A 55,351-nucleotide genomic window follows, 5' to 3' on the forward strand; every position below is an offset into this window, starting at 1 on the left:
GCTGGCACCACCGAACCTGCCGGCAGCACTTCGATCTTCAGGCGGTTGCCGGCCATGTCATTGACCTTCTTGGCAAAGTCGCCAGCGTATTCGTGGAAGATGTCCTTGGCCGGCCAGGTGCTCTGAAAGCGCAGTGTGGTGGTCTGCGCGGTAGCGATCATCGGCACGGACATGGCGCCGGCCGCGACGGCGGCGCCTTTGAGCATGCCTCGGCGCGAAGTGACGGTCTTCTTGTCAGTCATCTGTTGTCTCCAGTCGGGTTGATGAGCCGCCGATGATGCGCCCAAGCTGCCATTGCGGAGCGCAGGGTTTTCACCGACCAGTGAATACACGCGGCCGCAAGCCCTTGTTTTTGGCTGGTCCAGCACCAAAAATGGGCGTGAAAATATCTTCACATCCTGTTGAAAATCCATGAGGGCCACCCTCGGGCATGATGGTCGGCCCCCTATCCCATTTGCGTTTTCCGATGAAACCGATCCAGCTGTTCGACCCCGCCTCCAGCACCTACACCTACGTGCTGTTCGACCAACTCAGCCGTGACGCGCTGCTCATCGATCCGGTGGATGAGCAGATCGATCGCGATCTCGCGACCCTGCGGGAGTACGGCTTGAAACTGGTCTGGACTGTGGAGACCCACGCTCATGCGGACCACATCACCAGCGCGGGCCGGCTGGCCGAGCTGGCCGGTGCCAAGACCGCCGCGCCCCTGGGGTGTGGCATCGGCACCGCGGGTGTACAGCTCCAGGACGGCGACACCCTGAAGTTCGGCGGCGAGGTGCTCAAGGCGCTGCACACCCCGGGCCACACCGCCGGCAGCATGAGCTTTCTCTGGCGGAACCACGTGTTCACCGGCGACACCCTGCTGATCAACGGCTGCGGTCGCACCGATTTCCAGTCGGGCAGCGCAGAGGCCCTGTACCGCAGCCTGACCCAGGTGCTGTTCGCGCTGCCGGACGACACCATCGTCTGGCCTGGCCACGACTACCAGGGCCGTTCGTGCTCCAGCATCGGCCGCGAGAAAACCACCAACGTGCGGGTGGCGGGCAAGACCGAGGCCGAGTTCGTGGCCCTGATGAACTCGCTGAACCTGCCGCGCCCCCGGCGCATCGACGAGGCCGTGCCGGCCAATCTCACGTCCGGCCTGCGGCACGACGCCGACGGCGCGCTGCAGATGCAGCCCCTGCCGCCCTCGGGCGCACACCAGGGCACCTACGCCGGTGACGTGTCGCCCGAACTGGCCTGGCGCTGGATCCAGAGCGGCGAGGCCGTGATGGTGGACGTGCGCACCGACGCGGAGCGGGAGTGGGTGGGCTTTGTGCCGGGCGCGGTGCCCGTCGCCTGGAAACAGTGGCCCGGCATGGCGCTGAACCCGGCCTTCGATCAGCAGGTGCGGGAGGCGGCCGGCGGCAAGAAGCTGGTGCTGCTGTGCCGCAGCGGCGTGCGTTCCGTCGCGGCAGCCAAGCGCGCGACCGAGCTCGGTCTGGAGGCCTACAACATCCTCGAAGGCTTCGAAGGCGACCCCGATGCCGACGCCCACCGGGGGCGCAAAGGGGGATGGCGCTTCCGCGAATTGCCCTGGCGCCAGAACTGAGCCAGCCGTTCAAGGCTTGTTACACCGCGTAACCGCCTGTCGGCAGGACGAGCCGAAACTTGAGAAGAAAGCCTCATAACCCCTGTCAAACCTGACAGGGGTCGTGTGATTTTTCACGGATTTCTTTTTTTAATGGGGTTTTCTATCCGCTAAGGGGAATCCCATGGAAACGCTGGAACGCGCTCAAGACGCCGTTTACAAGAACCCACCGCTGGCCGCCACCCTGGTTCAGCGGATGGAACGTGATTTCAAACCCCGCTGGGAAGGCAACTGGGGCGGCAAGTTCGTGCTGCACGGCTCTTCGCCCGGTCCCAATGCGGTGCGCCTGGACGGCAACGACTACCTGAGTGTGACGGGTCACCCGAGCATCGTCGCGGCCCAGGTCGAGGCCATCACCAAGTCCAGCGAGTTCGTGGTGCAGTCGGGGGTGTTTCTCCTCCAGCAGCACCCCACGCGCGCGCTCGAAATGGCGCTGGCGGGCTGGGTCGGCAAGGAAGACGCCTTCGTCTGCCAGTCCGGCTACTCGGCCAACGTCGGCCTGCTGCAGTCCATCGCCGACGCCAACACCCCGGTGTACCTGGACACCCAGGCCCACGCTTCCCTGTGGGAAGGGGCCCATGCCGCGCGCGCGCCGGCTTTTGCCTTCCGCCACAACGACGCGGCCCACCTGGACAAGATCATGGCCAAGAACGGCCCGGGCGTGGTGGTGGTGGACTCGGTCTACAGCACCACCGGTTCCGTGTGCCCGCTGGAAGCCATGATCGAGGTGGTGGAAAAGCACGGCAGCATGATCCTGGTCGACGAGTCGCATTCCCTGGGCACGCACGGCCCGGGCGGCGCGGGCCTGTGCGCCGAACTCGGCCTGACGGACCGGGTGCACTTCATTTCCGCCAGCCTGGCCAAATCGGTCGCTGGGCGCGCCGGCTTCTTCACCGCACCGGCCAGCATGCGGTACTACATCCTGAGCTCCAGCTTTCCCAACATCTTCAGCTCCTGCCTGCTGCCCCATGAAATCGCCGGCCTGCGGGCCACGGTCGAGGTGCTGCAGAAGGCCGACGACGAGCGGGCCCGCCTCAAGGCCATCACCCGCCGGGTGCGCGACACCCTGGGCGGCCTGGGTTACTGGATCCACCAGGGCACCGAGCAGATCATCTCGCTGGAAGCCGGCACCGAGCCGGACACCATGCGCCTGCGCGACGAACTGGAAAAGCGCGGCGTGTTCGGCGCCATCTTCTGTGCCCCGGCCACCAGCAGCAAGCGCGCCCTGGTGCGACTCACGCTCAACGCGGCGCTGACCGAGGCCGAGCTCGATCACCTGGAAGCGGTGGCGCGCGAGATCGCGCCGATCGTCAAACCCTGGGATTGGCCTTGTGCCCGGCGCGCCCGCGTCCAGGCCGGCGCCCAGGAGGAAGCTCTGGCGGCCTAAGTGTCGTGAACCTCGCGCCCGCCCTGGGCTTCCAGAAAGTGCCGGTAGGCATAGATGGGCTGGGGCAGGTCGGCGCGGTCCAGGCTGAACAGGGCGCCTGACAGCACGCCGTCGTCCCCGACCGGGAAGGCCTGCGCGGTCCGCACCGGGCCCCGCAGGCCCATTTGCTGGTGCAGTTCCACGGCGGCCAGCCGTTGCCCGGCCTGCACGGCACGCACGGCGTCGAAGCCCAGCCCGGCCGAGCCCGCGAGTTCGGCCAGATCGGGCAGGCTGGCCGTGGGTTCGAGCTGCAGCCAGTGGCAGTTGCCCATGGAGTCCAGGCCGACCAGGCCGAAGGGCTCGCCGAGCACCACGTACTCCACCCAGTGCTGCTCGGTGTAAGCGCGCAGCGCCTGTGCCACCGACGGGATCTGCAGCATGGACTGCTGCGCCGGCCGCAGGGCGGCACGCCACAGCGTGTTGAGCCGGGGGTGTGGCGTCTGGGACAGCTTGCGCAGCACACCGAGCAGGTGGCGCGTGATGTCCGTGGTCTGTTTGGGCACGAACTGGTCGATCAGGCCGTTGTTGAAGGCCTGGATGGCGATCTGCTCGTCCGCCTGGCCCGTCAGCAGCACGCGCGAGCCCGGCCAGTCGAGCAGGGTGTTGAGCACCCGCAGGCCATCGGTGCCGGGCATGGCGTAGTCCACCACGCAGATCTGGGCCAGTTCGTACCGCGAGGCGCTCACGGCCCAGTACCGCAACACCTGCGGCAGCAGCGGCTGGCCCTGCCGCCAGCGCTCGATCATCTGCAGCTGGGCCATGGCGTCGGCCTCCCAGCGCGCGGGCTCGTTCTGCATGCGGGCGGCGAAGCCCGAGGGGCGTGAGTAGAGCTCGACCTGCCAGTGCGAGGGGATGACCATCCCCAGCATTTCCAGGTAGTCGGTGTCGTCATCCAGGAAGAGGACGCTGCCAGGGCGGTGAAAGAGTGAGATCGTCAGTGCCATCGTGGTCAGCCTGAGACGGCCAAGGTCTGGGCCGCAGATGTGTTGAGGGGGAGGTCGATCATGAAGACCGCGCCCAGCCCAGGTTGGGAGTGCACGCTGAGGCGGCCGTGGGCAGCCTCGACCACGTTCTTGCAGAAGGTCAGGCCCAGGCCGTTGCCGGCGCCGCTCTGGGTCGAGAAGAAGGGCTCGAAAATGCGCTGCTGCTGCTCGTGCGTGATGCCGATGCCGTCGTCCGACACGGCGATGCGGCCTTTGCCGTGGTGCAAGCCCACGTCCACCCGCAAGTCGCCCGGGCTGGGCGCCGTGCTGGCCGCGGCCAGTGCGTGCAGCGCGTTCTTGATCAGGTTGGTGAGCACCTGGGCGAACAGCGGGCGGGAAGCCGAAAAGCAGAAGTCGCTCTGGATGTGCACCTGAACGCAGTCGCGCTCCCGCGAGGAGCGGTAGGGGTACTGGTTCACCACCTCCTGCACCAGCTCGGCCGCCATGATCAGGGACTGCTCGCGCGGCAGGCGCATGAGCTGCGCGTTGGAAATCTGGGTGTCGATCTGGCGGTTCATGCTGCGCACCAGGTTCTGCAGCCGCGTGGCCAGTTCCTCCAGCTTCTTGCGCTTGGGGTCCGGGATGTCGTGTTGCACCAGGTTGCGCAGCACGTCGCCCATGAGGTTCACCGTGGCCAGCGGCGTGCGCAACTCGTGCGCCATCACGCCCATGGTGCTCAGCGTGTTGAGCAGGCGGGCGCGGCGCAGGTTGGCGCTGGAGAAACCCAGCATCAGGCCCATGAGCCAGGAGAAGGTGATCACCACCACGTTCGCCAGGGGCTCCTCGAACGGAAGGGTGCTGCCGCCATAGAACTCCGCCGTGGCCCAGCCCGCGATGCCGCCGGTGATCAGGCCGAGCGTGGCCAGGCGCCAGTCGGTCGCGTGGTAATAAATGAGGATCATGGCGGCGACGCTGCCCAGCCAGGCGGCATTGCCCCCGTTCATCCAGTACATCCAGGTGAAGAACCAGGGCAGCTGGATCCAGGTGGCCAGACTGAAGAGGCGCCCACTTTCCGTGGACGACGGGTCGCGCGAAATCCGGGGCAACACATAAATGAGTGCCAGGAAGGCCATCACCAGGCGGGCCCACACATTTTCATAGGGCTGAGGCACCAGATGGCCCCAAATGCCATAGATGACCAGGTGGCCGACGAACGTGAATGCCCCGATCCACAGCAACCGGTACCGCGATGGGTGCAAAATAGGCTCCACAGGCGCGTGGACAACCTCGTCCAGCACCCACCGCCACATGCGGGCTTTGGCGCTGAGCATCCACAACCGGTCAAAAGACAATATGCACTCCTTCGATCGCCAAACACCTGTGGCGCGTGACTCCCATCCTGATTCATCAGGCATTGTGTATGCAACAGGGTGTTATCAACCATGACCCTGCCTGTCAACTTTGACAGTGTCGGGCTGGACGGTATTCTGGCCGACTGGGTCTGCGCCCTGCGCGATCAAGGGGTGGACGCCGTGCTGGTTCTCGGTCCGAACCCCCTGGGTGGGCGGGATCAGCGCGAGGTGCTGGCGGTGCATCCCCCCCGCCTGGTGGGGGCCGCCGAGGCGCTGGCCGAAAGCCGGGACTTCGGCGCGGGCTGGCGCGACAGCGATGCGCCGCTGGTGGCATGGCAGGACATTTCCAAATCCTCGTTCGAACAGTCGAGCCGTTGGCGCCGCCTGTGGCTGGCGCACGGCTACCAGACGCTGGTGCGCGTGGCCTTCAGCCTGCCGGCGGGCCGTGCCTTCGAGTGTTTCATGTTCAGCCCACGGGCCTTCGCCGACCGCTCCGAGGCGGCGGTGCTGGCCTGGTCGGCCTTCAACGTGTGGCCCATGTTGCGACGCACCATCGCCGAGCAGCGGGTAGGCCTGAGCCCGCGCGAACTCGAAAGCCTCAACCTGGCCTTCGAAGGTCTGACCGCGCGCGAGACCGCGTTGCGCATGGACTGCTCCGAGCGCACGGTCAATTACCACCTCGCCAACGCGATGTCCAAGTTGCAGACCGACAACAAGCTGGCTGCCGTGCAACGGGCCTGCTGGATCGGATTGATCTGAACCCGCCCGCCGCGCCCCATGCTGCACTGCGGCAATCCGGGCGTGACGGCTTGGTCATAATCCGCGCATGACTTTTCTGGCCCTGGACGTAGGGAACACCCGCCTCAAATGGGCCCTTTACGACGCGCCACGCGTGGGGGCTGCGCTGTTGGCCAGCGGTGCGCAGTTTCTGGAAAACATCGAAACCCTGGAAGACGGCGACTGGCGCCACCTGCCCGCCCCGCAATGGGTGCTGGGTTGCGTGGTGGCTGGTGATGCGGTCAAGCGGCGGGTCGGCGAGCAACTGGAGTTGTGGGACGTGACGCCACACTGGGTCGTGTCCAGCAGCGCCGAAGCGGGGTTGGTCAACGGCTATGACCACCCGGCCCGGCTGGGGTCGGACCGCTGGGTGGCCATGATCGGTGCGCGCCAGCGGCTGCTCGCCCGGGGCCCTGCGAAGCCCTGCGTGGTGGTGATGGTGGGCACGGCCGTCACGGTCGAAGCCATCGACACCGAGGGGCGTTTCCTGGGCGGCATCATCCTGCCCGGCCACGGCATCATGCTGCGCGCGCTGGAGTCGGGCACGGCGGGCCTTCACGTGCCCACCGGCGAGGTCTGCGACTTTCCTACCAACACCAGCGACGCGCTCACCAGCGGCGGCACCTTTGCCATTGCCGGTGCGGTGCAGCGCATGGTGGAGAACCTGCGGCGCCATTGCGGCGAGCAGCCGGTCTGCATCATGACCGGGGGCGCGGGCTGGAAGATGGCGCCGAGCATGTCCACCGAGGTGGAGCTGGTGGAAAGCCTGATCTTCGACGGCCTGCTGGAAATCGCCAACCGCCGTCTTGCATTGGTCTGACCCCCCGCCGCGCTTCGCGCGTCCCCCCTAAAAGGGGGGCGCACCCTAAGGCCCGGCAAAGCCGGTTCCTTGGGTGCTCTGGACAAAGAAGGTGCACTCCGGAGAAGCGGTTTTAGCCCTTCGCTTCGCCCCAAGGGAGCATCAGCGTCAGCGTCAGCAGCCGGGCGAACTCCGGCTCGAAGCGGTCGATGATCTGCTGCGGGTCGGGGCACAGCCGGCTGTCGGCGATCACGCCGAACTGCACACCGCCGCCGTAGCTCAGGATCGACACGCCCAGGCCCACGGTACCGGTCTGCGGCACCCAGAACATGGTCTGCTCCAGGGTGGAGCCACACACCTTGAGCTTGGTGGCGGGGCCGGGCACGTTGGTCATCACCGCCGTGGTCTTGCGGCCGAACAGGCTGAGCATGGCGTCCTGCGCCGGCTTGATGAGCAGGCCTGCCACCGAGAGCAGGCCGAAGGTCAGCAGCGGCTGCAGGCTGCCCTTGAGGCTGTTCATGCGCGCGCGCACCGCGAAGACGCGCTCGATCGGGTTGTCCAGGCCGATCGGCAGCACCAGGGGCACGAGGCCAAAGCGGTTGCCCAGTTTCCAGGCGTCTTCCATCGGGCGCAGGTTGATTGGCACCATGGCGCGGATCTCCTTGCCGCTGGTGTCGTCGCCCAGACCGCGCAGGTAGGCGCCGATGGCACCGGCCACGCAGCCCAGCAGCACGTCGTTGACCGAGCAGTTCATGGCCTTGCCGATGGCCTTGACTTCGTCCAGCGGGATGGGCTCGCACCAGGCCACGCGCTTGGTGCGGCCGGGCTGGCCCTTGAGCCGGGTCGGCGAGTCGTCGGGCATCAGCGCCAGCGAGGCCAGGTCGCTGGCGAGCTGGCCGCCCATGCGCGCGATGTCCACCGCCTGGCCCAGCGTGTCGCTCAGGCTCTGCTGCGGAGCGGCAAGCATGGAAAGCGATTTCGCCGCGCCACCGCCAGCGGCTTCCAATGCCTTGGCCGTGATGTCGCCAAAGGGCCGGATCAGTGTGTCGGCCAGCCAGTCCTCGGCGCCGTCCAGGCCGATCTTCGCGGGCTTGCGGCGCTGGCGCTCGGGGGGCGCGCCGCCGCCGTCGACCAGGCTCATCATCACGCTGATGAGCGCGATGCCATCGGCGATGCAGTGGTGGATGCGCGCGATCAGGGCCGAACCGCCGTCGTAGCGCTCGATCAGTTCAAAGCGCCAGAGCGGGTGCTCGGGGTCCAGCGCCTGCATGGCGAGGTCGCCCACGCGGTCCTGCAGCGCGTCCTGCTCGGTCTGGCCGGGCCGGCGTTTGAGCTTGTGTGTGACGATGTGCCGATCGATCTGGAAATCCGCGTCCTTGGACCAGTGCGCGCCGGCGGCGTCCTCGCGCGCGATCTGCACGAAGCGCGGGTAGGGCAGCAGGCGTTCGCGCACGCGCGCCTTCAAGGCGTCCGGCGTGAGGCCGGGGCGCAGGATCCAGACGCCCACGATCATCATCAGGTTCGACGGCGAGTCCATGCGCAGCCAGGCGGTGTCCACCTTGCTCATGCGCTCGCCTTCCATGCCCAGGGTGCTCGCCAGCGCCTGCTGGACCGAGGCGCTCGCGCCCCGCACGAGGGCCGCCGGGGATTTCGCGGTGGCGGCAGGGCGCGCTGCGGAAGGGCCGGGCCGGGCGGCGACGCGTTGAACCATGGATGCTCCTCGGGTGCGTGAACCAGGCCGCTGAAAGGCCGGTGCCGCTGGTCTTGGGGTTGTGGCTCTATTGTGCAGACAGACCAAACCGTAAGATAGCGGGACAGCCCTAAGCCCGGCCGACCCGCGCCGGGCGTTTCATTTCAAACCAGGAGCATTCATGGCCGATCTCAAGTCCCGTTTCGACGCCGCGGTGGCGAATTCCAAGAACCTGAGCGAGCGCCCCGACAACGCCACGCTGCTCAAGATCTACGCGCTGTACAAGCAGGCCACCACCGGCGACAACGCCGAGAAGAAGCCCGGCTTCGGCGATATGGTGGGCCGCGCCAAGTGGGACGCCTGGAACGGCCTCAAGGGCACGGGCAGCGAGGACGCGATGCAGCAGTACATCGACCTCATCGAATCCCTGAGCTGAGCCGTCTCGCAACGGCACAACAAAAGCCGGCTCAGCCGGCTTTTTTCTTTTTGGCCGCCGCTTTGGCGGCCGGCTTCTTCGCCGCCAGCAGGGCATCGAGGTTTTTGACGATTTCGCTTTCGATGCGCTCCTTGAACGCGCCGAGCAGGAAGCCCAGGCGTGCGTCGAGCTCGAAGCGCTCACCCGACACCTTGAGCGTGCCGCTGACGCCCGAGCGCGTGAACTGCACCTCATCGCAGCCATTGCCTTCTTCGTAAGTGCAGCTCATGTCGAACTCGTTTTCCGCCTGCTCGGCCCAGCGCCAGGCCAGCTTGCGGGCGGCGGGCAACCCGAGGGCGTGTTCGCGTTCGATATGGATGTCTGCCATGCTTGCCTCGTGTGGTGGGTGGTCGGTCTCAAGGTGGTGAACTGCCCTGGCTGGCCACTAGGGGCAGCAGGCCGCGCAGCCGCGTGCGCCGTTCTTCCTTGGGCAGCGCGGCCAGGGCGCGCACCGCATCATAGAACCGGGCGAAGTCGCGCCCTTCGCGCTCGAACAGGGCCTCGAAGGCCGGGACCAGGCCGTCGTAGGCCGCCTGGGCCGCGAAGCTGGCGTTGTTGGCCTGGGCCACGAAGGGGTCGTAGCCGGCGAAGCCGCCCCAGCCGCGCTTGAGGTCCTGGTAGCTGCGGTGGAAGCCAGTCATGGCGGTGGCCTTGCGCTGCGCCTTCTCGGCGTCGTCGATCGTGGTGTCCCGGTAGATGTCCTGCAATTGCTGGCGCACGGAGAAGGTGAGCGAGCGGAAGGCGCGCCGGCGCTGGTCGAACACCGCGTAGTCGGTGCGCGCCTGCTCACCGGCCTGGGTCGCCAGCCAGCGCGCACCGCCCAGCCGCTCCACGCTGGTGGCGAAAGCCTCGTTGAACTCGGTGTCGCCCCGGGCATAGGCCACCTGGTGCGCGAGTTCGTGGAAGACGATGCGGGCCAGTTCGCCTTCCGGGTAGCCGATGAAGGTGTTGAGCAAGGGGTCGCCGCCGGCCCAGTTCATCCAGCCCAGGGTGGAGTAGGCGGGCACGGGGTAGACCACGACCTCCAGATCGGCGGGCAGGGTGCGGGCGAAGGCGCGCGCGTCGGCCTCGTCGAAGTAGCCCCGGTAGCCCACGCAGCCGGCGACCGGGAAACACCAGGTCTGCAGCGTGAGCGAGAGCGCGGGCGCGGCGACCACGTTGTAGACCGCGGCGCGGCGCTGCAGGTCGGCGTAGCGGTGGTAGCTGGCGTTGTCGGGCAGGGCGAGCTCGGTGACGGCGAAGGCGCGGATGCGCCGGGCCAGCGCCAGCCGTTCCTTGAGGCGCTCCGGCGCCTGGGCGTCGGCCAGCCAGTCGTCCACCGGACGCGCGGCCTGCATCAGCCGCAGGTGGCCGGTGACCGACTGCCAGTAATAGCCCACCCCGGTGGTGCTGGCGCAGCCCGCGCCCAGCAGGGCGAGGGCCATGAGCGCCAGGCCACGCCGCATCAGGCGCCCTCGGGCAGGGTCGCCACTTCGACCAGGCAGTCGTAGAACACCGGGCCGCCGCCCATGTCGGTGAGGCGCTGGCTCGTGACCTGGTTGACGTTGGTGCCGAAGGGGCCGAGCTTGCGCCACCAGATGCCCAGGCCGTTGACCACGCCGGGGCGGGCCCGCTTGGACACGCTGGCCTTGCAGCGGTATTCGCCGCGCTGGTTGAACACGCGCACCATCTGGCCGCTGGCGATGCCGCGCGCGGCGGCGTCGTCGGCGTGGATTTCCAGCAGAGGCTCGCCCTCGATGTCGCGCAGGCTGGTCACGTTGACGAAGCTGGAGTTGAGGAAGTTGCGCGCGGGCGGCGAGATCATGGCGAGCGGGAACTGGGTCGAGCTGCCAAAGGCCTCGAAGTTGGGCAGGTGGTCGGGCAGGCCGTCCTCCCCCTTGGCGGCCAGCCGCGCGCTGTGGAACTCGCAGCGGCCCGAGGCGGTGGGGAATTGCCCATCGGCAAACGGGGCTTCGGGCAGGTTCAGCGTGGCAAAGCCTTGGTCCAGCAGCTGCTGGAAGTCCACCGCGTCGCCGAAGGCGGTGCGGCACAGCGTGAGGTCGTCGTCGGCGAAACACGGCTCGTCGAAGCCCAGGCGCGCGGCCAGCGCGCGAAAGATGTCGGTGTTGGTGCGGGCCTGGCCGACCGGAGCGATGGCGGGCCGGTTGAGCAGCACGTCGGTGTGGCCGTAGCTGGTGTGGATGTCCCAGTGCTCCAGCTGCGTGGTGGCCGGCAGGATGTAGTCGGCGAGGTCGGCGGTGTCGGTCTGGAAATGCTCCAGCACCACCGTGAACAGGTCTTCGCGCTCGAAGCCCTGCACCACCTTGCCGGATTCCGGCGCCACCGCCACCGGGTTGCTGTTGTAGACGATCACGGCCTCGACCTTCGGGCCGAAGCCGGGCGAGGTCTCGCGCAGCAGGTCATCGCCGATGGTGCTCATGTTGATCGTGCGCGCCGCGCGCCCGGCCAGCAGGTCGGGCCGCTGCAAGGCCGCGCGCTGCACGGGGAAGTGGCCCGAGGCCGAGAGCAGAAGGCCCCCGGCCGGGTCGCGCCAGGCGCCCACCAGGGCGGGGAGGCAGGCAATGGCGCGCACCGCGTTGCCGCCGCCGCGCACGCGCTGCATGCCGTAGTTCAGGCGGATCGCGGCCGGTTTCGTGGTGCCGTAGGCGCGCGCCAGGTCCACGATCTGCTGCACCGGCACGCCGCAGACCTCGGCGGCGCGTTCGGGCGGCCATTGCAGGGCGCGCTCGCGCAGGCCTTCCCAACCCAGGGTGTGGTGCTCGATGTAGTCGTGGTCCAGCCAGCCGTGGGTGATGAGCTGGTGCATCAGCGCCAGGGCCAGCGCGGCGTCGGTGCCGGGGCGCAGGGCGATATGTTCGTGGCACTTGTCGGCCGTTTCGGTGCGGCGCGGGTCGATGCAGACCAGGCGAGCGCCCTCGCGCTTGGCCTGTTGCGCCAGCCGCCAGAAGTGCAGGTTGCTGCCGATCGAGTTGCTGCCCCAGATCAGGATCAGCTTGGAGCGCGCGAAATGCTCGACCTTCATGCCGACCTTGCCGCCCAGCGTCTGCACCAGGGCCTCGCCGCCGGCGGAGGCGCAGATCGTGCGGTCCAGCAGGGACGCTCCCAGGCGGTGGAAGAAGCGCCCAGCCATGGCCTCGCCTTGCACCAGGCCCATGGTGCCGGCGTAGCTGTAGGGCAGGATGGCCTGCGGGTCGCGCGCGGCGATGGCTTTGAGCCGTTGCGCGATGTCATCGAGCGCTTCGTCCCAGCCCACGGGCTCGAAGCGGCCGCTGCCCTTGGGGCCGCGGCGCTTGAGCGGCGTGAGCAGGCGCTCGGGGTGGTAGCTGCGCTCGGCGTAGCGCGAGACCTTGGTGCACAGGGCGCCGTCGGTGTGGCGGTGCGCCGGGTTGCCCTGCACGCGCAGGGCCACGCCGTTCTCCACCGTGGTGACCAGGGCGCAGGTGTCGGGGCAGTCGTGCGGGCAGGCGCCACGCACCTGTTGCGGTTCCGGGGTGGGGGTGAGGGGTGTCATGGGGCGATGGTGTGGCAGCCGTTCATGATATTCGCGCCCCCATGTCCTTGCCGGTCGCGCTTGCGTGCACTCGCTCACGCGGCCCCCGTTCATCGGCGACGAAATGCAGGCCGAAAGCCTTACTTTTGCCGGAGATTTGGCCTACGCTGCGGAACACATCCACGCGGTTGGGGGAACGTATCATGCGACGCAGAGACATGCTTGGACACGCGGGCCGCCTGGCCCTCTGGCCCACCCTGGGCGGGGTGGCGCTCGCCGCCCGGGCGCAGTCGGTGGGCATCAGCGACACCCGCATCGTGCTCGGGCAATCGGCCCCGTTCAGCGGGGCGTCCGAACAACTGGGCCTGCAGTTCCACTTGGGCGCGCAGTTGTTTTTCGAGGCCCTGAACCAGAAGGGCGGGGTCCAGGGCCGGCGCATCGAGTTGCGGCGCCTGGACGATGGGGACGATCCCGATCGTTGCGCGGCCAACACCCGGCAATTCCTGGGCGAAGGCGTGTTCGCGCTGTTCGGCTACATCGGCACACTCACCAGCGCGGCGGCCCTGCCCCTGGCCACCGAAGCGAAGCTGCCGTTCTTCGCGCCCGCCAGCGGGGCCGAAGCCTTGCGCGTGCCCTTCAACCGCTATGCCATCCACGTGCGCGCCTCCTACCAGGACGAGACCGCCGCCATCGTGCGCCAGATCACCGGCACCGGCATCAAGAAGATCGCCGTGTTCCATCAGAACGATGCCTATGGCAAAGCCGGTCTGGAGGGCGTGGCGCGCGCGCTTCAGGCGCAGAACCTGTCGCCCGTGGGGCTGGGCACCGTCGAACGCCATTCGGTGGATGTGGCGAAAGCGGTCGACGAGATCCTGGCCCAGCGGCCCGAGGCCATCGTGCAGATCGGTGTCTACAAGGCCTGTGCGGTCTTCGTCCGCCTGGCGCGCAGCCGGGGCTACACCGGCAACTTCTACAACGTCTCCATGGTCGGCACGCAGGCCCTGCTCGATGAACTCGGCGCAATGGCCAAAGGCGTGCTGGTCAGTCAGGTCATGCCCTTTCCCTACACGCCGGTCACGCCCCTGGCCAGCGAATACCTCGCCGCGGTGAAGGCGCGGCCGGGCCTGGTGCCGAACCATTCCAGCATGGAGGGCTACGTCGCGGGCAAGGTGTTCACCGAGGCCGCGCAGCGTGCCGGGCGCAGCCTCACCCGAGAAGGCTTCATCAACGCCGTCGAGGGCATGCGCAACCTCGACCTCGGCGGTTTTCCCGTCGACTTCGGGCCCAACAAGCACACCGGCTCGCGCTTCGTCGAGATGACCCTGCTCACCGAAGACGGTCGCGTCCGGCGCTGAGCTGGCCAGGGGATCCCCCTGGCCGCGCTCGGTTGTCGCGCCGGGGGCTATCGTGGTCGCCTGCCTTGGGTACCATGGCCCCTTTGAACAGGTGCCCCGAGGGGTATCGAGAGGGTTCCCCATGAAGCTGATTGATTCCATCCTGACCCAGGCGGCCAGCATTGCCGCCGTGCGACGCGACATCCACGCCCACCCCGAGCTCTGTTTCCAGGAAGTGCGCACCGCTGACGTGGTGGCGCAGAAACTCACCGACTGGGGCTTTCCGGTGCACCGGGGCCTGGGCACCACCGGCGTGGTGGGCATCGTGCACGGCCGCGACGGCGGCCAAAGCGGGCGCGCCATCGGCCTGCGCGCCGACATGGACGCCCTGCCCATGCAGGAGCACAACACCTTCGCGCACGCCAGCCAGCACGCCGGCAAGATGCACGCCTGCGGCCACGACGGCCACGTCGCCATGCTGCTGGCCGCGGCGCAGCATTTCGCGAAGCACCGCAACTTCGACGGCACGGTCTACCTGATCTTCCAGCCGGCCGAAGAGGGCGGCGGCGGCGCGCGCGAGATGATCAAGGACGGGCTGTTCGAGCAGTTCCCGGTCGAGGCCGTGTTCGGCATGCACAACTGGCCCGGCCTGCCCGTGGGGACCTTCGCCGCGAGTGCGGGCCCGGTGATGGCGTCGAGCAACGAGTTCCACATCGTCATCCGTGGCAAGGGCGCGCACGCCGCGCTGCCTCACAACGGCATCGACCCGGTGCCCGTGGCCTGCCAGATGGTGCAGGCTTTCCAGACCATCATCACGCGCAACAAGAAGCCGGTGGACGCCGGCGTGATCTCGGTCACCATGATCCACACCGGCGAGGCCACCAACGTGGTGCCCGACAGCTGCGAGATCCAGGGCACCGTGCGCACCTTCACCTACGAGGTGCTCGACCTGATCGAGCGCCGCATGCAGGAGATCGCCGAGCACACCTGCGCGGCCTTCGGCGCCACGGTGGAATTCAAGTTCCATCGCAACTACCCGCCCACCATCAACCACCCCGCCGAGACCGCGTTCGCGCGCGAGGTGATGGCCGAGATCGTCGGCGCGGACCACGTGCTGGAGCAGGAGCCCACCATGGGCGCGGAAGACTTCGCCTACATGCTGCAGGAAAAGCCGGGCTGCTACGCCTTCATCGCCAACGGCGACGGCGCGCACCGCGAGATGGGCCACGGCGGCGGGCCCTGCATGCTGCACAACCCCAGCTACGACTTCAACGACGACCTGATCCCGCTGGGGGCGACCTTCTGGGTTCGGCTGGCCGAAAAATGGCTGGGCCAGCCGCGCACCGGGGGTGCCGCTTGATCTCGCCGCAAGACGCTTTTTCCCCTTCCTACGCCCGGGCCCGGGTGCGGTTTCTCGAAGGCGCGGCGGCCGCTGGCATGGCCATCACCAGCCACAACCACCCGCTGCCCGGCCGCGACGGCGAGACGCTGGCGATGGACGTGGCGCTGGACGGCTCGCCCGACGCCGAGCGGCTGTTGATCGTCAGCAGCGCCTGCCATGGTGTCGAGGGCTATTGCGGTTCGGGCGTGCAGGTGTTCGCCGCGCACGACGCCGACTGGCGCGAACACGCGCGCTTGGCCGGCGTGGCCGTGCTCTACATCCACGCGCTCAACCCGCACGGCTTCTCGTGGGTGCGCCGCGTGACGAACGAGAACGTCGACCTCAATCGCAACTTCCAGGACTTCAGCCAGCCCCTGCCGCAGAACCCGGCCTACGCCGAGCTGCACCGTCTGCTGCTGCCCACGCAGTGGCCGCCGACGCCGGAGAACGAGGCCGCGATCCAGGCCTGGATCGCCCAGCACGGCCTGCCGCGTTTCCAGGCGGCGGTGACGCAGGGCCAGCATGCGTTCGCCGACGGCCTGTTCTTTGGCGGCACCGCCGCGACCTGGAGCAACCAGACGCTGCGCGCGGTGCTGCGCCGGCACGGCCGCCAGGCCCGGCGCCTCGGATGGATCGACCTGCACACCGGCCTGGGGCCCTCGGGCCTGGGCGAGCGCATCTTCGCGTGCGCCGACGACGCGGCGGCGCTTCAGCGCGCCCGGGCCTGGTGGGGCGGCGGCGGCAAGACCCCGGTGACCTCCATCTACGACGGCTCGTCCACCTCGGCCCTGCTCACGGGCCTGATGTGGTGTTCGGCGTACGAAGAGTGCCCGCAGGCGGAGTACACCGGCATCGCCATGGAGTACGGCACGGTGCCAGTCACCGAGGTGATCGACGCGCTGCGCGGCGACCACTGGCAGCACCTCCATCCGGAGGCTCCGGCTGAATTGCGCGCTGCGATCAAGGCGCGCACGCTGGCCGCGTTCTACGTGGACACCGACGAGTGGAAGGCGCAGATTGTCGCGCAGGCGCGGCAGGCCCTGTTCCAGGCCGTGGATGGCTTGTCTTCGGCTGGACGCTGAACCGACCCCGTTATGAAGCCACTGCTGCGTCAGGCACTGTTGCCTGCAATGCAAGTGAATTGATGAACCACAGCATTTCTCCCAATTCCCGCATGGAGTTGGGTTTTCCTTCTGAAGAAAGCGACGAGGGTGTTACAGCCGTCTTCTACAACTTGGCCGAAGCATGGCGCAATGAAAATTATCGGCATATCCGCGAATTTGAGACGCAGCTGCGGCGGGCGAGCGCCGAGGATTTCAGTGGCTATCTGAACGCCAAGTTGAAATTGAACACGGAAGAGCGATGTGAAGCTCTGGAAGGGTTGATCAAATATTGTGAGGTGGCGGCATGCCGTGTCGCTGGGCCTACCGATGATCAAGATCACCATCTGATGCACCCATCCGCCCAATCTGGTGGGGAGGAGGTTGTCTATGTGCCCAACATTTTTGTGATTTCAGAAGACATCAGAGGCGACACAACGGAGTCCGATGACAGCCACAACGTGCGGCCACTTGATGATGTTGGAGAGGGAGAATCCCAGGATGGAGGATGGAGCGAGCTGTCAACGAGTGGGCCGTTGTGCACATTCTTGAGGCGCCTCAAGGACGTCAACACACCCGAAGAACTCGCAGTCCTCTTCAACGCCATTCAAGAAATTGACGGGCCATCTGAACAGAGTGTGGCGGCTGATGCATGGACGCGTCGAAGCGACGATCTGAATTCTTTCAAGAAACCCTACATGCTCGGCATGAAGCGGGAAAGACCGTAGGAAATGACTGACGATGCGGGAGCGTGAGCGTTTTCAGTTCTCCAAAGCCACCCGCGCCGACGCGACGTACAGGCGCTCCATCGCGTCCTGCGGCTCGATCGATGCCGCGCGGTCGAGCAGCCGGTTCGCCTCGGGCAGCGCGTCGATGCCTTCCAGCATGACCATGCCGTTGGCGTACTCGGTCAGCGTCACGACCGAGTCCGGGTTGAGCGCCATCGCCTTCTGGTACAGCGCCAAGCCGGTTGCCTTGTTGGCGCCATAGGTCATGCCACCCACCATGCTGCCCACCTTGTCGATCACCTCGGCGTGGAACGATGCGAGCGCAAGATGGGCATCTGCGTGGTGCGGGCAGCGCGCGATGGCGGTCTCCAGTGCATGGCGGATGCGCACGCCCAGGCCCTGCGTGAGCGCCTTGGCCACGCTGATGCCCTGGCTGTAGCGCCCCAGCGCGTAGGCCTGCCAGTACCAGGCCCCGGTGTGGTCGGCCTGCCGGCGCTGCAGGGCTTCGGCCCGAGCCGCAGCCTCGAGCAGCAGGTCCTGGCGGACCTGCTCGCGCGCCTCCAGGTAGTTGGCATAGATGCAGGTCGCCTTGTTGGCCACGTTCATGCCCGCATCGCCCAAAGCCAGGCCGGCCTCGGCCGCGCGCTGGAACTCGCCGTTGTGAAACAGCACCCAGGCCTGCACCACGGCCGACTCCTCGGGCCAGGGTTCGGCATCGCCGCGGTGCAGCCGGCTCCAGAGCGCCTTGAGGCGGTCGGCGTCCAATGGGGTGTGGCCCGCGGAGGGAAAGGGTTTCCAATCGGCCATGGTGGATTCTCCCGGGAGGTGTTCAGGACTGGGGACCGTAGGCGCCGGTGAGCGTCATGAGGTGTTGCCGCTGCGTGGCTTCCAGGTAGGGCGCCAGCAGGTTGAGCACGTGGTGTGCGCCGCGCAGCAGGGCCTGCTGCGCGTTGTCGGGCTCCAGGGCGTTGCGCGGGTCGCGCACGTACTCGAAGCTCAGCCAGTAGGTGAGCACCACCACCATGCTGGTGGCGGTGGGTTCGCTCTCGCGCGCGTCGATGCTCACCGCGCCGTGGCGGCTCATGCCGTCGAGCAGGTGGCGGATCGCGCGCGACTTGTTTTTCAGCACGGTCTGGAAACGGGTTTCCAGCAGGCGGTTCTTCGACAGCAGGTCGTTGAGGTCGCGGTAGAGAAAGCGGTACTCCCAGATGATTTCGAACAGCGAGTGCAGGAAGAACCAGGCGTCCTCCACGTTGCGCACGCCTTCGCTGGCGCTGAGCAGCTCACCGAGCGAGCGTTCGTAGCGCTCGAACAGCGAGTTGATCAGCTCGTCCTTGGCCGGGTAGTGGTAATACAGGTTGCCCGGACTGATGCCGAGCTCGGCCGAGATCAGCGTGGTGGAGACGTTGGGCTCGCCAAAGCGGTTGAACAGCTCCAGCGTCACCTCCAGGATGCGCTCGGCGGTGCGTCGCGGGGCTTTCTTGGCCATGGCGCGGCGCTTTCAGCGGCTGTGGGCGGGCGCGGCGGGACCTTCGAGGTGCCGCTGCAGGTCATCCAGCGTGGCGTGCAGCCGCGCGGCCAGGGTGGTGCGCGCCGGTGGGGTGCGCGCGGCACCCAGCAGGCGCCGCTGCGGGTCGCGCAGCGCGGCCAGGTCCAGCGTGACACCATGGCGCGCCAGCTGCGGCCCCAGCTCGGCCTGCCGGTCCAGCAGCATGCGGCGGGTCTGCTGGTAGGCGTGCTCCGCGATCTCGCGGCGCTGGCGGTAGCTGAAGGTGTTCGCGAAGAACAGCGTGGCGTCGCGCTGGTCGGGTTCGATCAGCACGATGTCGGTGCCGGGGTAGGCGCGCTCGTAGTGCTTGAGGCCCAGCGCCAGCCGCGAATGGATCATCGAGCGGAAGGTCTGGCTCATCACCGCGGGCAAGCCGCCCTCGACCAGCGACGGAATGCGCCGGCCGTCGTGCAGGCTGGGGTTGGTGTGGAAGGGCACCAGCGGGTTCAGGCACACCAGCAGGTCGGTGCCTTCGTCCAGCGCCACGGTCGCGTGCAGCGTTTTCTTGAGCGCGCCGTCCACGTAGTGCTGGCCGCCGACCTCCACCGGCGGGAACAGACCGGGCAGGGCCGCGCTGGCCTGGATGGCACGCGAGATCGGCACATGGTCCCAGCCCGGGCGGCCGAAGGGCGCGGCGTCGCCGGTGTCGAGCTGCGTGGCCACCAGGGTCAGGCGCGCGCGCAACTCGCGGAAGTCGTTGCTGCGCCCCGGCTGGCTGAACAGGCGCTGAATCTGCTGGTGGATGCCCTCGTTGTCGAGCACGCCGGTGGGCAGCGCCGCGCCCACGCGTTCGAGCGCGTGGGTGAAGGGCTTGCGGTGCACGCCCCAGGCCCACAAGGCACTGCCGATCAGGCGCGGCAGGCGCTGCAGCCGGTCACCGAACTCACCCCAGGCGGGCTTGAGCAACCAGGACGGGTCGAAGTTGTCGTCCCCCGGCCGGTCTTCGATGAAGGCCTCGCACAGCTGGCGCGGGCGAATGCCATTGGCCAGGCCGGCGGCGATGAACCCCCCGGCGGACACGCCGACGTAGTGCTCGCAGTCGTTGAGGTCCAGGCCCGGCAGGGTGTCGTCCAGCGCGCACAGCGCGCCGATTTCGTAGATCGCCCCGAGCGGCCCGCCACCGGCCAGGGCCAGGGCGATGCGGGGACGGCGCGACTTCTGCGGGGCCGGTCGTTGGGAGGCTTTGCGGGACGTCGTCATGCGTTTGAGTGTAGACCGCGAAGCGCGGCGAAACTGCTGCGTTGCAGCATGCGGCGCGGACGCGAAAAGGGGGCGTCATGCGCCCCCTGGTTCACCGTGCCGTGGCCGGCCCGCATCGGGTCAGGCCGCTTTGCGCGGCGCCGTCTTGCGCGCGGCCGCCTTCTTGGCGGGCGCGGCCTTCTTCGCCGGGGCGGCCTTGCGCGCGGCGGTCTTCGCGGGGGCTTTGCCGCCCAGGCTTTGCACGTGGCGGTTCAGCGCGTCGATGCGCTCGATCAGCGCTTCGACATCGCGCGCCGAGGGCACGCCCAGCTTGTTCAGCGCCTTGGCCACGCGCTCTTCGAAGATGTTTTCCAGCTTGTCCCACTGGCCGGTGGCCTTGGACGAGATGTCGGCGGCCATGCTGCTCACGCGGTTGGTCGCTTCGGAAATGCGCTCCTCGGCCACGGCCTGCGTCTTGCGCTGGATGGACAGGCCTTCCTTCACGAGCGACTCGAAGGCCTTGCCGCCTTCTTCCTGCGCCTTGGAGAACGCACCCAGGCCGGCCAGCCAGATCTGCTGCGCGGAGTCCTTGATGGCGCCCGACAGCGGGGAGTTGAAGCCCGCGGCGGTGGGCTTGGCGGCGCTGCCGGCTTTCTGGATTTTCTTGACCATGGGGATGCTCCTGGAGGGGTTGGAAAAACGGGGAGGGCGAACGGGCCGCCGCAACGATGGGCCAATGTACGGCCCGCGCGCCGGGCGTGTGTAGGGGCGCAAGACTAAACCCCACACGGGTTTTTGCGGAAGGCGGGGGTGGGCTTCCTGGTCAAGAATGGCGGGCACACTGCGTCCCCCTTTTTCGATCCAACCCCTTCAGAGGAGAGCTTCATGCATTACTTCGTCACCGGTGCCACCGGCTTCATTGGCAAACGCCTGGTGGCCAAGCTGCTGCAGCGCAAGGGCGCGGTGGTGCATTTCCTGATCCGTCAGGAGAGCGAAGGCAAGGTGGCGGGGCTGCGCGAGTACTGGGGTGTGGGCGCGTCGCGGGCGGTGCCGGTGTTCGGCGACTTGACGGCCAGGAAACTGGGCGTGTCGGCCGACGACGTGAAGGCGCTCAAGGGCCAGATCGACCACTTCTTCCACCTCGCCGCCGTGTACGACCTGGAGGCCGATGAGGAAAGCCAGATCGCCGTCAACGTCGACGGCACGCGCAACACGGTCGAGTTCGCCAAGGCCATCGGTGCAGGCCATTTCCACCATGTCTCGTCGATCGCGGCCGCCGGCCTGTACGAAGGCGTGTTCCGCGAGGACATGTTCGAGGAGGCCGAGAACGTCGACCACCCCTACTTCATGACCAAGCACGAGAGCGAGAAGATCGTGCGCAAGGAATGCAAGGTGCCGTGGAGCGTGTACCGGCCAGCCGCCGTGGTGGGCGACTCGCGCACCGGCGAGATGGACAAGATCGACGGGCCCTACTACTTCTTCAAGCTGATCCAGCGCATGCGCCAGATCCTGCCACCCTGGATGCCCAGCGTGGGCCTGGAGGGCGGGCGCATCAACATCGTGCCGGTCGACTTCGTGGTCGATTCGCTCGACCACATCGCCCACCAGAAGCGCGGCAGCGGCGCCTGCTTCCACCTGGTCGATCCCATGGGCTACCGCGTGGGCGACGTGCTCGACATCCTGAGCAAGGCCGCGCACGCGCCCAAGATGAACCTCTTCGTGAATGCCGCGCTGATGGGCTTCATTCCCAAGAGCGTGAAGAAGGGCTTGATGGCGCTCGCGCCGGTGCGCCGGGTCTACAAGGCCGTCATGCAGGACCTCGGGCTGCCCGAGGACATGATGACCTTCGTCAACTACCCCACGCGCTTCGACTGCCGCGAGACGCTGGCCGCGCTCAAGGGCAGCGGCATCGAGTGCCCCAACCTCAAGGACTACGCCTGGCGCCTGTGGGACTACTGGGAGCGCCATCTCGACCCCGACCTGCACATCGACCGCAGCCTCAAGGGCACGGTGGCGGGCAAGGTGGTGCTGGTCACTGGCGGCAGCTCGGGCATCGGCCTGGCGGCGGCGCACAAGTTCGCCGAGGCCGGTGCCGTGACCATCATCTGCGGGCGCGACCAGGACAAACTGGACGAGGCCTGCAAAGAAGCGAAAGACAAGGGCTACCAGTTCGTCGCCTACCCGGCCGACATCGCCGACATGGCCGACGCCGACCGCTTCGTGCAGTTGCTGATCCAGAACCACGGCGGCGTGGACTTCCTGATCAACAACGCGGGCCGCTCGATCCGCCGCGCCATCGAAGGCAGCTACGACCGCTTCCACGACTTCGAGCGCACCATGCAGCTCAATTACTTCGGCTGCCTGCGCGTGACCATGGGTTTCCTGCCGGGCATGGTGGCCAAGCGCAAGGGCCACGTGGTCAACATCAGCTCCATCGGCGTGCTCACCAACGCGCCGCGCTTTTCGGCCTACGTGGCCAGCAAGTCCGCGCTGGACGCCTGGACGCGCTGCGCCTCCAGCGAATTCGCCGACCAGGGCATCACCTTCACCACCATCAACATGCCGCTGGTGCGCACGCCCATGATCGCGCCGACCAAGATCTACCAGAACGTGCCCACGCTGGCCCCTGAAGAGGCTGCCGACATGATCGCGCAGGCCTGCATCTTCAAGCCGGTGCGCATCGCCACGCGCCTGGGCGTGACCGGCCAGGTGATGCACGCGCTGGTGCCGCGCGTGGCGCAGATCGTGATGAACACCAGCTTCCGCATGTTCCCGGACTCGTCGGCGGCCAAGGGCGAGAAGGGTGCGAAGCCGCAGCTCTCGCCCGAGGCCGTGGCGATGCAGCAGATGATGCGCGGGATTCATTTCTGAGGCACCCCCGCCGCGCTGCGCGCGACCCCCTTGCAGGGGGCAACGCCTGCGGCCCGGCAAAGCCGGTTCCGCGGCATTTCTGGATAAGGGCGGGCACGCGGGTCGTGTCACGCGTCGGCCCTAGAATTTGGTTTTGCCCGTTTCCCCAGGAATCCGCATGACCGAGCCCACCGACATCACCTCCATTGCACCGCGCGACAAGGCCGAGATCCTGGCGCAGGCGCTGCCGTACATCCGCAAGTACCACGGCAAGACCATGGTCATCAAGTACGGCGGCAATGCCATGACCGACCCGGCCCTGCAGCAGGATTTCGCCGAAGACGTGGTGCTGCTCAAGCTGGTCGGCATCAACCCGGTGGTGGTGCACGGCGGCGGCCCGCAGATCGAGACGCTGCTCAAGCGCCTGGGCAAGCAGGGCCAGTTCATCCAGGGCATGCGCGTGACCGACCCCGAGACCATGGAAGTGGTGGAATGGGTGCTGGCCGGCGAGGTGCAGCAGGACATCGTGGGCCTGATCAACCAGGCTGGCGGCAAGGCCGTGGGCCTGACCGGCCGCGACGGCGCCATGATCCGCGCGCGCAAGCTGCGCATGACCGACCAGAAGGACCCGAACCTGGAGCACGACGTCGGCCAGGTGGGCGACATCGTCAGCATCGACCCGGCCGTGGTGAAGGCCCTGCAGGACGACCAGTTCATCCCCGTCGTCAGCCCGATCGGCTTCGGCGAGCAGAACGAGAGCTACAACATCAACGCCGACGTGGTGGCCGCCAAACTGGCCACCGTGCTGCAGGCCGAGAAGCTGCTCATGCTCACCAACATCCGCGGCGTGCTCGACAAGGACATGCAGCTGCTCACCGAGCTCACGCCGCGCCAGATCGACGACCTGGTGGTCGACGGCACCATCTCCGGCGGCATGATCCCCAAGATCGCCGGCGCGCTGGACGCGGCCAAGAGCGGCGTCAACGCGGTGCACATCATTGACGGCCGCGTGCCCCACGCGCTGCTGCTGGAGGTGCTCGGCAACGAGCCTTTCGGCACCATGATCCGCTCCCACTGAGGCGGTCACTCACTGTCTTTGGAGGGCCCAACGGCGTTGAGGAAAAGTCAAGTTGCTGTGCGAGAATGGCCCAAACCACACGGATCGCTCACCCATGACATCCAACGCCCCTGAGTCCCCCTCCCCGGAAGACAAAGCCGCTGCCGCGCGCGAAGCCGCCGAGGCCATCGACGCGGCGGCCCATGCCGATGGGAACGGCGGGCGCAAGCGGCCCAAACCCGGCGAGCGCCGTGTGCAGATCCTCGAAGCCCTGGCCACCATGCTCCAGCAGCCAGGCGCCGAGCGCATCACCACCGCCGCCCTGGCGGCCAAGCTGGAGGTGAGCGAAGCCGCGCTGTACCGCCATTTCGCCAGCAAGGCCCAGATGTTCGAGGGCCTGATCGAGTTCATCGAACAGTCGGTGTTTGGCCTCATCAACCAGCTCGGCGAGCGCGAAGCCGACGCCAACGTGCGCTCGCGCAAGCTCGTCACCCTGCTGCTTCAATTCGGCGAAAAGAACCCCGGCATGACGCGCGTGATGGTCGGCGACGCGCTGGTGTTCGAGAACGAGCGCCTGCAGCAGCGCATGAACCTGTTCTTCGACAAGATCGAAGCCGCGCTGCGCCAGAACCTGCGCGAGACTTCGCTGGTGGCGGGAGCCGCCACGCCCACGGTCGATGCCCAGGCCGATGCCTCGGTCATCACCGCCTTCTGTGTCGGGCGCCTGCAACGGTTCGCGCGCAGCGGCTTCAAACGCTCGCCGAGCGAAAGCCTGGAGCACAGCCTCGCGCTGCTGCTGCCCATCGTTCGCCACTGAAACACGGCATTTAGGGCGCGGCCCCTAAACAAAGGTCACACAAAACGCCGGTGGTTTGCATCGGAGCCCGGTTTTGCGGTAAAAATAGAACGACCGTTCGTATTTATTCGGACGGTCGTTTTTTTCGAGCCCTCATCCAACCAGGACCGACCCCATGAGCGTCACACCCACTGCCCGCCGCGCGCGCGCCGACGCCCCGGCCCACAAGCCCTTGCAGAAGGGCCAGCAGACCAAGGCCGCCATCGTCGATGCCGCGCTCGGCCTGGCCACGCAGATCGGCCTGGAGGGTCTGTCCATCGGCGCGCTGGCCGAGGTCATGCAGATGAGCAAGTCCGGCGTGTTCGCCCATTTCGGCTCGCGCGAGGAACTGCAGATCTCGGTGGTGCGCGAGTACCACACGCGTTTCGAGGACGAGGTGTTCTACCCCGCCATGGCCGCGCCGCGCGGGCTGCCGCGCCTGCGCAAGCTGTTCGACAACTGGATGAAGCGCACCTCGGTCGAGATCGATTCGGGTTGCATCTACATCAGCGGCGCGGTCGAGTTCGACGACCGGCCCGGCCCGGTGCGCGATGCGCTGGCCAGCTCGGTCAACACCTGGCTCTCGGCCATGCGCCGCGCGGTCGAGATCGCGATCGAGGAAGGCCACCTGGCGGCCGACACCGACGCGTCACAGATGGCGTTTGAGATCCACGCTCAGATCCTCGCGCTGCACTACGAAGCCCGCTTCCTGCGCAGCCCCGACTCGGTGCGCCGCGCGCTGCAGGCGTTCGAGGGCATCGTGGAGCGCTACAGCCACGCCCCCGGCGATGCCCCCGCGCGCGCCCGCAAATCCCCGGTTCCTGCGCGCAAGCCGCAGGGCTGATCCCTTTCGCCTTTTCACAAACCCAGCACAGGAGTTCCTCATGCCCGTTTACAACCCGCCCCTGCGAGACATGCAGTTTGTGATGCACGAAGTGCTCAAGGTCACCGACGACTTCAAGGCCATGCCCCAGCATGCCGAAATGGACGTGGACACCATCAACGCCGTGCTGGAAGAAGCCGGCAAGTTCGCCACCCAGGTGATCTTTCCGCTCAACATCAGCGGCGACACCGAGGGCTGCACGCTCGACCAGAAGACGCACGAGGTCAAGACGCCCACGGGCTTCAAGGACGCGTACAAGACCTATGTGGAAGGCGGCTGGGCCGCGCTGTCGTGCGACCCCGCGTTCGGCGGGCAGGGCCTGCCGCTGGTGGTGAACCAGTGCTTCTACGAGATGATGAACTCGGCCAACCAGGCCTGGACCATGTACCCCGGTCTCACGCACGGTGCCTACGCCGCGCTGCACACCTACGGCACCGACGAGCAGAAGAAGACCTACCTGCCGAAGATGACCAGCGGCGAGTGGACCGGCACCATGTGCCTGACCGAACCGCATTGCGGCACCGACCTGGGCCTGATGCGCACCAAGGCCGAACCCCAGGCCGACGGCACCTACAAGCTCACCGGCAACAAGATCTTCATCAGCGCCGGTGAACACGACATGGCCGAGAACATCATCCACCTGGTGCTGGCCCGCCTGCCCGACGCGCCCCCCGGCATCAAGGGCGTGAGCCTGTTCATCGTGCCCAAGTTCAACGTGAAGGCCGACGGCTCGCTCGGTGAGCGCAACGGCATCTACTGCGGCGGCCTGGAACACAAGATGGGCATCCACGGCAACGCCACCGCGCAGATCGTGATCGACGGCGCCATCGGCACCCTGGTGGGCCAGCCCAACAAGGGCATGCAGGCCATGTTCGTGATGATGAACGCGGCCCGCCTGGGCGTGGGCAACCAGTCGCTGGGCCTGACCGAGGTGGCCTACCAGAACGCGCTGGCCTACGCCAAGGACCGCATCCAGATGCGCTCGCTGACCGGCCCCAAGGCCAAGGACAAGCCGGCCGACCCCATCATCGTGCACCCCGACGTGCGCCGCATGCTGCTCACCGCCAAGGCCTACGCCGAAGGCGGCCGCGCGCTGGCCATGTTCTGCTCGGTGCTGCTGGAGAAGGCGCACAACCACCCCGATGAGAAGGTGCGCAAGGACAGCGACGAGATGCTCTCGCTGCTGACCCCCATCACCAAGGCCTTCCTGACCGACAACGGCTACAACGCCGCCACGCAGTGCCAGCAGGTGTTCGGCGGCCACGGCTACATCAAGGAATGGGGCATGGAGCAGTTGGTGCGCGATGCCCGCATCAACATGATCTACGAAGGCACCAACACGATCCAGAGCCTGGATCTGCTGGGCCGCAAGGTGCTGGGCAACAACGGCGCCACGCTCAAGAAGTTCGGCAAGCTCGTGGGCGCGCTGGTGATGGAAGAAGGCGTCAACGAGAAGATGGCCGAGTTCATCAACCCGCTGGCGGTGCTGGGCGAGCAGATCACCAAGTTCACCACCGAGATCGGTTTCAAGGGCCTGCAGAACGCCGACGAAGTGGGCGCCGCCGCCGTGGACTACCTGCGCGTGGCCGGTCACCTGGTGTTCGGCTACTTCTGGGCCCGCATGGCGCAGGTCGCGCTGCGCGAGATCGCGGCCGGCAACACCGACCCGTTCTACACCGCCAAGCTGCAGACCGCGCGCTTCTACTTCGCCAAGCTGTTCCCCGAGACCGCGACGCTGATGCGCACCGCGCGCGCCGGCAGCAAGGTGCTGATGGACACCGACGCCGCGCTCGCGTAAACCCGTCTTTTCCCACCACCACCAGGAGACTTCCATGATCAAGACAACGCTGCTTGCTTCGCTTCTCGTTTTCGCCGGTCACGCGGTCGCGCAGATGTCGCCCGTCGGTCTGTGGAAAACGATCGACGACGACTCGAAGAAAGAGAAGTCCCTGGTGCGCATCAAGGAAAACAACGGCGTCTACAGCGGCACCATCGAGAAACTGCTGGACCCCAGCAGCAAGCAGGACGCGGTGTGCGACAAGTGCACCGACGAACGCAAGGACAAGCCCGTGCTGGGCATGACCATCCTGCGCAACCTGAAGCAGAGCGCCGACGACAAGACCGTCTACGACGGTGGCGACATCGTCGACCCGAACAACGGCAAGGTCTACCGCACGCGCCTCAAGCCGGTCGAAGACGGCAAGAAGCTGGAAATGCGCGGCTACATCGGCCCGTTCTACCGCACCCAGGTGTGGATCCGCGTCGAGTGAAGCCCGCGCGTCCGACCCCTTTCATGGAAAACCAATGAACCGATTTCAAGTGAAGAAAGTCGCCGTGCTCGGCGCTGGCGTGATGGGCGCGCAGATTGCCGCGCACCTGGTCAACGTCAAGGTGCCGGTGGTGCTGTTCGACCTGCCCGCCAAGGAAGGGCCGAAGAACGGCATCGTCAGCCGCGCGGTGGAAGGCCTGAAGAAGCTCAAGCCTTCGCCGCTGGGCGTGGCGGCCGATGCCAACCTGATCGGCCAGGCCAACTACGAAGAGCACATGGAGCAGCTGCGCGACTGCGACCTCATCATCGAGGCCATCGCCGAGCGCATGGACTGGAAGCTCGACCTCTACACCAGGATCGCGCCCTTCATCGCCGAGCACACCATCGTCGCGTCCAACACCTCGGGCCTGTCGATCACCAAGCTCAGCGAGGCCCTGCCCGCAGCGATCAAGCCGCGCTTCTGCGGCATCCACTTCTTCAACCCGCCGCGCTACATGACGCTGGTGGAGCTGATCGCCACGCCCACCACCGAGCCGCAGATCCTCAACGACCTGGAGACCTTCGTCACCAGCGGCCTGGGCAAGGGCGTGGTGCGCGCCAAGGACACGCCCAACTTCGTGGCCAACCGCATTGGCATCGCCGGCATGCTGGCCACCATGAAGGAGGTGGAGAACTTCGGCCTGACCTACGACGTGGTCGACGACCTCACCGGCAAGCGCCTGGGCCGCGCCAGCAGCGGCACCTTCCGCACCGCCGACGTGGTGGGCCTGGACACCATGGCCCACGTGATCAAGACCCTGCAGGACAACCTGAGCCTGGAGACCGACCCGTTCTACGGCAGCTTCGGTACGCCGCCCGTGCTCAAGGCGCTCATCGAGGCCGGCAACCTGGGCCAGAAGGCCAAGGCCGGTTTCTACAAGAAGGTGGGCCGCGACATCCTGCGCTTCGATCTGGAGAGCGGTGAGTACGTGCCCGGCGGGGAAAAGGCCGACGAGGTCTACGGTCGCATGCTCAAGCGCCCGGCCGCCGAGCGCCTGAAGCTGCTGCGCAACAGCGAAGGCCCGCAAGGCCGCTTCCTCTGGGCCATCCTGCGCAACAGCTTCCACTACGCCGCCGTGCACTTGGCCAGCATTGCCGAGACCGCGCGCGACGTGGACCAGGCCATGCGCTGGGGCTTCGGCATGAAGCAGGGCCCGTTTGAACTCTGGCAGGAAGCCGGCTGGCTCGAGGTGGCGAAGATGGTCCAGGAGGACATCGACGCCGGCAAGGCGCTCAGCAAGGCGCCGTTGCCCGACTGGGTGTTCAAGGGCCCGGTGGCCGAGGCCGGCGGTGTGCACACCGCGCAGGGTTCGTGGAACCCGGGCAAGGGCGTGTTCGAAGCGCGCCGGCAACTGCCGGTCTACCAGCGCCAGCACTTCCCCGAGCTGCTGCTCGGCGAGGCTGGCCCGAAGTTCGAGACCGCCGGCAGCGCCCTGGAAGAGAACGATTCGATCCGCCTCTGGACGCTGGACGAGCAGGTGCTCATCGCCAGCATCAAGACCAAGATGCACGCCATCAGCCCCGAGGTGTGCGAAGGCCTGATGGCCGCCGTGGACCTGGCCGAGAAGGAGTACCAGGGCCTGGTGATCTGGTCGGGTGACGAGCCTTTCAGCGCCGGCGCCGACCTGCAGGCCATGCTGCCGGCCTTCATGGCCGTGGGCGTGAGCGCCATCGAAGACGCTGAAGGCTTCATGCAGCAGACCATGCTGCGCCTGCGCTACGCCAACGTGCCGGTGGTCTCGGCCGTGCGCGGCCTGGCGCTGGGGGGTGGTTGCGAGATGGCGGTGTACAGCGCGCGCCGCGTGGTGCACATGGAAAGCTACATCGGCCTGGTGGAAGTCGGCGTGGGCCTGGTGCCCGGCGCCGGCGGTCTGACCTACATCGCCCGCCGCGCGGCCGAGAACGCCGAGACCTCCACGGGCAAGGACCTGCTGCCCTTCCTCACCGAAGGCTTCACCGCCGCGGCCATGGCCAAGGTGGGCACCAGCGCCATCGAGTCGCGCCAGCTGGGTTACGTGCTGCACTCCGACGTGATCGTGCCGCACAAGGACGAGTTGCTGTACGTGGCGATCAACGAAGCCAAGGGCCTGTTCAACGGCGGCTACCGCGCGCCGCACAAGCGCCTGTTCCCGGTGGCCGGCCGCGACGGCAAGGCCACCATTCTGGGCAGCCTGGTCAACATGCGCGACGGCGGCTTCATCAGCCAGCACGACTTCCACATCGCCTCGCTGATCGCCAACGTGGTGACCGGTGGCGACGTCGAGCCCGGCACGCTGGTGAACGAGGACTACCTGATGACGCTGGAGCGCCAGGCCTTCTGCTCGCTGATCGTGCACCCCAAGACGCAGGAACGCATCCTGGGCATGCTCAACACCGGCAAGCCTGTGCGCAACTAAGGACACGACATGAGCAAACAGATTCAAGACGCCTACATCGTCGCCGCCACCCGCACCCCCATTGGCCGTTCGCACAAGGGCTCCTTCAAGCACCTGCGCCCGGACGACATGCTCGCCCTCGCGCTGCGCTCGGCGCTGGCGCAGGCCCCCGGCCTGGACCCGAAGGCCATCGAGGACGTGATCTGCGGCTGCGCCATTCCCGAGGCGCAGCAGGGCCTGAACGTGGCGCGCATCGGTGCCATCCTGGCCGGCCTGCCCAACAGCGTGGGCGGCATCACCGTCAACCGCTTCTGTGCCTCGGGCCTCTCGGCCGTGCAGATGGCGGCCGACCGCATTCGCGTGGGCGAGGCTGACGTGATGATCGCCGCCGGCACCGAGAGCATGAGCATGGTGCCCATGATGGGCAACTCGCCCAGCCTCTCGCCCACCATCTTTCGCAACACCGACGACGTGGAGAGCTACGGCATCGCCTACGGCATGGGGCTCACGGCCGAGAAGGTGGCGCAGAAGTGGAAGGTCTCGCGCGAGGCGCAGGACGTTTTCGCCCTGCAGTCGCACCAGCGCGCCGTGCTCGCCATGAAGAACGGCGAGTTCAGCGACGAGATCACGCCGGTGGAAGTGACCGAGCGCAGCGTGGACCTGGCCAGCGCCGAGGTCAGCACGAGCACGCGCACCGTGAGCCTGGACGAAGGCGCGCGGCCCGACACCTCCCTCGAAGGCCTGGCCAAGCTGCGCACCGTGTTCGCCGCGCGCGGCTCGGTCACCGCCGGCAACAGCTCGCAGACCAGCGACGGCGCAGGCGCGCTCATCCTGGCCAGCGAAGCCGCCATCAAGCGCTTCGGCCTCACGCCGCTGGCGCGCTTCGTGAGCTACACCTCGCGCGGCGTGCCGCCGCACCTGATGGGCATCGGCCCGATCGAGGCCATTCCCGCCGCGCTGAAGTACGCCGGGCTCACGCAGGACCAGATCGACTGGATCGAGCTCAACGAGGCCTTCGCCGCGCAGTCGCTCGCCGTCATCAACACCCTGGGCCTGGACCCGAGCAAGGTCAACCCCATGGGTGGCGCCATCGCGCTGGGCCACCCGCTGGGCGCCACCGGCGCCATCCGATCGGCCACCGTGGTGCACGCGCTCAAGCGGCACAACAAGAAGTACGGCATGGTCACGATGTGCGTGGGCATGGGCCAAGGGGCCGCAGGCATTTTCGAAAGGGTCTGACGACCCACCCCCGCGCCGCGCCTGCGGCGCGTCACCCCCTGAAAGGGGGCGATGCCTGCGGCCCGGCAAAGCCGGTTCCGCGGCATCCCTGGATCGGCGTTGCTTCGCCCCGGATGGACTGTCGCGAGGCGGACGTTGAATTGTTCCGGCCTCTTGCACACTCCTCGCATGACCCCACACGCTCTCGACCAGGCCGTCGCGCTGCACCCCACCGGCGCCCACCAATACCGCGGCGCCACCTCGCCCGCCTACGCCAACATGGTGGGGCCGTTCGGCGGCATCACGGCCGCCGCGGCCATGCAGTCGGTGATGCAGCACCCTGAGCGCCTGGGCGAGCCGATCTCGCTCACGGTGAACTACGCCGCCGCCCTGGCCGATGGCGAGTTCGCCATCACCGCGCGGCCGGTGCGCACCAACCGCTCCACCCAGCATTGGGTGATGGAGATCACCCAGCCCGATGCGAGCGGCGCGCCCGCCACCGTGCTCACGGCCACCGCCGTCACCGCCGTGCGGCGCGAGACCTGGGGCGTGGACGACGAGCCCATGCCCGCCGTGCCCGCGCCCGACCGCGTCGCGCGCACCACCATCGCGCCGCAGGTGGCCTGGCCCCAGCGCTACGCCATGCGCTTCATCACCGGCACCATTCCCGAGCGCTGGGACGGCCAGGGCGACACCAGCCTGATCCAGATGTGGGTGCGCGACGAACCGCAGCGCGGGCTCGACTTCACTAGCCTGTCCGCGCTGGCCGACGTGTTCTACCCGCGTGTCTGGCTGCGCCGCGCCAAGCCTGTGCCCACGGGGACGGTGTCGATGACGGTGTACTTCCACGCCGGCTCGGCCGAGCACACCGCCACCGGCAGCGGCTGGCTGCTCGCGCAGGCGCGCGGCCAGGCCTTCCGCAACGGTTTCTTCGACCAGACCGCGCAGCTCTGGAACGAGGCGGGCGTGCTGCTGGCCACCACGAACCAGATCGTCTATTACAAGGAATGAGGCGCCTTCAGGGCCGACCGAGGAAGAGATACAGACCGGTGTAGCCGCGCGGCGCGCTCACGATGCTCAGGTAGAGCGGGCCGATGCCGGTGTCCGCACCCACGAACAGGCTGGAGCCCGCGCGCAGGTCGCCCAGCGAAATGTCGCGGCGCGCCGTCCAGGCGTTGCCGGCCTCCAGTGAGCCGCCCACGAACAGGGCGCGCGCCACGCCCACGCTCCAGGGCAGGCGCTGGTAGTAGGTGAGGCGGCCGAACACCAGGTAGTTGCCCGCCACCTGACCCACGCGGTAGCCCGAGAGCTGCTGGAAACCGCCGAGCGAGTACTCGTCGATCGCGCCCAGGGGGATCTGGTTGGTCTTGGCGAGCCGCGCGCCGAAGTTGAGGGTGTGCGGTCCCCAGCTCGTCACCGCCGTGGCCGTGCCCTCGAAGCTGGTGAAGCTGCTGCTGTGCGCGCCGTCGAAGCTGCGCCGCCCGAACACCACCTCGCCTTGCGCCCGGTAGCCGTGCGACGGGAAGTTGGCGTAGTCCAGCTGGTCGGCGATCACCGCGCCGCGCAGGCCGACCTCGCGCCACTTCAGCGAGGCCGTGTTGGCCGCGATGCTGGCGGCCACCAGCTCCGGCGTCACCTTGCGCTGCGCCGCCATCACGCCCACGCGCATGTCGCCCACATTGCCGAGCAGGCCCATGGGCCAGCCGATGTCGGCGCCCACGCGCAGGCTCTGCCGCTGCGCCAGCGCCAGAGCTTCGCCATCGGCGCCGAACAGCTCGACCTTGCGCAGGTTCGCGTCCACGTAGGCCGCGGCGAAGCGGTCGCTGCGCAGGGTCAGCGGCTGGTAGATCTCGGAATAGAGGCCCAGCGTCTCGCCCACCTGCACCCGGTTGCGCCACTCGGCGCCGGTGTCGTTGAGCCAGTGCCGGTTGTGGCTGATGCGCAGGTTGAACGCGCCCTGGCCCTGGAAGTCGGTGCGCAGGTCCAGCCCCACGCGCAGGTAGTTCGGGCCCCAGGCGTTCTCGCGCAGGTGCACCTTGAGGTCTTCGGCGCCGTCCTCGCGCCGGGTCAGCGTGTAGTCCACGGCCTCGAAGTCGCCCATGGCCGCGAGCCGCTGCAGGTCGTTCTCGAGCTTGGGCACGTCCAGCCGCTGGCCTTCCGAGGTGTCCAGCACGGTGGCCAGGCGCTCGGCGCGGATCTCGTTCACGCCTTCGAAGGTCACCGAGGCCACGGTGCCGATGCGGCCCGTGTTGGCCTTCTCCTGTTCCGCGCGCGCGGCCACCCAGCGCTGGTAGCGCGGTGCATCCGCCGAGAAGCGCGCCAGCGCATCGGCCACCGTTTTCGCGTAATCGTTGCCGATCTTCACCAGCTCGGGGGCCTTGCCGAAGTCGGACGAGGTGAGCTGCCCCAGCGGCGGCGTCAGCAGCAGGTCGTTCGGCGTCAGCGTGGCGATGCTGGCCTGCACGTTCTGCTCGGTCAGGATGTTCACCATCTGCGTGGTGATGCCCACCACGCTGCCCAGCGTCTCGCGCCCGGCCAGCGGCGTGCCGATGTTGACCGCGATCACCACGTCCGCGCCCATGCGGCGCGCCACCGCGATCGGCAGGTTGTCCACCAGCCCGCCGTCGCCCAGGATGCGACCGTCCACCGCCAGCGGCGAGAACACGCCCGGCACCGACATGCTCGCGCGCAGCGCGGCCGCCAGGTCGCCGTGGTCCAGCACCACGGCCTTGCCGGTCTCCATGTCGGTGGCCACCGCGCGAAACGGCGTGGGCAGGCCGTCGAAGTTCGCCAGGTGGCGCGTGGACAGCGTGTAGCGGCGCAGCAGCATCTCCAGCGAGCGGGTGGAGACCGCGCCCGTGGGCAGCACGAAGGCGCCGTCGCGGAAACCCAGCATCAGCACCGGCGAGAGCTCGAAATCCTCTTCCTTGCGGCGCTGCGAGAGCAGCTGGCGCGGCTCGCGGCGGTCGAACAGGTCGCCCCAGTTCACCGCCAGGATCTCGCGCTCCAGTTCGTCCGCCGTCATGCCGCTGGCGTACAGGCCGCCGACGATCGCCCCCATCGACGTGCCCACGATCAGGTCCACCGGCACGCGCGCCGCCTCCAGCGCCTTCAGCACGCCCACATGCGCGAAGCCGCGCGCCCCGCCGCCCGAAAGCACCAGGCCCACGCGCGGGCGTTCGGCCTGCGGGGCGGGGCTGGTCGGTTGCGCCAGTGCGGGGGCGCCGGCCAGCAGCAGGGCGAGCGCGCCGGCGAGGCCGTGGACGAAGAGGGCGGTGAGTCGGGCGGGCATGGGAGGAACGGCACCTGTGAGCAGCGGCGCCGCCGTGGCGCCCGGAAGCGGCAAGTGTAGGCGGGGGCTGTGTCCCGGGTGCGGCCGGAAACACCCTGTCACGCACCGGTCATCCCCTGGACGGGTCGCCTCAAAAAAGCACGCCCGTTCGTGGTAATTTGCGGGTCCCTTCCCGCACATCCTGAGACACCCCATGAGCGACATCCTCGTCCACACCGAAGCCGGCGTCAGCACCCTCACCTTCAACCGCCCGGACAAGAAGAACTCCATCACCGCCGCCATGTACGGCCAGCTGGCCGACGCGCTGCAGGCCGCGCAGGACGACGCCACCGTGCGCTGTGTCGTGCTGCAGGGCAACGAGACCATCTTCTCCGCCGGCAACGACATTGCCGACTTCCTCAACAACCCGCCCGCCGGGGTCGACTCGCCGGTGTTCCGTTTCCTGCGCGGCATCGCGCAGTTCCCCAAGCCGCTGGTGGCGGCGGTGTGCGGCCCGGCCGTGGGCGTGGGCACCACGATGCTGTTCCACTGCGACCTGGTCTATGCGGGCGACAACGCGGCCTTCTCCATGCCCTTCGTGAACCTCGGTCTGTGCCCCGAGGCCGCGTCCAGCCTGCTGGTGCCGCAGATGCTGGGCTACCACCGCGCCGCCGAGGCGCTGCTGCTGGGCGAACCCTTCATGGCCGAGGCCGCGCTGGAAGTGGGCCTGGTCAACCGCGTGCTGCCGCCGATGGAGGCCGCCGGCTACGCCCAGGCCGTGGCGCGCAAGCTCGCGGCCAAGCCCCTGAGCGCGCTGATCGAAACCAAGCGCCTGATGAAGAAACACCAGACGCAGCAGGTGCTGGCCGTGATGGCCGAAGAGGGGGCCAGCTTCGGCCGCATGCTGGGCGAGCCGGCGGCGCGCGAGGCGTTCGGTGCGTTCATGGAGCGCAGGAAGCCGGACTTCTCGAAGGTGTGAGGCGAAGAACGGCCGCTTCGGAAGCCGTTTTTCATTTGTCCAAAAAAATGGACAATTATTAGTGATATGTTCATAATATTGGACATATGAACGAGCTGAACCATGCCGCTGTGCTGGAACGCCAATTGCTTTTGCAGTTGGGTGACCGGCTCAAGCGCCTGCGCAAGGCGCAAGGCCTGAGTGCGGTGGACATGGCCAGTCGCGTGGGCATTTCGCGCACCACGCTCAGCGCCGTTGAAGCCGGCGACCCTGGGCCGTCCATCGGCACCTACCTGCGTGTCATGTCGGTCCTGGGTATCAGCGGTGAACTGGCGCTGTTGGCGGGCGATGCCTTGCAACCGGCGCCGCCTGGCGGTGCAGCCGCCACATCCCGCCGCGCCAGGCCGGTCGTGCAGGTGCTGGTCTCGTCCGACGAATCGCGCCATCAGATTCAAGATCTGCAAAGTCTGGCGCTCCATGAAGAGGCGGTGCGCCTCGTCCGTGTCAATCCGGCCTTGCTGCAGCGGGCGCAGGACACGCTGGATCGTTGGCGCCGATCCGGCCCGTCGCGCTCCAGTGGGTTGTGGAGCGAATGGCAGGACATCCTGGACCATGGCCGATGGCGCAAGGCCTTGGGGCGAACCCGTCGAGCGCAGGAGCTTCGGCAGGCCTCGCCCCTGGTGACGGTGCTTCCTGACAATGCACGCCAGCGCATCCTGACTCAGGTGAGCGGGCTCAAGAAAGGCATCGTGCTGGGCGGCACGGAAAGCAAGGCAGAACCATGACTCGCGAAGAACTCGAACACATCATTCGCGCCAGTGCCGATGTGACGGACCAGTACGAGTTCATGATCATTGGCAGCCAGTCGATCCTGGGCTCCATCCCGAACCCGGACGCGGTTTTCACGGTGTCGGCAGAGGCGGACATCTACCCTCTGCAAAAACCCGAGCTCGCCGAAAAGATCGAAGGCGCGATCGGCGAAGGCTCGCGGTTTCTGCCTGGCGCTGCTCGCACACCGTTATGTCGCGCTGGAGCAGGTGCAGGCCCTCGTCGCCACCATGCCCATGGATGACGCGCGTCAGCGTCGGCTCCGTGCCACCATCCGTCGATGGGCGAAATCCATGGGCATCGCTGAATGAACGCGGCACGTTCGAGCGGTGCAGAGCCCGGCGACACCCGATAGCGGTTCTCCACGAATGCGGTATGAAAGCAGTATGTTGTTGCTCTCCCGATAGATCTGCATCCTCGCGGATACCGCAAAGTACGACGCGCTCTGCGTCTCGAGCGGTGACACACGCCGGATTCGAGCAACCAGAAGGGGCGGGGGTCGAACGTGGGCGTGTTCCTCCGCCCCGGCTCCATCCAAACGCCGGACTGCACCAGAGCAGCTGGCGGAAGTGGCGCGCCAATTGCGCGAGGCGTTCGGTGCGTTCATGGGGCGCAGGAAGCCGGATTTCTCGAAGGTGTGAAGCGGCAGCGGGCGCCTCGCTACACCCCGATGGGGTTGTGCTTGTGACGGGGGGGTGGACGATTCGCCACCTCGTCCCACAGCTCTTTCAGGGTCGCGTTTCGCTTGTTTTCTGCAGCGTCCTGCCAAGGCGGGTCTCGGTTTTCTTGTCAGCCTCGCCATCGAAGAAGCGACCCAGGCAGTCGAGAAACAGGGCTTCATCCTCATCCCAGCGCGCTTTGTCTAGCGCCGCGTGCTCTGTGTCGATCGAGTGGCTGAACCGTATTCTGAACTCCTGGGTCGCCAAGGCAAACAGGGTGAGGCAAGACTGGAACTTGCAGGTGTCGTGACGGAAGAAGTCCTGGGCCGTGAGGTCGGTCCGACGTAACAGGTGGCGGCATAAGGTTCTCAGCCGGTCGCCCAGGATGGGGTGTTCCAGGTAGGCCATCGCTTCGTACACATCCTCGATGCCAAATTGCTGGGCGATCCAGGTCGGTTCGACACCGATCTCTTCCTTGTTGAAGCGGAGTTGGGGATAGGCGTACCACATGTAGTGCGCATCCTTCGCCGGCGCCTTCTTGGCCTCGCAGAGCATCTGATCCCATTGGGTCTGGCTGCTGTCCCTCGGCGCCGTCTGGTCCTGCGCGGCCAGAAACCCGTCCAGTCGCTGTTGGAGCGCCTGCATGGAATGGGTCTTTTGAAAGGCCGCATGGGACAGCAACGGAAAGGTTTCCCGATCTGTCCTTCCCAGCTCAACCAACCTCGTGCGCATCCACTCCCGTAGCGCGTAGTCCTGCTGGCTGTCCAATTCGCAAATGTTGTCCTGCACGCGATCAAGCAGTGGTTGGATCATGGGGTCGTCCTTGTGATGCTTGATTGCGACGACCAGCGCATCGAAGCAGATCCGTTGCCAGTACACCCTGTAATTTGCCGGCATTGAAGTCACGGGAACCAGCTTCAATGCCTGCAAGCGCTGAAGGATGTCTTCGCTGTCGCCCGCCAGGCAGGCATCGAGCACTGCCCGCCATCGGATCTCCAGGAAGGGTCGAATGTGGGAGCTCAGCTTGTCTTCGTCGAAAATACTTCCCTTGTGTTTCGCAACGCGCATAACCTTGTCGCGGACCTTCTCCACCTGAACCTGGCTTTCCGCCACCATGTCGGCGATCATCTCGTCGATGCCCGGGGCAGTCTTCTCAGGCGGCACATGCTCGATGACGGATGGCGTCTCCGTCGGCCGTTGCTCGCTCAGCCGTTCCAGAAGATAGGCGATCTTGCTTCGCGACTTGTCTGCCGATTCGGTGTGGCCATAGCGGTTCGCCCGGAAAAGGGCCGCGCAAATGCGCTTCTGATCGTGATCGAGGTTCTTGTCCTGGAGCCAGGTGTCGGCATCGTCCGGTGCACGTTTTCCCTGCAGGCAGTCCATCACATGCCGGGCCGTGCGAGGGTTGCCGTCGATGTGATCGGCGGCGCTTTTCAGCACATCGACAAATTCGGGGTCCGACAGGGCCTGGACGTCCTTTGGGGGCAGTGCGGCCCAGCGCTTTTCCACACCTGCCGTGTCGGAAGAGGTGTTCGTGGAGATGTGTGGCTTGCTGCGGGACGCGGAGAAACAAGTGAACAGGTTGGGCATGGTTGAACCAGGGTTTCACAGAGACAAGGGCACAAGGCCCGCCTGGGGCCTTGAGTTGCTTGTTCCCATCATTGGTTCAACAAAAAAGGTGGTTGGTGCTTTCAGGCCGCGCAAGCCTCGGCCGCCACGCCCAGCCGCGTGGCGAGTGCCGCCACCAACGCCGCCGCCTCGTCGGCCGTGCCGGCCACGCCATAGACATAGTTGTCCGGCCGCACCAGCGCCGCCACGCTCTGGTGGCGTTGCAGCCAGGCCTCGGCCACACCGTCGGTCTCCAGTGCGTCCGCCGTGCCGAGTGCGACGGTGCGCAGCCACGGCAGGGCGCCCGCGATGCCGGGCGCGGTCTGGCCGGGGGCCAGCACCAGCCGCCAGCCGTTGCCCGCGATGGCGTCCATGCGCTGGCGCTGCGGGCCGCGCAGCAGCCAGGGCTGGGGAAACAGGCTGCCGCGCGCGGCATGGTGGTCCTGCGCGGCGAGCCAGCCGGTGGTCAGCGGCGGCAGGATGTCCTGGCGCGGCGTGTCTTTCACCTTGCCGCCGCATTGGGCCAGCATCGCCGCGTCGCGCTCGCGCGCTTTCACCGGGTCGCGCTGGCAGATCACCGCGCCCACGTGCTTGATGCGGCTGGTGAGTTCGCGCACGTGGGCCTTGCGCTCGTCGCCGTAGCTGTCGAGCAGGGCTTCGGCGCTCGCGCCGGTGACTTCGCCGCGCAGCACGGCCGCGAGTTTCCAGGCGAGGTTGCTCACATCGCGGATGCCCTGGCACATGCCCTGGCCCAGGAAGGGCGGTTGCATGTGCGCCGCGTCGCCCGCCAGGAACACGTGGCCCCGGCGCCACTGCTGCGCCACCAGGGCGTGGAAGCGGTAGCTCGACTGGCGCCACAGCGTGCCGTCCTCGGGCGTGATCCAGCGCGAGAGCAGGCGCCAGGTTGCTTCGGGTGTGGCGGCGTGTTTCGGGTCTTCGCCCGGGTTGAGCGAGATTTCCCAGCGGCGGTGGTTCTTCGGGCCGATGACCAGGGTGCAGGGCCGCTCGGGCTCGCAGTACTGCACGCTCACCTTGGGCAGCTTGGCCAGGCCGCGCTCGTTCATGAGCACGTCCACCACCAGCCAGGGTTCGTCGAAGTCCAGGTCTTCCAGCGGCATGTTCAGTTGTGTGCGCACCGGGCTGGAGCCACCGTCGCAGGCGATGGCGTAGCGGGCATGGAGGGTGCGGCCGTCGCGCAGCGACAGGCTCACGCCCTGTGTGTCCTGCGACAGCGTGTCCATCTCCACCCCGAGGTCCATCACCACGTTCGGCATCTGCGCCACGCGCTCGCGAAGCACGCGCTCCACCTCAGGCTGGGTGAACACCATCGAAGGTGTGTAGCCTTGCGGGAAGGGCGGCGCCACCATGGTCATGCGGCGGATCAGCTGACCGTCCACGCCGAAATACTCGGAAGGCGTGAAAGGCTCGCAGAACGGCGCCACGGCCTCGGCCACGCCCAGTTGCTGGAACACCCGCATGATCTCGTGGTCCAGCGCGATGGCGCGCGGGATTTCGTGGACCTCCGTGAGCCGGTCGCACACGTACACGCGCAGGCCGGCCTGGCCCAGCAGGCCCGCGGCCACCACGCCCGAAGGCCCGCAGCCCACGATGGCGACATCGAACAGGTCGTGGTGCATGGTCAGGCCCGCTCGTTCACGATGGGGTTGACCAGCGTGCCGATGCGCTCGATCTCCACCTCGAAGGTGTCGCCGGCCTTCATCCACACCGGCGGCGTGCGCGCCTGGCCGACGCCGGCGGGCGTGCCCATCACGATCACGTCGCCGGCTTCCAGCGTCAGCACCTCGGCCAGCAGCGCGATGGTCTCGGCCACGCTGAAGATCATGTCGCTGGTGTTGGCGTCCTGCATCACCTGGCCGTTGAGGCGGCCCTGGATCTTCAGGCCGGCGGCGCCGGGCGGCAGTTCGTCGGCGGTCACCAGCACCGGGCCGAAGCCGCCGGTGCCATCGAAGTTCTTGCCGATGGTCCATTGCGGCGTGCGCTTCTGGTAGTCGCGCACGCTCATGTCGTTGAAGCAGCTGTAGCCGAACACATGGGCCAGCGCGTCCGCCTGCGTGGTGTGGCGCGGCACTTTGCGGCCGATGACGACGGCGAGTTCGGCCTCGTAGTCGAACTTGCCGGAGACGCGGGGCACCACGCCGGCGTCGCCGTGCGCGATCAGCGAGGAACTCCCCCGGTAGAAGAACCAGGGGTAGTCGGGCTTCTCGCGGCCGCCTTCCTTGGCGTGGTCGAAGTAGTTGAGGCCCAGGCACACGGTCTTGCCGGGTTCGGGCACCAGCGGGGCGAGCGCCGTGCCGGCCAGGGGCTGGCGTGCGGCCTTGGCGGCCAGCGCCGCGTTCGCAGCGGCGTGCAGGTCCACGCCCGCCTTGAGCGCGGCGCGCAGGTCGGCGGGCACCTGGGGCTGGGCGTCGTTCAGGTCGATCAGGTCGGCGCCGTCGACGACGGCCAGGCGAGGCGCGCCATCGCGCAGGTAGGTGGTGAATTTCATGGTGCGGTCAGGTTGCAGAAGAAAAAACGGGTTCAGGGCAGGGGCGCGAACAGCACGCGGCGTTGCGCTTCCTTCAGGGTGGCGCCGGGCGGGGGCGAGATGCCCCACTGGTCGACGCGGCCGGGTGGCCACTTCCAGTCCGCCGGGCCACGCGGCACGTAGCTGCTGTCCACCTGCTCGACCTCGGCCGTGTACTCGATGACGATGCCGAAGGGGTCGATGAAGTAGTTGAAGAGGTTGTTGCCCGGGCCGTGGCGGCCGGGACCCCACTCGATGGGGTGGCCGGCGTCCTTCATGCGGCCGCCGCCGCGCATCACCGAGTCGGCGTCGGGCATCAGGAAGGCGATGTGGTTGAGCGCGTCGTTGTCGGCCACGCCCACCGCGAGCGTGTGGTGGTCGCTGTTGCAGTTCATGAAGGCGATGGCCACGGTGCGGTCGGCCAGCGTGAAGCCCAGGGCTTCGGTGAAGAAGCGCTGCGTCTCGTCCACCGCGTGGCTGTTGAGCACCACGTGCGTGAGCCGCGCGGGCCGGTCGCGCTGCGGCCCGGTGTCTTCGGGTCGCGCATCGCCGTGAACGATCTGGAGCACGCGGCCGTGCGGGTCGCGCAGCGTGAGGCCGGTGCCGCCGGCCGGGTCGTTTGTGAGAGGGCCGATGGGCGAGAGCAGGGTGCCGCCCGCGCGCGGCACGGCGTCGGCCACGGCGCGCAGCGCGTCGAGGCTGCGCGCGCGCAGCGTGACCTGGCGGATCTGCGGCACCGGGCCGCCCGCGTGCAGCGCGAGCAGGTGGTGGTCGCTGCCGGTGCCGCGCAGGTAGATCGTCTGTTCGCTGCGGTGCGCCACGCTCAGGCGCCAGACCTCGGTGTAGAAGGTTTCGGCCTGCGCGAGGTCGGGCACGTTGAGGGCCACGCTGCGCACGGCCTCGATCCAGGGGGAGCTCATGGGGCGGTCACTTTCTTGTGTTGCCGGCCGAGAAAACGCTCGGCGTTCTGGTGCACCAGGCGCGCGGTGGTGTCGGCGTCGAAGCCGGCGGCTTCGATGCGCTGCACCGGCGTGGCGTCGTGGAAGTTGAAGGGGTAGTCGGTGCCGACCATCAGTTGCGTGTCGCCGAAGCTGGCCACCAGGTGGCGCAGCGTGGGCGTGTCGAACACCAGGGTGTCGTAGAACAGGCGGCGCGCCTGATCGGCCGGGGCTTCGAGCACGCTGTCGCGCAGGGCGGGGAACACGCCCCAGCCCTGCTGCAGGCGCGGCAGCAGCGAGGCCAGCGTGCCGCCGCCGTGGCTGAAGGCGATGCGCAGCTTCGGCCGGCGCACCAGCAGGTTGCCGGTGATCACCGAGGCGGCGGCCAGGCCCACGTCGCCAGGGTAGGCGATCACCTGCTGCAGTTGGGCATGGCCCACCAGGCGTTCCATGCCGGCGGGCCGGATCGCGTGCACGAACACCGCCGCACCCAGCGCCTCGCAGGCCTCGAAGAAAGGGTCGAACACCGGCGCGCCGATCGGCACGCCGTTGATGTTGCTGCCCACCTCCACGCCCGCGAAGCCGAGCGTCTTCACCGCGTATTCCAGCTCGCGGATGGCGAGGTCCACGTCCTGCAGCGGCACGGCGCCCAGGCCGGCCAGCTGGCCTTCGCCCGCGTCCACCATGGCGGCGATCTGGTCGTTGAGGAAGCGCAGCAGCTGCTGCGCATCGGCCGCCGGCATCCAGTACGACAGCAGCTCGGGCATGGGCGACATCACCTGCAGGGCCAGGCCCATGCCGGGCAGGTCCTGCAGGCGCTTGGGCACGTCCCAGCACTTGTCGGCGACGGTGCGGTAGTTCTTGCCCGCGATCATCACGTGGCGGTGGCAGGGCTGCGCCGGCGCCATGGACGGCCAGTCGGCCGGCATGCTGCGACCGATGTAGGCCGGGAAGTTCTCGGGCACCACGTGCGCATGCACGTCGATGCCGCCGCAGGTGCAGGGAGCCAGTGCCGCCACGCCGTTCACTCCGCCGTGATGCCGAGGGACTTGATGACCTCGCGCCAGCGCTCGTGCTCGCCGCGCATGAAGGCCTCGAACTCGGGCACCGACATCTTCGGCTCGGCCAGCGAGCCCAGGGTCTGCAGGCGCTGGGCCACCTCGGGCTGGCGCAGCACGGTTTCCAGGTCGCGGTTCACGCGCGCCACCACGTCGGCCGGCGTGCCGGCGGGCGCGAAGAGACCGTTCCAGCCGGTGTACTCGAAGCCGGGGAAGGTCTCGGCCAGGGCCGGCACGTTGGGCATGTCGGGCTGGCGTTGCGCGGTGCTGATGGCGAGCGCGCGCAGCTGGCCGCTCTTGAGGAAGGCGGTGAGCGCGGCGTCGGGAAGGCACACCAGCTGGATGCGGCCGCCGATCAGGTCCTGGATGGCTTCCGGGCCCTTGGTGTACGACACGTGGTTGAGCTTCACGCCGCCCTTCACGGCCACGCTGTCGGCCAGCATGCCCGAGAAGGTCTTGGGCCCTTCGGTGCCGATGGTGACGGTGCCCGGCTGCGCCTTGGCGGCGGCCAGGGCCTGGGCCAGGTCCTTGAACGGCGCGGCGGCAGTGGTGGCGATCACGAAGGGGCTGCGGCCCACCAGGCGCACCGGCGCGAAGTCCTTTACCGGGTCGTAGGGCAGGGCCTTGAAGGTGAAGGCGTTGGTCACCATCGCGGCGGTGGTGGCGTAGTAGAAGGTGTAGCCGTCGGCGGCCGAGCGCGCGGCGGCCTGCGCGCCGATCACGTTCTGGCCGCCCGGGCGGTTCTCCACCACCACGCCTTGGTTCCACACGCGGGCGAGCTGCTCGCCGACGTAGCGCGCCAGGATGTCGGGGCCGGCGCCGGCCGGCTGCGACAGGATGAATCTCACCGGGCGCTGCGGCCAGGCCGGGGTTTGCGCGTGCAAGGCGCCGGCCAGCGGCAGGAGGAGCGCGGCTCCCGCGAAGTCTCTGCGTTTCATGGTCTTGTCTCCTGGGGGCGCCGTGCGTGCGGCGCCGGTGGTTGTGGGAAGAGTCCGCTGCGCATGCTAGGGATCTGTGCCGTGGATGACCAGACGGCTGCGTGGATTCATAGAATCCATGCCATGGATATCCGGAACGTGGACCTGAACCTGCTCGTGGTGTTCGACGCCATGGCGAAACATTGCAGCGTGGGCCGCGCGGGCGAGGCCCTGGGTCTGAGCCAACCGGCCACCAGCGCGGCGCTGGCGCGGCTGCGCACCGTGTTCGACGACGCGCTGTTCGTGCGCGCCGGCACGCAGATGAAGCCCACGCCACGTGCGATGGAGCTGGCGCCGGCGGTACAGCGCGTGGTGGAGACGATCAACGCCGAGATCCTGCAGAAGGCCAGCTTCGACCCCACACGGGCGGAGCGCACCTTCACCATCCTCACGCCCGACATCGGCGAGGTGGCCTTCCTGCCCGGCGTGCTGCGGCGGCTGCGGCAGGAGGCCCCGCAGGTGCGCCTGCGGGCCACGGCGCGCACGCGCTTCGCCGCCGCCGAGGCGCTGGAGTCGGGCGAGGCGGACCTGGCCGTGGGGTTTTTTCCCGACCTGCACAAGGCCGGCTTCTTCCAGCAGGCGTTGTTCAAGACCTCGTACGCCTGCGTGAGCTGCGCGCACGCCGGGCCGGCGGTGGAGCGCATGACGCAGCGCCAGTACCTGGCGGCGCGGCACGTGGTGGTGCGGCCCGACGGGCGCGAGCACCTGCTGGACCGCTACCTCGACGAGAAAGGCTGGCAGCGCCACGTGACGCTGGAGCTCTCGCACTTCATGAGCCTGCTGTCGCTGCTGCCGGGCACCGACCTCGTGGCCACGGTGCCGGAGGACATCGCGACGGTGATGGAGCGCCACATCGCCATCCGCCGCATCGCCTTGCCGTTCGCCGTGCCGGTGATCGACGTGCAGCAGTTCTGGCACCGCCGCATGCAGCACGACCCGGCCAACCGCTGGCTGCGCGGCCTGTTCCACGAGGTGAACCGGCGCGAGGCGAACGAGGGCTTGCGTCCCTAGCGGGAAAACCGCGCGGGCCGCTTGTCGAGCCGGGCGCGCATGCCCTCGTGCTTGTCGGGGCTGGCGAAGGCGGTCTGGAAGGCGTTGCGCTCGTACTCCAGGCCGGCCGACAGCGGCGTTTCCATCGCCATCAGCACCGACTCCTTGATCAGGCGCAGCGCCACCGCCGGCAGCTCGGCCAGCTGCTGCGCCAGGGCCAGGGCGGTGGCGTCAACCGCTTCGTCGTCGAGCACCTCGGCCACCAGGCCGCACCGCGAGGCGGTCTCGGCGTCGATCGGTTCGCCGAGCAGCAGCAGCTTCATCGCCCCGAACTTGCCCAGCGCCCGCGTGAGCCGCTGCGTGGCACCGCCGCCGGGCATGATGCCCACCTTCACCTCGGGCTGGCCGAAGCGCGCGCTGCGCCCGGCCAGGATCAGGTCGGCGTGCAGCGCCAGCTCGCAGCCGCCGCCCAGGGCGTGGCCGCGCACCGCCGCGATCACCGGTTTGCGGCAGGCGGCGATGGGGCCCCAGAGCAGGTCGTGCCGGCGTGCGAGTAGGTCCATAGGCGTGGCGTCCACGTACTCGTTGAGGTCGGCGCCCGCGCAGAAGGCGCGGGCACCGCCGGCCAGCACCAGCACACGCACTGACGGGTCCGCGTCCAGGCGGCGGAAGGCCTCGGCCAGCGCGTGGCGCAGGGCCAGGTTCAGCGCGTTGAACACCTCGGGCCGGTTCAGGCGCAGCAGGGCCACCCCTTCGAAGGGCCGCTCTTCCAGCAGGATGCCCTCGCTCATGCCGCGCCCCCGCTGAACACCGGTGCCCGCTTCTCGAAGAAGGCGGCCACGGCCTCGGCATGGTCGGCCGTGTGGTGGGCCAGGCCCTGCAGGCGGCCGGCGGCCACGAGCGCCTCGTCCAGCGTGCCGGTGCGGGCCTGCTGCAGCAGCTGGCGCGTCCAGCGCAGCACCTGCGGCGGGTTGGCCGCGATGCGCCCGGCCAGGCGCAAGGCCTCGTCGAGCAGGGCCTCGGGCGCGACCACGCGCGAGACCAGGCCGAAGCGCAAGGCCTCTTCGGCGTCGATGGCATCGCCGGTGAGCGCCATCTCGGCCGCGCGCGCGTGGCCGATCACGCGCGGCAGCAGCCAGCAGCCACCGTCACCCGGCACGATGCCGACCTTGACGAAGCTCTCGGCGAAGCGCGCGGTGCTGGACGCGATGCGCAGGTCGCACATGCAGGCCAGGTCGTTGCCGGCGCCGATGGCCGGGCCGTTGACCGCCGCGATGATGGGCACCTGCAGCGCCTCGAAGGCGCGCGGAATGCGCTGGATGCCCTCGCGGTAGCCCTGGGCGATCTGCTCGGGCGAGCCGGCGAACATGCCGGTGCGGTCGCGCATCTCGGCCACGTTGCCGCCCGAGCAGAAGGCGCTGCCCGCGCCGGTGAGGACGGCCACGCGCACGCCCAGGTCGGCGTTCAAGGCCGCGAAGGTCTGCTCGAACGCCGCGAACATGGCTTCGCCGCTCAGGGCGTTGCGGGTGTCCGGCCGGTTGAGGGTGAGCAGGGCGATGGGGCCGCGCCGTTCGATGAGGATGGCGGGTTCGTTCATGCGGTGTCTCCCACGCGTTCGATCGCCAGGGCCACGCCCTGGCCCACGCCCACGCACATGGTCACCAGGCCGTAGCGCCCGCCGCTGCGCTGCAGCTGCCGCGCCGCCGTGAGCACCAGGCGCGCGCCGCTCATGCCCAGGGGGTGACCGAAGGCGATGGCGCCGCCGTTCGGGTTCACGTGCGCGGCGTCGTCGGGCAGGCCGAGCGCGCGCGTGACCGCCAGGCCCTGGGCCGCGAAGGCCTCGTTGAGTTCGATCACATCGAAGTCGCGCACGCGCAGGCCGGTCTGTGCCAGCAGCTTGTGCACCGCCGGTACCGGGCCGAAGCCCATCACGCTCGGCGCGATGCCGGCGCTCGCCGCACCCACGATGCGCGCGAGGGGCCGCAGGCCGTGGCGCTGCGCGGCCGCTTCGCTGGCCATCAGCAGCGCGGCCGCGCCGTCGTTCACGCCCGAGGCGTTGCCGGCGGTGACGGTGCCGCCCTTGCGGAAGGCCGGCTTGAGTGCGGCCAGGCTCTCGGCCGTGGTGTCGGCGCGGGGGTGCTCGTCCATGCCCACCCGCGTGACCGCGCCTTTGCGGCTGGGCACGGACACCGGCACGATTTCCTGCGCCAGCACACCCGATTTCATGGCTGCGGCCGCGCGCTGCTGGCTGCGCAGCGCGAAGGCGTCCTGGTCGGCGCGCGAGATGCGGTGTTCGCGGGCCACGTTCTCGGCCGTCTCGCCCATGCTGTCCACGCCGTGCAGGGCTTCCATGCGCGGGTTCACGAAGCGCCAGCCGATGGTGGAGTCGTGCACCTCGGCGTGGCGCGAGAACGCGGCCGTGGGCTTGGGCATCACCAGCGGCGCGCGGCTCATGCTTTCCACGCCGCCGGCGATGGCCAGCTGCATCTGGCCCGAGGCGAGGCCGCGCGCGGCACCCGCCACGGCCTCCAGGCCCGATCCGCACAGGCGGTTGACCGTGACCGCCGCCGCGGTGAGCGGCAAGCCCGCGAGCAGCGCGCTCATGCGCGCCACGTTGCGGTTGTCCTCGCCGGCCTGGTTGACGCAGCCGTAGACCACCTCATCGAGCTGGTCCCAGTCCAGCCCTGGGTGGCGCGCCATCAGGGCCTGCAGGGGCAGGGCGCCGAGGTCGTCGGTGCGGATGGCCGAGAGCGCGCCGCCGTAGCGGCCGATCGGCGTTCGCACGCCGTCACAGAGATATGCGTTCATGAAGTGAGACCAGGTAGGCGTGAAGGGGAGTCAGGTCGAGGACGCCGCGGAACCGGCTTTGCCGGGCCGCCAGCGTCGCCCCCCGGGGGGTGGCGGCGAAGCCGACGCGGGGGGTTACAAGCCGAGCACGCGCTCGGCGTTCCCGTGCATGATCTTTTCCATCACCTCGGGCTTGTAGCCCAGCTCGTCCCACTCGCGCAGGATGCGCTCGTAGGGCAGGCTGGGGTAGTCGCTGCCGAACATGATCTTGTCCTGCAGCCGGCCGCGGATGTCCACCTTCAGGTTGCCCGGGAAGTGCTTGGGCGCCCAGCCCGACATCTCCCAGTACACATTGCCCTTGTGCAGTGCCACGGCGGTGGTCTCGTCGACCCAGGGCCAGCCGGGATGGGCCATGATGATCTTGAGGTTCGGGAAATCGGCAGCCAGCTGGTCGATGTGTTTCGGGTGGGCGTGGCGCACCAGCGCGCCGTTGCCGCCCGGCATGCCGGCGCCCATGCCGGTGGTGCCCACGTCGATCATCACCGCCGCGCCCATGGCGTTGATCTCCTCGAACAGCGGGTAGTGGCGCCGGTCGCTCACGGCGAAGTGCTGCATGATGGGGTGGAAGTGAAAGCCGATGAAGCCCAGCTCGCGGACCGCCTTGCGGGCCTGGATCATCGCGATCTCGCCCTTGGCCGGTTCCACCGCGCCCCAGCACTGGATGACCCGTTCCGGGTGGCGTTTCCACATGCCGTGCACGTACTCGTTGGTGCAGGGTGGGGCGGCGACGGTGGTCTCCAGGTCCAGGGCCACCAGGCAGGCCTCGACACCGGCGCCGGTGAACTCGGCGATCACGTCTTCTTCGGTCTTGCCCACCCAGTCGCGCTTCCAGTAGCGGGCCAGCTCGGCGGGGTAGGGCCCCTGGGACTCGATCCAGGTCGGGGTGCCGGGGTAGCAGTGCAGGTCGATGATGCGCATGTCGGTTCTCTTCTCTCTGTGGTCAGTGGGGGATGCGGCGGGCCGCCTCTTCTTCCGCGTGCTTGCGGGCGATCGCTTCGCCGAGGGCCTTCTTGGACACCTTGCCGAAGGTGGAGACCGGGAAGTCCGGCAGCACCTCCAGGCGCTCGGGCAGCTTGAACTTGGCGATCTCCTTGGTGAGCAGGAAGCCGACGAGTTCCTTCAGGTGCAGCGACTGACCGTGTTTGAGGATCACGAAGGCGCACATCTTTTCGCCCAGGGCCGCGTCGGGCATGGGCACGCAGGCCACGTTCTGCACCGCGGGGTGCATCAGGATCAGGTTCTCCACCTCCTCGGCGCTGATCTTTTCGCCACCCCGGTTGATCAGGTCCTTCTTGCGGCCTTCGACGATGTAGTTGCCGCTGGGGTGTTTGCGCATCAGGTCGCCGGAGCGGTAGAAGCCGTCGGGCGTGAACTGGCGTGCGTTGTACTCGGGCACACCGAAGTAGCCGCGCAGCGTGTACGGGCCGCGCACGGTGAACTCGCCCACCTCGCCGTCGGGCACCACGCGGCCATCGTCGTCGAGCAGCAGGACCTCGTCGTCGTCGCACACCGGGCGGCCGCAGGTTTCGAGCTTGACCTCTTCCGGGTCGCTGGCGCGCACGAACATCAGCGTGCCTTCGGACATGCCGAAGTTCTCCTGCACGAACACACCGGGGATCAGGGCGCGCGTCTTCGCGCGCACCTCGGGCTGCATGCGCTGCCCGCCGCTCTGGATCAGCTTCAGGCTGGAGAGGTTGAAGGCCTCGGCCGCGTCGTCGTTGATCAGGCGGATCAGCAGCGCGGGCACCACCTTCAGGTGCGTCACCTGGTGCTTCTCGATCAGCGCGAACATCTCGGCGGGTCGCGTGTTGGCGTGCAGCACCACCTTGGCGCCCTTGAACAGAAAGCCCTGGATGCCGGGGCAAGCCAGCGGCAGGTTGTGCGCGATGGGCAGCACCAGCAGCAGCACCGACTCGGCGTCGATCTCCGTGACCTCGGCGGCCACCTTGGAGTTGTAGGCGTAGTCGTTGTTGGTGCGCGGGATCAGCTTGGGGATGCCGGTGGTGCCGCCCGAGAGCTGGAAGATGCAGGGGTCGGTCGGGTCGATGCGGATCTCGGCCAGGCGCGAGGCCGGCAGCGTGGCGGGCTTGTGGATCAGCTCGCACAGCGAGACCTCGCCAGGCCCGGCCTCGCCGAGCACGAGGCGGAACTTCAGCGATGGGTTTTCCGCCTGCACCCGGGTGATCACCGGTGCGAAGGCGAAGTCGCCCGAGGTGTCCGGGTAGACGCAGGTGGTCGCACCCGAGAGCTGCACGAACTGGCTGATCTCGGCGTAGCGGTGCGTGACCAGCGCCGCGATCGGGATGCAGCCGATCTTCTGCAGCGCGAAGTACAGCAGCACGAACTCGTGCACGTTGGGCAGCGTGGGCACGACGCGGTCCAGCGGTTTCAGACCGAGTTCGAGCAGGTTCAGCGCCAGGTTGGTGGTGACGCGGTCGAGCTCGGCGTAGGTGTAGGTCACGTCGCCGTCGATCAAGGCCACGCGTCCGGCGTAGCGTTGGAACACGGCGTCGAACTCCTGCGCCAGCGACTGGTCGCGCCAGTAACCCTTGGCGCGGTAGCGCGCGGCGTACTCGGGAGGGAAGGGAACGAATCCTTCAAGCATGATGGTCTCCTGGGTGGTTCGGTCAGGTCGAGCTCGTGAAGCCGCCGTCGATGACGACGACCTCGCCGGTCACGAAACGCATGCCCTGGATCAGGTTGAGCATCACCTCGGCCACGTCGTCGGCGGTCACGCAGCGCTTGAGCGGCGTGGCCTTGGCGCGCGCGCCCATGAGCGCGTCGTACTTGTCGCCCAGCATGCGTTCCATCCAGTCGCCCTCCATCCAGCCCGGGGCGACGGCGTTCACGCGGATGTCCGGGCCCAGGTTCCAGGCCAGCATCTTAGTCAGGCTCACCACCGCGGCCTTGCTCGCGGCGTAGGGCAGGGGCTGCGGGCCGGGGCGCAGGCCCACGATGCTCGCGGTGTTGACGATGCAGGGCTCGCCGCCTTGCGCCTTGCCCTGGCGCAGCAGGGGCACGGCGGCGCGGCTGACCTGGAAGTTGCCGCGCACGTTGACCGCGAAGGTGCGGTCCCATTCGTCGATCTTCAGGCTCTCCAGGTCCTTGACCTTCCAGGTCGCGGTGGTGCCGGCGTTGTTGACCAGCGCGTCCAGGTGGCCGAAGGCCTCGCCCACCTGGGCCAGCATCTGGCGCACGGCGGCGTCGTCGCTCACGTCGCACTGCAGCAGCAGGGTCTTCGCGCCCAGGGCCTGGGCTTCGGTGGCCACGGCCTGCGCGGCCTTGGCGCTGGAGGCGTAGTTGATGGCCACGTCGTAGCCGGCCTGGGCGAGGGCCAGCACGGCGCTGCGGCCGATGCCGGTGCCGCCGCCAGTCACGAGGGCTTTCTTGCGTGGGGTCATGGTGAGGTTCTCCTGTGGGTCGGGTGAGTTCGCCTCGGGCACCGGCGCAACCGGTGCCTTCGGGCGGTGTGAAAAAAAGGGGGGTGGCTTACTGCGGCTGCACGCCGAGTTCGTTCACCAGATGCTTCATCGCGGCCTGCTGCTGCACGAAGAACTCGCGCGCGCCGGCCACGCTGTCCTGGCGCGGGTACACGCCCAGTTCGCCCAGGCGGGCGGTGACCTCGGGCGAGGCGGTGATGCGGTTCACGTCGGCGTTGATGCGCTCGACGATCGCCGTGGGCGTGCCGGCGGGCACGATGATCTGGAACCAGCCGATGGCCTCGTAGCCAGCGTAGGTTTCCGCCACGGCGGGCACCTCGATGCCGGGCAGGCGCTTGGCGGAGGTCACGCCGATGGCGCGCAGCCGGCCCGACTTCACGTGCGGCAGCAGGCTGGGCACGCCGTCCACCGTGAAGCTGGCGTCGCCCGCGAGCACGGCGGCCACGGCCTCCGGCGGCGTGCGGTAGGGCACGGTGAACGTGCCCATGCCGCCGGCCTTGCTGACCATCTCGCCTGCCAGGTGAGGCAGTGAGTTGAGCTGTGGCGCGGCGAAGTTCACCTTGCCGGGGTGAGCCTTGGCGTGCTTGGCCAGATCGGCCATCGACTGCACGCCGCTGTCGGCGGGCACCACGAGCATCAGTGGGCTGATGCCCACGGTGGCGGCGGGGGAGAGGTCGGTGTCGGGGTTGAACTGCGGGTTTTTGAACACCAGCGGCGTGATGGTGCCCATGGCCGCCGGCACGAAACCGATGGCGTAACCGTCGGGTGCCGAGCGGGCCAGCGCCGACATGCCGGGAATGCCGCCCGCGCCGGGCCGGTTGTCCACCACCACGCCCTGGCCCCAGGCGAGCGCGAGTTTCTCGCCGACGATGCGCGCGATCACATCGGGCGCGGAGCCGGCGCCCACGGGCACGATCATGCGCACCGGTTTGTTCGGCCAGGCCTGGGCCATGGCGGCGGTGCTGCCCAGGGCCAGCAGCAGGCAGGCCGCGGGCAGCAGGCGGCGTCGGGAAATGAGGGTCATGTCTTGTCTCCGGATCGTTGGTCTGATGTCCCCCTGCGATGGGGTGGAACGGACTCTAGGGAAACGGGAGGATTCCAATAAGATGGCGTGATTGAGAAAGTGATACGAAAATCACATCCCCCTGGAGACACGCCCGCGCATGAAACTCGATCAGCTGCAGCACCTGATGGCCATCGTCGAACATGGCAGCCTGCGCTCGGCCGCCCGGCGGCTGGACATGCCGCAACCCGCGCTCACGCGCAGCGTGCGCGCGCTGGAGCGGGAGCTGGGCGTGAGCCTGTTCGCGCGGCAGACCACGGGCATGGTGCTGACCGCCGAAGGCGTGCGCTTTCACCGGCGGGCCTGCGTGATCTCCAGCGAGGCGCGCCGCGCGCGCGAAGAGGTGCAGCACCCCGGGCCGGCCTACGAAGGCACGGTGTCGGTGGCGCTGTCCATCATGCCGCACCTGGGCATGCTGCCCGACGCCCTGTCGGTGTTCCGCAAGACCTACCCCAAGGTCAAGCTCAACCTCACTGAGAGCCTGATGCCGGCGGTGGAGGGCGCGCTGCGCGACGGCAGCCTGGACTTCTACCTGGGCGCGGCTCCTTCGCAGAGAACCGCACCCGGCCTGGCCATGCAGCACCTGTGCGACAACACCCGCGTGGTGGTTTGCCGCAAGGGCCATCCGCTGGCGCGCGTGCGCAGCCTCAAGTCATTGGCCGGGGCCGACTGGGCCAGCACCACCATCGACTACAACGCCGAGGAAGACCTGGCGCGGCTGTTCGCCACGCACGGCCAGCCCGCGCCGCGCGTGATGCTGAGCGCGCACTCGGCGCTGTCGGTGCAGGTGGCGCTGGTGCAGACCGACCTGCTGGCCATGCTGCCCCGGCAGTGGATGGACTTCGCGATGACGCGCGACCTGCTGGACGTGATTCCGGTGCGCGAGCGCCTGCCCGCGCCGGCGATCGTGCTGGTGCGACGGCCCGACCTGCCGCTGTCGCCGCCGGCCGAGTTCTTCTGCGACGTGCTGTTGCGCGGCTTGCCGTGAAGTGAACACCCCCTGCGCCGCTGCGCGGCTTCCCCCTCTCTGGCGCCTTCGGCTGGGAGGGGGACGGCATCTCGGGCCGGCGAAGCCGGACCCTGGATGCCCCTGGGTGGTGTTGTCTCAGGCGCGCGGGCCGCGCTCCGGTGTCAGCCGCTGACCAGCCCGGCGGCGGCCACGCCGGCCAGGCAGATCAACTCGTCTTCATCGCCGGTGCCGCCGCTGGCGCCCACCGCGCCGAGCAACTGGCCCTGCGCGTCCTTGATTACCACGGCGCCGGTCTGCGGCAGGAACTTGCCCTCGGCCGTGGCCGAGAGCGAGACGAAGAAGTTCGGGTTGCCCTTGGCGCGCTCGCTCAGCGTGCGGCTGGACACGCCCATGCCGACCGCGCCCCAGGCCTTGGCCCGGGCGATGTCGAAGCGGAACATGCTGGCGCCGTCTTCGCTGACAAAGGCCTTGAGGTGGCCCGAGGCGTCGAGCACGGCGATGGCCATGGGCGGGTAGCCCTTCTCCTTGGAGGTGGCGAGGGCGGCGTCGAGGATCTGCCGGGCTTGATCGAGGGTGAGGCTCATGGTGGGTTGGGGGTTCGGAAAGGGGAAGGGGCGCGATCTTGCCACGCTCAGTCTTCGGGCTTGAAGCCGGTGACCTTGACCACGTTGGCCCAGAAGGCGTGGTTCTCGCGGATGGCCTTGGCCAGGCCTTCGGGCGACACCCGCATGACCTCCAGGCCGTTCTTGTCGATCACGTCTTTCATGGCGGCCGAGGCCAGCGCGTCGTTCACCGCGGTGTTGAGCGCGGCCACCTTGGCCCGCTCCATGCCGGCCGGGCCGTACCAGCCGAGCCAGTCGACGAAGGCCACGTCCTTGTAGCCGAGCTCGGTCAGCGTGGGCGTGTCGGGCAGGGCCTTCCAGCGCGTGGGCGCCGAGACCGCGAGCGCGCGCAGGCTGCCCGCGCGGATGTGCGGCAGCACCTCGCTGACCACGTTGAAGCTGACCGGGATCTGGCCGCCGCGCAGGTCGGTGAGCAGCGGCGCGCCGCCCTTGTAGGGCACGGCCTGCATGTCCACGCCCGACTGCCTGCCCAGCATGGCGCCGGCCAGGTGCAGCGAGGAGCCGGTGGCCGGCACGCCGTAGTTGGCCTGGGCCGGGTTGGCCTTGGCCCACTTGAGGTAGTCGGCCACGCTGCGGATCTCCCCCGGCAGGCCCGGGCCGGCGGTGAACACGGCGGTGTAGGTGCACAGCCCGGCGATGGGCGTGAAGTCGGTCAGCGTGTCGTAGGGCAGCTTCTTGAACACGTGCGGGTGCAGCGTCATGAGCGAGCTCGGGCAGCCGAACAGGGTGTTGCCATCGGGCGCGGCGCGCTTGACGAATTCGGCCGCGATGCGGCCGCCCGCGCCGGGCTTGCTGTCGTAGATGATGGGCTGCGGGTACTTGCCACGCAGCTGGTCGATCAGCGGGCGCGCGACCTGGTCGCCCAGGCCGCCGCCGACCGGAAAGCCCGACCACAGCGTGGCGTTGGCGGCCGGGGCCTGGGCGAAGGCGGGCAGGCCGGTGGTGGCCAGGCCTCCGAGGGCGGCGCTGGCGCGCAGCAGGGTTCTGCGTTGCATGTCTTGTCTCCTGGTTGTTGTGTGAAAAACAGGGCGCCGGCCGTCAGGTCGGGTCGAGCCGGGTGAGCGAGGCGAAGCCGTATTTGTTCATGCCCACGAACGCGCCCACCGCCGGGTGTGGCACGAAACGGGTGCGGCAGTCGAGCACGGCGGGCAGGCCGGAGGCGATCGCGCGCTGCAGGGCCGGCGCCACCTCGGCGGCGCGCGTGACCACCTCGCCGTGGCAGCCGAAGCCGCGCGCGA

The 55,351-nt window shown here is 68.2% G+C and carries 51 protein-coding genes and 1 pseudogene (2 of these 52 only partly in view); 24 read left to right on the forward strand and 28 right to left on the reverse strand.

The annotated features are described in order from the left end of the window. Positions 1-242, reverse strand: partial view of a TRAP transporter substrate-binding protein gene (locus ACODTB_RS03035; protein WP_291111068.1) — the beginning only. 868 nt of this gene lie to the left of the window's left edge; only the first 242 of its 1,110 coding nucleotides appear in the window; its start codon is at positions 240-242; the stop codon falls past the left edge of the window. Between the two features lie 224 nt (positions 243-466). On the opposite strand from ACODTB_RS03035, the pseudogene ACODTB_RS03040 reads away from it, so the two are divergent. From ACODTB_RS03040 to cqsA, 3 genes and pseudogenes are all read left to right on the forward strand, one after another. Beyond that, positions 467-1,147: pseudogene (locus ACODTB_RS03040) on the forward strand (MBL fold metallo-hydrolase); the annotation flags it as partial. 24 nt (positions 1,148-1,171) lie between these two features. Beyond that, positions 1,172-1,591: a rhodanese-like domain-containing protein gene (locus ACODTB_RS03045; RefSeq protein WP_291111254.1), complete on the forward strand. Its 420-nt coding sequence runs from the start codon at positions 1,172-1,174 to the stop codon at positions 1,589-1,591. 163 nt (positions 1,592-1,754) lie between these two features. Continuing rightward, entirely contained in the window at positions 1,755-3,017 is a 1,263-nt protein-coding gene (cqsA, locus tag ACODTB_RS03050) for an alpha-hydroxyketone-type quorum-sensing autoinducer synthase (protein ID WP_291111070.1), read from the forward strand. Here the strand turns inward: cqsA and ACODTB_RS03055 are convergent. Both ACODTB_RS03055 and ACODTB_RS03060 read right to left on the reverse strand, forming a co-directional pair. Then, positions 3,014-4,000 carry a response regulator gene (locus ACODTB_RS03055; protein ID WP_291111072.1) on the reverse strand — a complete coding sequence of 329 codons (987 nt, stop codon included), beginning with the start codon at positions 3,998-4,000 and terminating at the stop codon, positions 3,014-3,016. The genes cqsA and ACODTB_RS03055 overlap by 4 nt on opposite strands. Positions 4,001-4,005: 5 nt before the next feature. After that, positions 4,006-5,238, reverse strand: coding sequence for a sensor histidine kinase (locus ACODTB_RS03060; RefSeq protein WP_291111074.1), 1,233 nt, complete (start codon positions 5,236-5,238; stop codon positions 4,006-4,008). A 183-nt stretch (positions 5,239-5,421) separates the two neighbouring features. Here ACODTB_RS03060 and ACODTB_RS03065 point away from each other — a divergent pair, with 183 nt between their 5' ends. Next, on the forward strand, positions 5,422-6,090 hold the full coding sequence (locus ACODTB_RS03065) for a helix-turn-helix transcriptional regulator (protein WP_291111076.1): 669 nt from the start codon (positions 5,422-5,424) through the stop codon (positions 6,088-6,090). A 67-nt stretch (positions 6,091-6,157) separates the two neighbouring features. Continuing rightward, on the forward strand, positions 6,158-6,928 hold the full coding sequence (locus tag ACODTB_RS03070) for a type III pantothenate kinase (RefSeq protein WP_488929094.1): 771 nt from the start codon (positions 6,158-6,160) through the stop codon (positions 6,926-6,928). A 112-nt stretch (positions 6,929-7,040) separates the two neighbouring features. Here ACODTB_RS03070 and ACODTB_RS03075 read toward each other — a convergent pair whose 3' ends face one another. Next, complete coding sequence (locus tag ACODTB_RS03075) at positions 7,041-8,474, reverse strand: wax ester/triacylglycerol synthase family O-acyltransferase (protein ID WP_291111257.1); 1,434 nt, start codon at positions 8,472-8,474, stop codon at positions 7,041-7,043. 304 nt (positions 8,475-8,778) lie between these two features. On the opposite strand from ACODTB_RS03075, the gene ACODTB_RS03080 reads away from it, so the two are divergent. Then, positions 8,779-9,033, forward strand: coding sequence for an acyl-CoA-binding protein (locus tag ACODTB_RS03080; RefSeq protein WP_291111080.1), 255 nt, complete (start codon positions 8,779-8,781; stop codon positions 9,031-9,033). A gap of 31 nt (positions 9,034-9,064) precedes the next feature. Here the strand turns inward: ACODTB_RS03080 and ACODTB_RS03085 are convergent, their stop codons facing one another. Genes ACODTB_RS03085 through ACODTB_RS03095 form a run of 3 tightly spaced genes read right to left on the reverse strand, consistent with a single transcriptional unit; the run spans position 9,065 to position 12,583 of the window. Beyond that, positions 9,065-9,400, reverse strand: coding sequence for a polyhydroxyalkanoic acid system family protein (locus tag ACODTB_RS03085; protein WP_291111082.1), 336 nt, complete (start codon positions 9,398-9,400; stop codon positions 9,065-9,067). A gap of 28 nt (positions 9,401-9,428) precedes the next feature. Next, positions 9,429-10,517 (reverse strand): aminopeptidase, encoded by a 1,089-nt coding sequence (locus tag ACODTB_RS03090; RefSeq protein WP_291111084.1) that lies wholly within the window; start codon positions 10,515-10,517, stop codon positions 9,429-9,431. Continuing rightward, the gene (locus tag ACODTB_RS03095; RefSeq protein ID WP_291111086.1) at positions 10,517-12,583 is read right to left on the reverse strand and encodes a molybdopterin-containing oxidoreductase family protein; all 2,067 of its coding nucleotides are present in this window, start codon (positions 12,581-12,583) and stop codon (positions 10,517-10,519) included. Before ACODTB_RS03095 ends, ACODTB_RS03090 begins: the two co-directional genes overlap by 1 nt. Positions 12,584-12,765: 182 nt before the next feature. On the opposite strand from ACODTB_RS03095, the gene ACODTB_RS03100 reads away from it, so the two are divergent. From ACODTB_RS03100 to ACODTB_RS03115, 4 genes are all read left to right on the forward strand, one after another. Further along, positions 12,766-13,917: an ABC transporter substrate-binding protein gene (locus ACODTB_RS03100; RefSeq protein ID WP_291111088.1), complete on the forward strand. Its 1,152-nt coding sequence runs from the start codon at positions 12,766-12,768 to the stop codon at positions 13,915-13,917. A gap of 121 nt (positions 13,918-14,038) precedes the next feature. Beyond that, positions 14,039-15,256: a M20 aminoacylase family protein gene (locus ACODTB_RS03105; protein ID WP_291111090.1), complete on the forward strand. Its 1,218-nt coding sequence runs from the start codon at positions 14,039-14,041 to the stop codon at positions 15,254-15,256. After that, positions 15,253-16,359, forward strand: a complete 1,107-nt coding sequence (locus ACODTB_RS03110; protein WP_291111091.1) for a M14 family metallopeptidase — start codon at positions 15,253-15,255, stop codon at positions 16,357-16,359. Before ACODTB_RS03105 ends, ACODTB_RS03110 begins: the two co-directional genes overlap by 4 nt. Positions 16,360-16,421: 62 nt before the next feature. Continuing rightward, the gene (locus ACODTB_RS03115) at positions 16,422-17,105 is read left to right on the forward strand and encodes a hypothetical protein (RefSeq protein WP_291111093.1); all 684 of its coding nucleotides are present in this window, start codon (positions 16,422-16,424) and stop codon (positions 17,103-17,105) included. A gap of 33 nt (positions 17,106-17,138) precedes the next feature. Here the strand turns inward: ACODTB_RS03115 and ACODTB_RS03120 are convergent, their stop codons facing one another. The 4 genes from ACODTB_RS03120 to ACODTB_RS03135 all read right to left on the reverse strand — a co-directional run bounded on the left by ACODTB_RS03120 (position 17,139) and on the right by ACODTB_RS03135 (position 20,505). Further along, on the reverse strand, positions 17,139-17,912 hold the full coding sequence (locus ACODTB_RS03120; protein ID WP_291111095.1) for a tetratricopeptide repeat protein: 774 nt from the start codon (positions 17,910-17,912) through the stop codon (positions 17,139-17,141). Between the two features lie 22 nt (positions 17,913-17,934). Beyond that, positions 17,935-18,594: a TetR/AcrR family transcriptional regulator gene (locus ACODTB_RS03125; protein ID WP_291111097.1), complete on the reverse strand. Its 660-nt coding sequence runs from the start codon at positions 18,592-18,594 to the stop codon at positions 17,935-17,937. A 12-nt stretch (positions 18,595-18,606) separates the two neighbouring features. Then, complete coding sequence (locus ACODTB_RS03130) at positions 18,607-19,854, reverse strand: patatin-like phospholipase family protein (RefSeq protein WP_488929095.1); 1,248 nt, start codon at positions 19,852-19,854, stop codon at positions 18,607-18,609. A gap of 120 nt (positions 19,855-19,974) precedes the next feature. Continuing rightward, positions 19,975-20,505 (reverse strand): phasin family protein, encoded by a 531-nt coding sequence (locus ACODTB_RS03135; protein WP_291111101.1) that lies wholly within the window; start codon positions 20,503-20,505, stop codon positions 19,975-19,977. Between the two features lie 213 nt (positions 20,506-20,718). Between ACODTB_RS03135 and ACODTB_RS03140 the strand changes: the two genes are divergently transcribed. The 9 genes from ACODTB_RS03140 (at position 20,719) to ACODTB_RS03180 (ending at position 32,370) form a co-directional block, all read left to right on the forward strand. After that, the gene (locus ACODTB_RS03140; RefSeq protein WP_291111103.1) at positions 20,719-22,704 is read left to right on the forward strand and encodes an SDR family oxidoreductase; all 1,986 of its coding nucleotides are present in this window, start codon (positions 20,719-20,721) and stop codon (positions 22,702-22,704) included. A gap of 157 nt (positions 22,705-22,861) precedes the next feature. Then, entirely contained in the window at positions 22,862-23,761 is a 900-nt protein-coding gene (gene argB, locus ACODTB_RS03145) for an acetylglutamate kinase (protein WP_291111105.1), read from the forward strand. A 94-nt stretch (positions 23,762-23,855) separates the two neighbouring features. After that, complete coding sequence (gene slmA / locus ACODTB_RS03150; RefSeq protein ID WP_291111107.1) at positions 23,856-24,557, forward strand: nucleoid occlusion factor SlmA; 702 nt, start codon at positions 23,856-23,858, stop codon at positions 24,555-24,557. 154 nt (positions 24,558-24,711) lie between these two features. After that, positions 24,712-25,419: a TetR/AcrR family transcriptional regulator gene (locus tag ACODTB_RS03155; RefSeq protein WP_291111109.1), complete on the forward strand. Its 708-nt coding sequence runs from the start codon at positions 24,712-24,714 to the stop codon at positions 25,417-25,419. A 40-nt stretch (positions 25,420-25,459) separates the two neighbouring features. Further along, positions 25,460-27,256, forward strand: a complete 1,797-nt coding sequence (locus ACODTB_RS03160) for an acyl-CoA dehydrogenase C-terminal domain-containing protein (protein WP_291111111.1) — start codon at positions 25,460-25,462, stop codon at positions 27,254-27,256. A gap of 34 nt (positions 27,257-27,290) precedes the next feature. Next, positions 27,291-27,728, forward strand: coding sequence for a DUF2147 domain-containing protein (locus ACODTB_RS03165; RefSeq protein WP_291111113.1), 438 nt, complete (start codon positions 27,291-27,293; stop codon positions 27,726-27,728). A 34-nt stretch (positions 27,729-27,762) separates the two neighbouring features. Further along, the gene (locus ACODTB_RS03170; RefSeq protein ID WP_291111115.1) at positions 27,763-30,162 is read left to right on the forward strand and encodes a 3-hydroxyacyl-CoA dehydrogenase/enoyl-CoA hydratase family protein; all 2,400 of its coding nucleotides are present in this window, start codon (positions 27,763-27,765) and stop codon (positions 30,160-30,162) included. A 9-nt stretch (positions 30,163-30,171) separates the two neighbouring features. Further along, a complete protein-coding gene (locus tag ACODTB_RS03175; RefSeq protein ID WP_291111117.1) occupies positions 30,172-31,380 on the forward strand; it encodes an acetyl-CoA C-acyltransferase in 1,209 nt (402 codons plus the stop codon). 168 nt (positions 31,381-31,548) lie between these two features. Then, complete coding sequence (locus ACODTB_RS03180; RefSeq protein WP_291111119.1) at positions 31,549-32,370, forward strand: acyl-CoA thioesterase; 822 nt, start codon at positions 31,549-31,551, stop codon at positions 32,368-32,370. Positions 32,371-32,377: 7 nt separating this feature from the next. Here the strand turns inward: ACODTB_RS03180 and ACODTB_RS03185 are convergent, their stop codons facing one another. Further along, a complete protein-coding gene (locus ACODTB_RS03185; RefSeq protein WP_488929096.1) occupies positions 32,378-34,651 on the reverse strand; it encodes a patatin-like phospholipase family protein in 2,274 nt (757 codons plus the stop codon). Between the two features lie 193 nt (positions 34,652-34,844). On the opposite strand from ACODTB_RS03185, the gene ACODTB_RS03190 reads away from it, so the two are divergent. The 3 genes from ACODTB_RS03190 to ACODTB_RS03200 all read left to right on the forward strand — a co-directional run bounded on the left by ACODTB_RS03190 (position 34,845) and on the right by ACODTB_RS03200 (position 36,660). Beyond that, positions 34,845-35,609 (forward strand): enoyl-CoA hydratase, encoded by a 765-nt coding sequence (locus ACODTB_RS03190; RefSeq protein ID WP_291111123.1) that lies wholly within the window; start codon positions 34,845-34,847, stop codon positions 35,607-35,609. 86 nt (positions 35,610-35,695) lie between these two features. Continuing rightward, positions 35,696-36,373: a helix-turn-helix transcriptional regulator gene (locus ACODTB_RS03195; RefSeq protein ID WP_291111125.1), complete on the forward strand. Its 678-nt coding sequence runs from the start codon at positions 35,696-35,698 to the stop codon at positions 36,371-36,373. After that, positions 36,370-36,660 (forward strand): hypothetical protein, encoded by a 291-nt coding sequence (locus ACODTB_RS03200; protein ID WP_366832729.1) that lies wholly within the window; start codon positions 36,370-36,372, stop codon positions 36,658-36,660. The genes ACODTB_RS03195 and ACODTB_RS03200 overlap by 4 nt, the downstream gene beginning before the upstream one ends. Before the next feature lie 484 nt (positions 36,661-37,144). On the opposite strand, the gene ACODTB_RS03205 is transcribed toward ACODTB_RS03200, so the two are convergent. The 6 genes from ACODTB_RS03205 to ACODTB_RS03230 all read right to left on the reverse strand — a co-directional run bounded on the left by ACODTB_RS03205 (position 37,145) and on the right by ACODTB_RS03230 (position 44,141). Beyond that, entirely contained in the window at positions 37,145-38,665 is a 1,521-nt protein-coding gene (locus ACODTB_RS03205; RefSeq protein ID WP_291111127.1) for a DUF1810 family protein, read from the reverse strand. A 101-nt stretch (positions 38,666-38,766) separates the two neighbouring features. Beyond that, positions 38,767-40,320 carry a bifunctional 3-(3-hydroxy-phenyl)propionate/3-hydroxycinnamic acid hydroxylase gene (locus ACODTB_RS03210; protein WP_291111129.1) on the reverse strand — a complete coding sequence of 518 codons (1,554 nt, stop codon included), beginning with the start codon at positions 40,318-40,320 and terminating at the stop codon, positions 38,767-38,769. A gap of 2 nt (positions 40,321-40,322) precedes the next feature. Then, a complete protein-coding gene (locus tag ACODTB_RS03215) occupies positions 40,323-41,189 on the reverse strand; it encodes a fumarylacetoacetate hydrolase family protein (protein ID WP_291111131.1) in 867 nt (288 codons plus the stop codon). A gap of 32 nt (positions 41,190-41,221) precedes the next feature. Further along, complete coding sequence (locus tag ACODTB_RS03220; RefSeq protein ID WP_291111133.1) at positions 41,222-42,127, reverse strand: VOC family protein; 906 nt, start codon at positions 42,125-42,127, stop codon at positions 41,222-41,224. Continuing rightward, positions 42,124-43,164, reverse strand: a complete 1,041-nt coding sequence (locus tag ACODTB_RS03225; protein WP_291111135.1) for an amidohydrolase family protein — start codon at positions 43,162-43,164, stop codon at positions 42,124-42,126. Before ACODTB_RS03225 ends, ACODTB_RS03220 begins: the two co-directional genes overlap by 4 nt. A 5-nt stretch (positions 43,165-43,169) precedes the next feature. Beyond that, positions 43,170-44,141 (reverse strand): Bug family tripartite tricarboxylate transporter substrate binding protein, encoded by a 972-nt coding sequence (locus ACODTB_RS03230; RefSeq protein WP_291111137.1) that lies wholly within the window; start codon positions 44,139-44,141, stop codon positions 43,170-43,172. A 123-nt stretch (positions 44,142-44,264) separates the two neighbouring features. On the opposite strand from ACODTB_RS03230, the gene ACODTB_RS03235 reads away from it, so the two are divergent. Beyond that, a complete protein-coding gene (locus ACODTB_RS03235) occupies positions 44,265-45,191 on the forward strand; it encodes a LysR family transcriptional regulator (RefSeq protein ID WP_291111139.1) in 927 nt (308 codons plus the stop codon). Here the strand turns inward: ACODTB_RS03235 and ACODTB_RS03240 are convergent. From ACODTB_RS03240 to ACODTB_RS03270, 7 genes are all read right to left on the reverse strand, one after another. Next, positions 45,188-45,961, reverse strand: a complete 774-nt coding sequence (locus ACODTB_RS03240) for an enoyl-CoA hydratase-related protein (protein ID WP_291111141.1) — start codon at positions 45,959-45,961, stop codon at positions 45,188-45,190. The two genes, ACODTB_RS03235 and ACODTB_RS03240, sit on opposite strands and share 4 nt — an antisense overlap. Then, positions 45,958-46,767 (reverse strand): crotonase/enoyl-CoA hydratase family protein, encoded by an 810-nt coding sequence (locus ACODTB_RS03245; protein ID WP_291111143.1) that lies wholly within the window; start codon positions 46,765-46,767, stop codon positions 45,958-45,960. Before ACODTB_RS03245 ends, ACODTB_RS03240 begins: the two co-directional genes overlap by 4 nt. Beyond that, a complete protein-coding gene (pcaF, locus tag ACODTB_RS03250; RefSeq protein WP_291111145.1) occupies positions 46,764-47,978 on the reverse strand; it encodes a 3-oxoadipyl-CoA thiolase in 1,215 nt (404 codons plus the stop codon). Before pcaF ends, ACODTB_RS03245 begins: the two co-directional genes overlap by 4 nt. Before the next feature lie 114 nt (positions 47,979-48,092). Then, positions 48,093-48,935 (reverse strand): amidohydrolase family protein, encoded by an 843-nt coding sequence (locus ACODTB_RS03255; protein ID WP_291111147.1) that lies wholly within the window; start codon positions 48,933-48,935, stop codon positions 48,093-48,095. Between the two features lie 22 nt (positions 48,936-48,957). After that, entirely contained in the window at positions 48,958-50,622 is a 1,665-nt protein-coding gene (locus ACODTB_RS03260; protein WP_488929097.1) for a (2,3-dihydroxybenzoyl)adenylate synthase, read from the reverse strand. 22 nt (positions 50,623-50,644) lie between these two features. After that, positions 50,645-51,418, reverse strand: coding sequence for an SDR family NAD(P)-dependent oxidoreductase (locus ACODTB_RS03265; protein WP_291111152.1), 774 nt, complete (start codon positions 51,416-51,418; stop codon positions 50,645-50,647). An 88-nt stretch (positions 51,419-51,506) separates the two neighbouring features. Continuing rightward, the gene (locus tag ACODTB_RS03270; RefSeq protein WP_488929098.1) at positions 51,507-52,481 is read right to left on the reverse strand and encodes a Bug family tripartite tricarboxylate transporter substrate binding protein; all 975 of its coding nucleotides are present in this window, start codon (positions 52,479-52,481) and stop codon (positions 51,507-51,509) included. A 139-nt stretch (positions 52,482-52,620) separates the two neighbouring features. Between ACODTB_RS03270 and ACODTB_RS03275 the strand changes: the two genes are divergently transcribed. Further along, positions 52,621-53,508 carry a LysR family transcriptional regulator gene (locus ACODTB_RS03275; protein ID WP_291111158.1) on the forward strand — a complete coding sequence of 296 codons (888 nt, stop codon included), beginning with the start codon at positions 52,621-52,623 and terminating at the stop codon, positions 53,506-53,508. A 143-nt stretch (positions 53,509-53,651) separates the two neighbouring features. Here the strand turns inward: ACODTB_RS03275 and ACODTB_RS03280 are convergent, their stop codons facing one another. The 3 genes in view from ACODTB_RS03280 to ACODTB_RS03290 are tightly spaced (at most 47 nt apart) and all read right to left on the reverse strand, a layout consistent with a single transcriptional unit that may run on beyond the window. Continuing rightward, complete coding sequence (locus ACODTB_RS03280; RefSeq protein ID WP_291111160.1) at positions 53,652-54,074, reverse strand: GlcG/HbpS family heme-binding protein; 423 nt, start codon at positions 54,072-54,074, stop codon at positions 53,652-53,654. A gap of 47 nt (positions 54,075-54,121) precedes the next feature. After that, a complete protein-coding gene (locus ACODTB_RS03285; protein ID WP_291111162.1) occupies positions 54,122-55,108 on the reverse strand; it encodes a Bug family tripartite tricarboxylate transporter substrate binding protein in 987 nt (328 codons plus the stop codon). A gap of 43 nt (positions 55,109-55,151) precedes the next feature. Beyond that, positions 55,152-55,351: the 3' end of a thiamine pyrophosphate-binding protein gene (locus ACODTB_RS03290; protein ID WP_291111164.1), read on the reverse strand. 1,567 nt of this gene lie beyond the right edge of the window; 200 of the gene's 1,767 nt are visible here — the last part of the coding sequence; its start codon lies off the right edge, out of view; its stop codon occupies positions 55,152-55,154.

This window comes from Hydrogenophaga sp. FG152 (assembly GCF_057809615.1).

What these genes read in the sequence shown, in the direction of transcription:
- ACODTB_RS03045 (WP_291111254.1), top strand. Translation starts at nt 1,172, where the DNA reads ATGCAGCCCCTGCCGCCCTCGGGCGCACACCAGGGCACCTACGCCGGT.
- cqsA (WP_291111070.1), top strand. Translation starts at nt 1,755, where the DNA reads ATGGAAACGCTGGAACGCGCTCAAGACGCCGTTTACAAGAACCCACCG.
- ACODTB_RS03055 (WP_291111072.1), bottom strand. Translation starts at nt 4,000, where the DNA reads ATGGCACTGACGATCTCACTCTTTCACCGCCCTGGCAGCGTCCTCTTC.
- ACODTB_RS03065 (WP_291111076.1), top strand. Translation starts at nt 5,422, where the DNA reads ATGACCCTGCCTGTCAACTTTGACAGTGTCGGGCTGGACGGTATTCTG.
- ACODTB_RS03070 (WP_488929094.1), top strand. Translation starts at nt 6,158, where the DNA reads ATGACTTTTCTGGCCCTGGACGTAGGGAACACCCGCCTCAAATGGGCC.
- ACODTB_RS03075 (WP_291111257.1), bottom strand. Translation starts at nt 8,474, where the DNA reads ATGAGCAAGGTGGACACCGCCTGGCTGCGCATGGACTCGCCGTCGAAC.
- ACODTB_RS03080 (WP_291111080.1), top strand. Translation starts at nt 8,779, where the DNA reads ATGGCCGATCTCAAGTCCCGTTTCGACGCCGCGGTGGCGAATTCCAAG.
- ACODTB_RS03085 (WP_291111082.1), bottom strand. Translation starts at nt 9,400, where the DNA reads ATGGCAGACATCCATATCGAACGCGAACACGCCCTCGGGTTGCCCGCC.
- ACODTB_RS03090 (WP_291111084.1), bottom strand. Translation starts at nt 10,517, where the DNA reads ATGCGGCGTGGCCTGGCGCTCATGGCCCTCGCCCTGCTGGGCGCGGGC.
- ACODTB_RS03095 (WP_291111086.1), bottom strand. Translation starts at nt 12,583, where the DNA reads ATGACACCCCTCACCCCCACCCCGGAACCGCAACAGGTGCGTGGCGCC.
- ACODTB_RS03100 (WP_291111088.1), top strand. Translation starts at nt 12,766, where the DNA reads ATGCGACGCAGAGACATGCTTGGACACGCGGGCCGCCTGGCCCTCTGG.
- ACODTB_RS03105 (WP_291111090.1), top strand. Translation starts at nt 14,039, where the DNA reads ATGAAGCTGATTGATTCCATCCTGACCCAGGCGGCCAGCATTGCCGCC.
- ACODTB_RS03115 (WP_291111093.1), top strand. Translation starts at nt 16,422, where the DNA reads ATGAACCACAGCATTTCTCCCAATTCCCGCATGGAGTTGGGTTTTCCT.
- ACODTB_RS03120 (WP_291111095.1), bottom strand. Translation starts at nt 17,912, where the DNA reads ATGGCCGATTGGAAACCCTTTCCCTCCGCGGGCCACACCCCATTGGAC.
- ACODTB_RS03125 (WP_291111097.1), bottom strand. Translation starts at nt 18,594, where the DNA reads ATGGCCAAGAAAGCCCCGCGACGCACCGCCGAGCGCATCCTGGAGGTG.
- ACODTB_RS03130 (WP_488929095.1), bottom strand. Translation starts at nt 19,854, where the DNA reads ATGACGACGTCCCGCAAAGCCTCCCAACGACCGGCCCCGCAGAAGTCG.
- ACODTB_RS03135 (WP_291111101.1), bottom strand. Translation starts at nt 20,505, where the DNA reads ATGGTCAAGAAAATCCAGAAAGCCGGCAGCGCCGCCAAGCCCACCGCC.
- ACODTB_RS03140 (WP_291111103.1), top strand. Translation starts at nt 20,719, where the DNA reads ATGCATTACTTCGTCACCGGTGCCACCGGCTTCATTGGCAAACGCCTG.
- argB (WP_291111105.1), top strand. Translation starts at nt 22,862, where the DNA reads ATGACCGAGCCCACCGACATCACCTCCATTGCACCGCGCGACAAGGCC.
- slmA (WP_291111107.1), top strand. Translation starts at nt 23,856, where the DNA reads ATGACATCCAACGCCCCTGAGTCCCCCTCCCCGGAAGACAAAGCCGCT.
- ACODTB_RS03155 (WP_291111109.1), top strand. Translation starts at nt 24,712, where the DNA reads ATGAGCGTCACACCCACTGCCCGCCGCGCGCGCGCCGACGCCCCGGCC.
- ACODTB_RS03160 (WP_291111111.1), top strand. Translation starts at nt 25,460, where the DNA reads ATGCCCGTTTACAACCCGCCCCTGCGAGACATGCAGTTTGTGATGCAC.
- ACODTB_RS03165 (WP_291111113.1), top strand. Translation starts at nt 27,291, where the DNA reads ATGATCAAGACAACGCTGCTTGCTTCGCTTCTCGTTTTCGCCGGTCAC.
- ACODTB_RS03170 (WP_291111115.1), top strand. Translation starts at nt 27,763, where the DNA reads ATGAACCGATTTCAAGTGAAGAAAGTCGCCGTGCTCGGCGCTGGCGTG.
- ACODTB_RS03175 (WP_291111117.1), top strand. Translation starts at nt 30,172, where the DNA reads ATGAGCAAACAGATTCAAGACGCCTACATCGTCGCCGCCACCCGCACC.
- ACODTB_RS03180 (WP_291111119.1), top strand. Translation starts at nt 31,549, where the DNA reads ATGACCCCACACGCTCTCGACCAGGCCGTCGCGCTGCACCCCACCGGC.
- ACODTB_RS03185 (WP_488929096.1), bottom strand. Translation starts at nt 34,651, where the DNA reads ATGCCCGCCCGACTCACCGCCCTCTTCGTCCACGGCCTCGCCGGCGCG.
- ACODTB_RS03190 (WP_291111123.1), top strand. Translation starts at nt 34,845, where the DNA reads ATGAGCGACATCCTCGTCCACACCGAAGCCGGCGTCAGCACCCTCACC.
- ACODTB_RS03195 (WP_291111125.1), top strand. Translation starts at nt 35,696, where the DNA reads ATGAACGAGCTGAACCATGCCGCTGTGCTGGAACGCCAATTGCTTTTG.
- ACODTB_RS03200 (WP_366832729.1), top strand. Translation starts at nt 36,370, where the DNA reads ATGACTCGCGAAGAACTCGAACACATCATTCGCGCCAGTGCCGATGTG.
- ACODTB_RS03205 (WP_291111127.1), bottom strand. Translation starts at nt 38,665, where the DNA reads ATGCCCAACCTGTTCACTTGTTTCTCCGCGTCCCGCAGCAAGCCACAC.
- ACODTB_RS03210 (WP_291111129.1), bottom strand. Translation starts at nt 40,320, where the DNA reads ATGCACCACGACCTGTTCGATGTCGCCATCGTGGGCTGCGGGCCTTCG.
- ACODTB_RS03215 (WP_291111131.1), bottom strand. Translation starts at nt 41,189, where the DNA reads ATGAAATTCACCACCTACCTGCGCGATGGCGCGCCTCGCCTGGCCGTC.
- ACODTB_RS03220 (WP_291111133.1), bottom strand. Translation starts at nt 42,127, where the DNA reads ATGAGCTCCCCCTGGATCGAGGCCGTGCGCAGCGTGGCCCTCAACGTG.
- ACODTB_RS03230 (WP_291111137.1), bottom strand. Translation starts at nt 44,141, where the DNA reads ATGAAACGCAGAGACTTCGCGGGAGCCGCGCTCCTCCTGCCGCTGGCC.
- ACODTB_RS03235 (WP_291111139.1), top strand. Translation starts at nt 44,265, where the DNA reads ATGGATATCCGGAACGTGGACCTGAACCTGCTCGTGGTGTTCGACGCC.
- ACODTB_RS03240 (WP_291111141.1), bottom strand. Translation starts at nt 45,961, where the DNA reads ATGAGCGAGGGCATCCTGCTGGAAGAGCGGCCCTTCGAAGGGGTGGCC.
- ACODTB_RS03245 (WP_291111143.1), bottom strand. Translation starts at nt 46,767, where the DNA reads ATGAACGAACCCGCCATCCTCATCGAACGGCGCGGCCCCATCGCCCTG.
- pcaF (WP_291111145.1), bottom strand. Translation starts at nt 47,978, where the DNA reads ATGAACGCATATCTCTGTGACGGCGTGCGAACGCCGATCGGCCGCTAC.
- ACODTB_RS03255 (WP_291111147.1), bottom strand. Translation starts at nt 48,935, where the DNA reads ATGCGCATCATCGACCTGCACTGCTACCCCGGCACCCCGACCTGGATC.
- ACODTB_RS03260 (WP_488929097.1), bottom strand. Translation starts at nt 50,622, where the DNA reads ATGCTTGAAGGATTCGTTCCCTTCCCTCCCGAGTACGCCGCGCGCTAC.
- ACODTB_RS03265 (WP_291111152.1), bottom strand. Translation starts at nt 51,418, where the DNA reads ATGACCCCACGCAAGAAAGCCCTCGTGACTGGCGGCGGCACCGGCATC.
- ACODTB_RS03270 (WP_488929098.1), bottom strand. Translation starts at nt 52,481, where the DNA reads ATGACCCTCATTTCCCGACGCCGCCTGCTGCCCGCGGCCTGCCTGCTG.
- ACODTB_RS03275 (WP_291111158.1), top strand. Translation starts at nt 52,621, where the DNA reads ATGAAACTCGATCAGCTGCAGCACCTGATGGCCATCGTCGAACATGGC.
- ACODTB_RS03280 (WP_291111160.1), bottom strand. Translation starts at nt 54,074, where the DNA reads ATGAGCCTCACCCTCGATCAAGCCCGGCAGATCCTCGACGCCGCCCTC.
- ACODTB_RS03285 (WP_291111162.1), bottom strand. Translation starts at nt 55,108, where the DNA reads ATGCAACGCAGAACCCTGCTGCGCGCCAGCGCCGCCCTCGGAGGCCTG.